53 protein-coding genes and 1 pseudogene (2 of these 54 running past the window's edge) are annotated in these 57671 nt (G+C 64.4%); 27 read left to right on the top strand and 27 right to left on the bottom strand.

All coding sequences use genetic code 11. From position 1 onward, the window contains the following. The 4 genes in view from TS85_RS23000 to bchF are tightly spaced (at most 5 nt apart) and all read right to left on the bottom strand, a layout consistent with a single transcriptional unit that may run on beyond the window. Positions 1-1485, bottom strand: partial view of a magnesium chelatase subunit H gene (locus TS85_RS23000; RefSeq protein WP_044335383.1) — the start only. 2085 nt of this gene lie to the left of the window's left edge; only the first 1485 of its 3570 coding nucleotides appear in the window; it begins with the start codon at positions 1483-1485; the stop codon falls past the left edge of the window. After that, positions 1475-3106, bottom strand: a complete 1632-nt coding sequence (gene bchB / locus TS85_RS23005) for a ferredoxin:protochlorophyllide reductase (ATP-dependent) subunit B (protein ID WP_044335384.1) — start codon at positions 3104-3106, stop codon at positions 1475-1477. The genes TS85_RS23000 and bchB overlap by 11 nt, the downstream gene beginning before the upstream one ends. Further along, positions 3097-4509, bottom strand: a complete 1413-nt coding sequence (locus TS85_RS23010) for a ferredoxin:protochlorophyllide reductase (ATP-dependent) subunit N (protein WP_155006621.1) — start codon at positions 4507-4509, stop codon at positions 3097-3099. The genes bchB and TS85_RS23010 overlap by 10 nt, the downstream gene beginning before the upstream one ends. Before the next feature lie 5 nt (positions 4510-4514). Beyond that, a complete protein-coding gene (gene bchF, locus TS85_RS23015) occupies positions 4515-5039 on the bottom strand; it encodes a 2-vinyl bacteriochlorophyllide hydratase (protein ID WP_044336879.1) in 525 nt (174 codons plus the stop codon). Positions 5040-5297: 258 nt separating this feature from the next. Here bchF and TS85_RS23020 point away from each other — a divergent pair, with 258 nt between their 5' ends. The 7 genes from TS85_RS23020 to TS85_RS23050 all read left to right on the top strand — a co-directional run bounded on the left by TS85_RS23020 (position 5298) and on the right by TS85_RS23050 (position 11879). Continuing rightward, positions 5298-6194 carry a cobalamin B12-binding domain-containing protein gene (locus TS85_RS23020; RefSeq protein WP_227698592.1) on the top strand — a complete coding sequence of 299 codons (897 nt, stop codon included), beginning with the start codon at positions 5298-5300 and terminating at the stop codon, positions 6192-6194. Positions 6195-6227: 33 nt separating this feature from the next. After that, positions 6228-7661, top strand: coding sequence for a transcriptional regulator PpsR (gene ppsR / locus TS85_RS23025; RefSeq protein WP_044335388.1), 1434 nt, complete (start codon positions 6228-6230; stop codon positions 7659-7661). Between the two features lie 66 nt (positions 7662-7727). Next, complete coding sequence (gene chlG, locus TS85_RS23030; protein ID WP_044335390.1) at positions 7728-8636, top strand: chlorophyll synthase ChlG; 909 nt, start codon at positions 7728-7730, stop codon at positions 8634-8636. After that, entirely contained in the window at positions 8633-9952 is a 1320-nt protein-coding gene (locus TS85_RS23035) for a BCD family MFS transporter (RefSeq protein WP_044335391.1), read from the top strand. The genes chlG and TS85_RS23035 overlap by 4 nt, the downstream gene beginning before the upstream one ends. Then, positions 9949-11133 (top strand): geranylgeranyl diphosphate reductase, encoded by a 1185-nt coding sequence (locus TS85_RS23040; protein ID WP_044335393.1) that lies wholly within the window; start codon positions 9949-9951, stop codon positions 11131-11133. Before TS85_RS23035 ends, TS85_RS23040 begins: the two co-directional genes overlap by 4 nt. A gap of 6 nt (positions 11134-11139) precedes the next feature. After that, a complete protein-coding gene (locus tag TS85_RS23045; protein ID WP_044335395.1) occupies positions 11140-11622 on the top strand; it encodes a TspO/MBR family protein in 483 nt (160 codons plus the stop codon). A 5-nt stretch (positions 11623-11627) separates the two neighbouring features. Beyond that, the gene (locus TS85_RS23050; RefSeq protein ID WP_227698593.1) at positions 11628-11879 is read left to right on the top strand and encodes a hypothetical protein; all 252 of its coding nucleotides are present in this window, start codon (positions 11628-11630) and stop codon (positions 11877-11879) included. A 42-nt stretch (positions 11880-11921) separates the two neighbouring features. On the opposite strand, the gene TS85_RS23055 is transcribed toward TS85_RS23050, so the two are convergent. The 4 genes from TS85_RS23055 to TS85_RS23070 form a co-directional block, all read right to left on the bottom strand. Continuing rightward, on the bottom strand, positions 11922-12428 hold the full coding sequence (locus TS85_RS23055; RefSeq protein ID WP_044336883.1) for a c-type cytochrome: 507 nt from the start codon (positions 12426-12428) through the stop codon (positions 11922-11924). Positions 12429-12644: 216 nt separating this feature from the next. Further along, positions 12645-14045, bottom strand: a complete 1401-nt coding sequence (locus tag TS85_RS23060) for an FAD-dependent oxidoreductase (protein WP_044335397.1) — start codon at positions 14043-14045, stop codon at positions 12645-12647. Next, on the bottom strand, positions 14042-14401 hold the full coding sequence (locus tag TS85_RS23065; protein ID WP_044335399.1) for a hypothetical protein: 360 nt from the start codon (positions 14399-14401) through the stop codon (positions 14042-14044). Before TS85_RS23065 ends, TS85_RS23060 begins: the two co-directional genes overlap by 4 nt. Further along, positions 14401-15621: a class I SAM-dependent methyltransferase gene (locus TS85_RS23070; protein ID WP_044335401.1), complete on the bottom strand. Its 1221-nt coding sequence runs from the start codon at positions 15619-15621 to the stop codon at positions 14401-14403. The genes TS85_RS23065 and TS85_RS23070 overlap by 1 nt, the downstream gene beginning before the upstream one ends. Before the next feature lie 78 nt (positions 15622-15699). Here TS85_RS23070 and TS85_RS23075 point away from each other — a divergent pair, with 78 nt between their 5' ends. Together TS85_RS23075 and TS85_RS23080 are read left to right on the top strand one after the other, a co-directional pair. Next, positions 15700-16014 (top strand): REDY-like protein HapK, encoded by a 315-nt coding sequence (locus TS85_RS23075; RefSeq protein ID WP_044335402.1) that lies wholly within the window; start codon positions 15700-15702, stop codon positions 16012-16014. Next, positions 16011-16847, top strand: coding sequence for an SDR family NAD(P)-dependent oxidoreductase (locus TS85_RS23080; protein ID WP_044335404.1), 837 nt, complete (start codon positions 16011-16013; stop codon positions 16845-16847). Before TS85_RS23075 ends, TS85_RS23080 begins: the two co-directional genes overlap by 4 nt. A 62-nt stretch (positions 16848-16909) precedes the next feature. Here TS85_RS23080 and TS85_RS23085 read toward each other — a convergent pair whose 3' ends face one another. The 8 genes from TS85_RS23085 to TS85_RS23120 form a co-directional block, all read right to left on the bottom strand. Next, entirely contained in the window at positions 16910-18289 is a 1380-nt protein-coding gene (locus TS85_RS23085) for an MmgE/PrpD family protein (protein ID WP_044335405.1), read from the bottom strand. An 87-nt stretch (positions 18290-18376) separates the two neighbouring features. Further along, the gene (locus TS85_RS23090; RefSeq protein ID WP_227698594.1) at positions 18377-19117 is read right to left on the bottom strand and encodes a GntR family transcriptional regulator; all 741 of its coding nucleotides are present in this window, start codon (positions 19115-19117) and stop codon (positions 18377-18379) included. A 146-nt stretch (positions 19118-19263) separates the two neighbouring features. Next, complete coding sequence (locus tag TS85_RS23095) at positions 19264-20520, bottom strand: MFS transporter (protein ID WP_044335407.1); 1257 nt, start codon at positions 20518-20520, stop codon at positions 19264-19266. A gap of 241 nt (positions 20521-20761) precedes the next feature. Continuing rightward, positions 20762-21487, bottom strand: coding sequence for a DUF3108 domain-containing protein (locus tag TS85_RS23100; protein WP_044335408.1), 726 nt, complete (start codon positions 21485-21487; stop codon positions 20762-20764). Then, positions 21477-22406 carry a hypothetical protein gene (locus TS85_RS23105; protein WP_044336885.1) on the bottom strand — a complete coding sequence of 310 codons (930 nt, stop codon included), beginning with the start codon at positions 22404-22406 and terminating at the stop codon, positions 21477-21479. Before TS85_RS23105 ends, TS85_RS23100 begins: the two co-directional genes overlap by 11 nt. A 56-nt stretch (positions 22407-22462) precedes the next feature. Further along, entirely contained in the window at positions 22463-23086 is a 624-nt protein-coding gene (gene leuD / locus TS85_RS23110) for a 3-isopropylmalate dehydratase small subunit (RefSeq protein ID WP_044335410.1), read from the bottom strand. Then, positions 23083-24534, bottom strand: a complete 1452-nt coding sequence (locus tag TS85_RS23115; protein ID WP_044335411.1) for a 3-isopropylmalate dehydratase large subunit — start codon at positions 24532-24534, stop codon at positions 23083-23085. Before TS85_RS23115 ends, leuD (TS85_RS23110) begins: the two co-directional genes overlap by 4 nt. Before the next feature lie 168 nt (positions 24535-24702). Continuing rightward, on the bottom strand, positions 24703-25890 hold the full coding sequence (locus tag TS85_RS23120) for a CaiB/BaiF CoA transferase family protein (RefSeq protein ID WP_227698595.1): 1188 nt from the start codon (positions 25888-25890) through the stop codon (positions 24703-24705). Between the two features lie 106 nt (positions 25891-25996). Here TS85_RS23120 and TS85_RS23125 point away from each other — a divergent pair, with 106 nt between their 5' ends. Genes TS85_RS23125 through leuD (TS85_RS23150) form a run of 6 tightly spaced genes read left to right on the top strand, consistent with a single transcriptional unit; the run spans position 25997 to position 31425 of the window. Then, positions 25997-26944 carry a hydroxymethylglutaryl-CoA lyase gene (locus TS85_RS23125; RefSeq protein ID WP_044335413.1) on the top strand — a complete coding sequence of 316 codons (948 nt, stop codon included), beginning with the start codon at positions 25997-25999 and terminating at the stop codon, positions 26942-26944. Then, positions 26941-27621 (top strand): isochorismatase family protein, encoded by a 681-nt coding sequence (locus TS85_RS23130; protein ID WP_044335414.1) that lies wholly within the window; start codon positions 26941-26943, stop codon positions 27619-27621. Before TS85_RS23125 ends, TS85_RS23130 begins: the two co-directional genes overlap by 4 nt. Next, positions 27621-28523, top strand: coding sequence for a polysaccharide deacetylase family protein (locus TS85_RS23135; RefSeq protein WP_044335416.1), 903 nt, complete (start codon positions 27621-27623; stop codon positions 28521-28523). Before TS85_RS23130 ends, TS85_RS23135 begins: the two co-directional genes overlap by 1 nt. Then, on the top strand, positions 28520-29443 hold the full coding sequence (locus tag TS85_RS23140) for a polysaccharide deacetylase family protein (RefSeq protein ID WP_044335418.1): 924 nt from the start codon (positions 28520-28522) through the stop codon (positions 29441-29443). Before TS85_RS23135 ends, TS85_RS23140 begins: the two co-directional genes overlap by 4 nt. 15 nt (positions 29444-29458) lie before the next feature. Continuing rightward, the gene (gene leuC / locus TS85_RS23145) at positions 29459-30838 is read left to right on the top strand and encodes a 3-isopropylmalate dehydratase large subunit (RefSeq protein ID WP_044335419.1); all 1380 of its coding nucleotides are present in this window, start codon (positions 29459-29461) and stop codon (positions 30836-30838) included. Next, on the top strand, positions 30835-31425 hold the full coding sequence (gene leuD / locus TS85_RS23150; RefSeq protein ID WP_044335421.1) for a 3-isopropylmalate dehydratase small subunit: 591 nt from the start codon (positions 30835-30837) through the stop codon (positions 31423-31425). The genes leuC and leuD (TS85_RS23150) overlap by 4 nt, the downstream gene beginning before the upstream one ends. 545 nt (positions 31426-31970) lie before the next feature. On the opposite strand, the gene TS85_RS25700 is transcribed toward leuD (TS85_RS23150), so the two are convergent. Then, positions 31971-32630, bottom strand: coding sequence for a hypothetical protein (locus TS85_RS25700; protein ID WP_155006537.1), 660 nt, complete (start codon positions 32628-32630; stop codon positions 31971-31973). 106 nt (positions 32631-32736) lie between these two features. After that, on the bottom strand, positions 32737-34998 hold the full coding sequence (locus TS85_RS23155) for a TonB-dependent receptor (RefSeq protein ID WP_077228765.1): 2262 nt from the start codon (positions 34996-34998) through the stop codon (positions 32737-32739). Between the two features lie 523 nt (positions 34999-35521). On the opposite strand from TS85_RS23155, the gene TS85_RS23160 reads away from it, so the two are divergent. Beyond that, on the top strand, positions 35522-36889 hold the full coding sequence (locus TS85_RS23160) for an MFS transporter (protein ID WP_044335423.1): 1368 nt from the start codon (positions 35522-35524) through the stop codon (positions 36887-36889). A 39-nt stretch (positions 36890-36928) separates the two neighbouring features. Here the strand turns inward: TS85_RS23160 and TS85_RS23165 are convergent, their stop codons facing one another. The 4 genes from TS85_RS23165 to TS85_RS23180 all read right to left on the bottom strand — a co-directional run bounded on the left by TS85_RS23165 (position 36929) and on the right by TS85_RS23180 (position 42084). After that, positions 36929-38926, bottom strand: a complete 1998-nt coding sequence (locus TS85_RS23165) for an FAD-dependent oxidoreductase (RefSeq protein WP_052508074.1) — start codon at positions 38924-38926, stop codon at positions 36929-36931. Between the two features lies 1 nt (position 38927). After that, entirely contained in the window at positions 38928-40109 is a 1182-nt protein-coding gene (locus tag TS85_RS23170) for a class I SAM-dependent methyltransferase (protein ID WP_052508075.1), read from the bottom strand. Between the two features lie 16 nt (positions 40110-40125). Further along, positions 40126-40971 (bottom strand): SDR family NAD(P)-dependent oxidoreductase, encoded by an 846-nt coding sequence (locus TS85_RS23175; protein WP_044335426.1) that lies wholly within the window; start codon positions 40969-40971, stop codon positions 40126-40128. Between the two features lie 90 nt (positions 40972-41061). After that, complete coding sequence (locus TS85_RS23180; protein WP_044335427.1) at positions 41062-42084, bottom strand: LacI family DNA-binding transcriptional regulator; 1023 nt, start codon at positions 42082-42084, stop codon at positions 41062-41064. A 265-nt stretch (positions 42085-42349) separates the two neighbouring features. Here TS85_RS23180 and TS85_RS23185 point away from each other — a divergent pair, with 265 nt between their 5' ends. The 4 genes from TS85_RS23185 (at position 42350) to TS85_RS23200 (ending at position 45561) form a co-directional block, all read left to right on the top strand. Further along, the gene (locus TS85_RS23185; RefSeq protein WP_044335429.1) at positions 42350-42649 is read left to right on the top strand and encodes a hypothetical protein; all 300 of its coding nucleotides are present in this window, start codon (positions 42350-42352) and stop codon (positions 42647-42649) included. A 121-nt stretch (positions 42650-42770) separates the two neighbouring features. After that, on the top strand, positions 42771-44078 hold the full coding sequence (locus tag TS85_RS23190; RefSeq protein WP_162184760.1) for an MFS transporter: 1308 nt from the start codon (positions 42771-42773) through the stop codon (positions 44076-44078). A 34-nt stretch (positions 44079-44112) separates the two neighbouring features. After that, positions 44113-44790 carry a hypothetical protein gene (locus tag TS85_RS23195; RefSeq protein WP_044335433.1) on the top strand — a complete coding sequence of 226 codons (678 nt, stop codon included), beginning with the start codon at positions 44113-44115 and terminating at the stop codon, positions 44788-44790. A gap of 24 nt (positions 44791-44814) precedes the next feature. Next, entirely contained in the window at positions 44815-45561 is a 747-nt protein-coding gene (locus TS85_RS23200; RefSeq protein ID WP_052508077.1) for an SDR family NAD(P)-dependent oxidoreductase, read from the top strand. A 6-nt stretch (positions 45562-45567) separates the two neighbouring features. On the opposite strand, the gene TS85_RS23205 is transcribed toward TS85_RS23200, so the two are convergent. After that, the gene (locus TS85_RS23205; protein WP_044335434.1) at positions 45568-46497 is read right to left on the bottom strand and encodes a 3-hydroxyacyl-CoA dehydrogenase NAD-binding domain-containing protein; all 930 of its coding nucleotides are present in this window, start codon (positions 46495-46497) and stop codon (positions 45568-45570) included. 13 nt (positions 46498-46510) lie between these two features. Further along, entirely contained in the window at positions 46511-47401 is an 891-nt protein-coding gene (locus TS85_RS23210; protein WP_044336895.1) for an isocitrate lyase/PEP mutase family protein, read from the bottom strand. On the opposite strand from TS85_RS23210, the gene TS85_RS25705 reads away from it, so the two are divergent. The 6 genes and pseudogenes from TS85_RS25705 to TS85_RS24955 all read left to right on the top strand — a co-directional run. Further along, positions 47393-47560, top strand: coding sequence for a hypothetical protein (locus tag TS85_RS25705; RefSeq protein ID WP_155006538.1), 168 nt, complete (start codon positions 47393-47395; stop codon positions 47558-47560). The genes TS85_RS23210 and TS85_RS25705 overlap by 9 nt on opposite strands. A gap of 69 nt (positions 47561-47629) precedes the next feature. Further along, complete coding sequence (gene hisD, locus TS85_RS23215) at positions 47630-48940, top strand: histidinol dehydrogenase (RefSeq protein WP_044335435.1); 1311 nt, start codon at positions 47630-47632, stop codon at positions 48938-48940. Between the two features lie 4 nt (positions 48941-48944). Further along, complete coding sequence (locus tag TS85_RS23220; protein WP_044335437.1) at positions 48945-50999, top strand: hydantoinase/oxoprolinase family protein; 2055 nt, start codon at positions 48945-48947, stop codon at positions 50997-50999. A gap of 10 nt (positions 51000-51009) precedes the next feature. Then, entirely contained in the window at positions 51010-52818 is a 1809-nt protein-coding gene (locus TS85_RS23225; protein WP_044336897.1) for a hydantoinase B/oxoprolinase family protein, read from the top strand. After that, positions 52811-53752: a VOC family protein gene (locus TS85_RS23230; protein WP_155006539.1), complete on the top strand. Its 942-nt coding sequence runs from the start codon at positions 52811-52813 to the stop codon at positions 53750-53752. Before TS85_RS23225 ends, TS85_RS23230 begins: the two co-directional genes overlap by 8 nt. An 80-nt stretch (positions 53753-53832) precedes the next feature. Further along, a pseudogene (locus tag TS85_RS24955) lies at positions 53833-53943 on the top strand (IS66 family transposase zinc-finger binding domain-containing protein); the annotation flags it as partial. Positions 53944-54037: 94 nt separating this feature from the next. Here the strand turns inward: TS85_RS24955 and trmB are convergent. From trmB to TS85_RS23245, 3 genes are all read right to left on the bottom strand, one after another. Continuing rightward, positions 54038-54718, bottom strand: a complete 681-nt coding sequence (gene trmB / locus TS85_RS23235; protein ID WP_044335442.1) for a tRNA (guanosine(46)-N7)-methyltransferase TrmB — start codon at positions 54716-54718, stop codon at positions 54038-54040. 36 nt (positions 54719-54754) lie between these two features. After that, positions 54755-55561, bottom strand: a complete 807-nt coding sequence (locus TS85_RS23240; protein WP_044335444.1) for an EAL domain-containing protein — start codon at positions 55559-55561, stop codon at positions 54755-54757. A gap of 74 nt (positions 55562-55635) precedes the next feature. After that, positions 55636-56457: an EAL domain-containing protein gene (locus TS85_RS23245; protein ID WP_227698596.1), complete on the bottom strand. Its 822-nt coding sequence runs from the start codon at positions 56455-56457 to the stop codon at positions 55636-55638. A 174-nt stretch (positions 56458-56631) separates the two neighbouring features. Here TS85_RS23245 and TS85_RS23250 point away from each other — a divergent pair, with 174 nt between their 5' ends. Beyond that, positions 56632-57671, top strand: the 5' portion of a protein-coding gene (locus TS85_RS23250) for a putative bifunctional diguanylate cyclase/phosphodiesterase (RefSeq protein WP_044335445.1). 652 nt of this gene lie beyond the right edge of the window; only the first 1040 of its 1692 coding nucleotides appear in the window; the start codon lies at positions 56632-56634; its stop codon lies beyond the right edge, outside the window.

The following is a 57671-nucleotide window of genomic DNA, read 5'->3' on the forward strand; positions in this document are numbered from 1 at the left end:
GGCGTCGGCGCCGTAGCGCGCGGCATTGCCGTGCAGCACCGCCTCGCGCAGCGCATCGACATCGGCGGGGACTGTGACGGCATAGCCTTCGCCCGCCAGGCGGGTCAGCGTCGCGTGGAGCGACTCCCACACCGCTAGGTGCGCGGCGGTGCCGGTGGCACCCGCATTGGGCGGGAAGTTGAACAGGACGATCGCGAGGCGGCGCGCGGCACGATCGGAGCGGCGTAGCGCGACCAGCTTCGCAACCTTGCCCGCCAGTGCCTCGGCGCGCTCGGGGCAGGATTGCATCGCGCGGGTGAGGCCCGATGCCGGGAAGGTGCAGCGCCGCCCGCAGCCGGTGCAGGCGCCCGCCGAGCCGTCTGCCCGCCCGCCGAACACGCTGGGCAGCACTGCGCCGTCCAGCTCGGGGATGGCGACCATCATCGTCGCTTCGATCGGCAGCAGCCCCTGGCGGCTCGCGCCCCATTGCTGGAGCGACTGAAACTCGATCGGATGCGCCGCGACATAGGGCACGTCGAGCTGGGCGAGGATCGTCTCGGCGGCGGCGGCGTCGTTATAGGCGGGGCCGCCGACGAGGCTGAACCCGGTCAGCGAGACCACGGCATCGACGGTCGCGTGGCCGTCCTTGACGAAGAAGGCGTCGATCGCCGGGCGCGAATCGAGCCCGGAGGCGAAGGCGGGGAGGACGCGCAGCCCCCGTGCCTCCATCGCCGCGATGACGCCGTCATAATGGCCGGTGTCGCGGCTGAGCAGATAGGAGCGCAGCATCAGCAGGCCGATCGTGCCGGTGGCGCCCGGCCTGGCGGGAAGCGCGTCGACGGTCTCGACCATCCGCTCCTTGAGAGCAGGATGGTAGAGGCCGACTTCGGGATAGTCGCGCGGTGCCTCGCCGCGCGCGGTGTGGCCGGCGTAGCGATTGGCCAGGGCGCGGATCATGTTGACGACATTGTCGTCGCTGCCCGCCAGCCAATATTGCAGCGTCAGGAAATAGGCGCGCACGTCCTGCGCGGTGCCGGGGATGAAGCGCAAAATCTTGGGCAGGCGGCGCAGCATCTTCATCTGCTGCGCGCCCGAGGAGGTGCCGGGCTTGGACGAGCCGCGCAGGCGCTTGAGCAGGGCGAGCGGGCCTTTGGCGGGGCGATCCATACGATAGTCGCCGAGGCGGGTGAGCTTGACGACGTCGCTCCCCGACATCAGCCCGATCATCGCCGCGCAGTCTTCGCGCCGCGCCGCGAGCGCGGGCATCACTGCGAGGATATGGTCGTCGAGGAACAGCATCGTCGCGATGACGATGTCGCCGCGCGCAATATCGGCGATGCAGCGGTCGAGCGCGCCGGCGTCCCGGTCCCAATCGGCGGCGGCGTGGAAGCCGATGGTGATCGCCGAACCGTCGCGGGCGAACTGCGCGGCGGCGCGCTCGGCGGCGCCCGACAGATGGTTGTCGAGCGTGACGATCACGACGTGCAGGGGCGCGTTACCGGGCATAATGCGCCTTCGCGTCATAGAGCGTGTCGAGCGTGATCGTGGTCAGGCCCTGTTCGGCGGCGTATCTCTCGGTGTTTCGGCGCGCCTTGCCGCGCACGAAGAACGGGATTTTGAGGAGTTCGCGTTCGGCGTCGGGGGACCATAAATCCTCCCCGGCACGGGGAGGGGGACCATTCGCCTCTTCCGGCGAATGGTGGAGGGGCGGCGGTGGAACACCGCCGTCTGCGACGGCGGCCCCTCCACCATCGCTTTGCGATGGTCCCCCTCCCCGAGCAAGCTCGGGGAGGATTTGCGAAGACCCATGCCCCAGATGGCTGGCGCCGTGCGCGTCCGAGAACTCGAAATCGTCGCGGAACATCGTCAGCAGATGCTCCTCCAGTCCCATCACCAGCGGGTGGACCCAGGTGTCGAACAGCACGTTTGCGCCCTCGAACCCCATTTGCGGCGAATAGCGGGCGGGGAAATCCTGGACATGGACCGGCGCCGAGATCACCGCGCACGGGATGCGCAGCCGCTTGGCGATGTGGCGCTCCATCTGGGTGCCGAGCACCAGCTCGGGCTGGAGCGCCTGGATCGCGTCCTCGACTGCGAGATAATCGTCGGTGATCAGCGGCTCGACGCCGTAAAGCGCGGCGGCCGCGCGGAGGTCGCGGGCGAATTCGCGGTTGTAGCAGCCGAGCCCGACGACTTCGAAGCCGAGTTCGTCGCGTGCGACGCGGGCGGCGGCGATGACGTGCGTCGCGTCGCCGAACAGGAAGACGCGCTTGCCGGTGAGGTAGGTCGAGTCGACCGATTTGCTCCACCAGGGCAGGTTCGAGGTATCGAGCGCGGCGGCGGCGTCGATCCCGGCGAGCGCGGCGACTTCGGCGATGAAGTCGCATGTCGCGCCATGGCCGATCGGCACGGTACGCACGGTCTTCTGGCCGAAGGTCTTCTCCAGCCAGCGAACGGCGGTGTCGCCGATTTCGGGGTAGAGCAGGATGTTGAAGTCCGCCGCACCGATCGTCGCGATGTCGGCGGGCGAGGCGCCGAGCGGGGCGACGAGGTGGACGTCGACGCCGAGCGTGCCGAGCAGGCGGGTGATTTCGATTACATCGTCGCGGTGGCGAAAGCCCAATGCCGTTGGCCCGAGCAGGTTGGCGCGCGGGCGGCGACCTTCGCGCGGGGCGGGGCGGGCGGCCTTGTCGGCGAGGGTACGGACGATCTGGTAGAAGGTCTCCGCCGCGCCCCAATTCTCCTTGCGCTGATAGCTGGGCAGCTCGAGCGGGATGACCGGGCAGGGCAGCGCCATTGCCTGCGCCATGCCGGCGGGATCGTCCTGGATCAACTCGGCGGTGCACGACGCGCCGACCAGCATCGCCTGGGGGCGGAAACGCGCATAGGCGTCGCGGGCGGCGGTCTGGAACAGCTCGGCGGTGTCCTTGCCGAGATCGCGAGCCTGGAACGTCGTGTAGGTGACCGGCGGGCGCTTGCCGCGCCGCTCGATCATCGTGAACAGCAGGTCGGCATAAGTGTCGCCCTGGGGCGCGTGGAGGACGTAGTGGACGTCCTGCATCGCGGTCGCGACGCGCATCGCGCCGACATGGGGTGGCCCCTCATAGGTCCAGACGGTCAGTTGCATGACGGACCTCCGGTTGTTGCCTGGGTGAGAGGCGGGGTCTCGTGCTGAGTCTGTCTGGCGCCATTGCCTGAGGTCCCGGCTTTCGCCGGGATGACGGGGGAATGCGGGATGACGGGGGGAGCCGGGATGACGGTTGGGAGCTGCAGCACATCCCGGCGCCGCAGCGGGCGCGCAAAGAGTTCGGCGAGGTCGCCTGCCTGATCGAAGCCGTGGATCGGCGAGAAGACCAGTTCGATCGCCCATTTGGTCGTCAGCCCCTCGGCCTCGAGCGGATTGGCGAGGCCGAGGCCGCAGACGGTGAGGTCGGGCCGGGCGGCGCGGACGCGGTCGAGCTGCTTGTCGACGTCCTGGCCCTCGCTGATCAGCGTGTCGGCGGGGAGCAGCGCCAGTTCCTGCGCGAGGTGGCGGCGGTGGAGATAGGGGGTGCCGACTTCGACGGGGACCATGCCCAGCTCGGTCGCGAGGAAGCGCGCCAGGGGTATTTCGAGCTGGGAGTCGGGGAGGAAGGTGATGCGCTTTCCCGCCAGCCGCTCGGCGGAATGCGCGATCGCCCGCTTGGCGCGCTCGCGGCCGGGGGCGATGACGCGGCGGAAATGCATTTCGTCGATGCCAAAGGCGCTCGCGGCGGCGCGGAGCCAGTGGGTCGTGCCTTCCGCACCGAACGGGAACAGCGCGTCGAGCCGCGTCGCGCCGCGATCCTCGAGCGCGCGCGCGGTCTCGCCGAGAAAGGGCTGGGCGAGCAGGAAGCGGGTGTTCGGGCCGACCGGGGGCATGGCGCCGGCGCGGCGGGCGGGAAGCGCATGGACCCGCGCGATGCCAAGCTCGGCGAAGAGCCGCAGGAACTGGTCCTCGACCACATCGGGCAGCGCGCCGACGATCATCAGGCTGGGTTCGTCGGAGGTGTCGGCGGCGAGATCGGGGACCAAAGCGGCGAGGCAGGCATCCTCACCCTCTGTAAAGGTGGTCTCGATCCCCGAGCCCGAATAATTGAGGATCTTGGTGCTGCCAGAATGTTTTACCGAGAGCCGCGCGGCGGCGCGCGACAGGTCGAGCTTGATGACTTCGGAGGGGCAGGAGCCGACCAGGAACAGCAATTTGATGTCGGGGCGCCGCGCGAGCAGCCGATCGACGACGCGATCCAGCTCTTCGTTGCAATCGGCCATCCCGGCGAGATCGCGCTCCTCGATGATCGCGGTGCCGAAGCGCGGCTCGGCGAACACCATCACCCCGGCGGCGGACTGGAGCAGATGCGCGCAGGTGCGCGAGCCGACGACGAGGAAGAAGGCGTCCTGAACCTTGCGGTGCAGCCAGATGATCCCGGTGAGCCCGCAGAACACTTCGCGCTGTCCGCGTTCGCGCAGGACGGGTGCGGATTCGCATCCCAGCGGGGCGGCGGACGGCAACGCGGTCACGCTGCCACCGCCAATGTCTGGACCGTGGATGTACCCTGGAGCCGTGCCGCGCGCAGCTTTAGCAGGAATTGCGTGGCGTTGATTGCGTAGGTGGCATAGGCCGCCAGCGCGAGCAGCATCCGGTCGCGCTCCGAGCCCAGCCCGGCGAACAGCGCCACCAGATAGCCGGTGTGCAGCGCCAGCACGAGCATGCTGAACACGTCCTCCCAGAAGAAGGCGGGGACGAACAGCCATTTGCCGAACACCACCTTCTCCCAGATCGAGCCGGTGATCATGATCGTGTAGAGCGTCAGCGTCTTGACGACGATCGAGACGGTTGCGGCAGTGGCGCCGTCGCCGGTGGCAAGGTAGCGCAGCACGAGCGCCAGGCTGATCAGGAAGATCAGGAACTGCACCGGGGCGAGAATTCCCTGCACCAGGGTCCAGCGAGTCGCGTCGCGGCGGCGGCGCTGTTCGGGCGTGTAGAGGGGCTGGGATGTGCCCCCCTTGGTACCTGCGAAGGAAGGGTCGTTCGACCGCATCGCGTCCCGCCTCTCCATTGCCCCTGATGCATGGAGACTAAGCCAGGCTCCGGCAAAGTGTCAATAAAAACTGACGTCCAAATAATTTGACACATGCTGCGGTGCGGCGGTGCTTTGCGGTTGTAAGCTGAGTTAAAATGATTCTATGCTCGCGACTCGGTGGGACACGCCAACAAGGCGGGACCATCCTGTGGTCGGGAGTCCTTGACCAGACCGAGAGGCCTGGCCCGAACGGGAGGGGCATGTATGCCGTCGCTGATGCGATCTGTGAGAGGCGGGCCTACCGACACCCCGTCGATGCGCGCGCGCGACTGGCCGCGCGACGACAGCCTTGCCGCTTTTCGAACGCGAGTCGATCTGGAGGACAGCCGGTCGCTTTCGACGCTGATCGAAAGCGAGATCATTCCGCGCCTTATGGTCGCGCACGCTTCGGATACACGCCCGCCGGCCAGTGCCGCACTCGAGCCCGGCGAGACGATCGACCCGGCTGAGGTCGCCGAACTTGCCCCGCTGGCGTTGCAGGTCGAAGCCGATACGCTGCTCGCGCATGTCGAGCGCATTCTCGCGCGCGGCGTCAGCGTCGATACGGTGATGGTCGACCTGCTTGCCCCCGCAGCGCGGCTGCTGGGCGAATATTGGGACGATGATCGCTGCGATTTCATGGACGTGACGATGGGGCTGTGGCGGCTTCAGGAAGTCCTCCACGAGATCGGCGGACAGGCGTCGCTGGGCCGGAAATGGGCGGCAGAACGATATAGCGCGTTGTTCGCGTCGATGCCCGGCGACCAGCACAGCTTTGGCACGGTCGTGATCGGCGAGGTCTTTCGCCGCGACGGCTGGGAGACCGACCGGCTGAGCGATGCCGATGTGTCCGGATTGCTCCAGCGCGTCTCCGGCGGCTGGTTCGACCTGATCGGGTTGACGATCAGTTTGGACTCCCATATTGCCCATCTCCCTGCCCTGATTGCTGCAATGCGGAATGTGTCCAGAAATCCGCGCGCGTGCGTGATGGTGGGCGGTAGAGTTTTCATTGCGAACCCTGACCTGGCCGTGCAAATTGGAGCCGATGGTACCGCCCCTGATGCCAAACTTGCTCTTCGGATGGCGTCCGCTCTGGTCCGCAGCCGCGCAGCGGAGGTCGCCGTCTGCCGTTGAGGGCCCTCTTTTCCCGGAGCTCGACGATCGTCGATGAACAAGCTTGCAACCCAGCCCCGCAATACGGCCTTTGCCGTCGGGGGGACGACGCCGGGGTCCTTGTCGGCTAGCTCCGCTGCGTCGCTGCTCGCCGCGGTCGGCGATCTTACCGTGATCCTGACGGCGGAAGGCCTGGTCCTAGACGTCGCCATCGCCCAGGGCGATCTGGGGGATCGCGGCTTCGATGCGTGGGTCGGCGGTGCCTGGATCGATACCGTAACGGTCGAGAGCCGCCCTAAAATTCGCGAAATGCTGGCCGCCGCCAGTGCGCCCGGGGGCGAGCCGCGCTGGCGGCAAGTCAACCACACTGCCCCTGGCGGTGAGGTGCCGGTCCGCTATCTGGTGATGGCGCTGGGCGAGAGCGACAGGCTGATCGCGATCGGTCGCGATTTGAGCAGCGCCGCGGTGATGCAGCAGCAGCTGCTGCGAACCCAGCAATCGCTCGAGCGCGACTATATCCGGCTGCGCCAGGTCGAGACGCGCTATCGGATGCTGTTCGACATCGCCTCCGAGCCGGTGCTGATCGTCGACGCGCATAGCCGGATCGTCCGCGAAGCCAACCCTGCCGCGCACCATATTCTCGACCTCGCCGAGGGTGCGCTGGCCGGCACCTCGGTCGCCACGATCGTGGAGCCCGAGGATCGCGACCGTTTCATCGCGCATCTCGGCGCCGCCGAAGCCGCCGAGCAGGTTGCGCCGATCACCGTGAACCTGCGCGATCGGCGCGGCCAGGCGCGGATATCGGCGCAGCTGTTTCGCGAATCGCGCGTGCCGCTGATGCTGGTGCGCGCATTGCCGGTCGATGCGACGATCGCGGCGGATCGCCAGCACGCGACGCTGGGCGACGTCGTCGAGCGGATGCCCGACGCATTCGTGCTGGTCGATCGCGACTTCAATGTGCTGACCGCAAATGCCGCGTTCGTCGAACTGGTCGAAATGCCGTCGGTGGACCGTGTGGCCGGCGCGAATCTCGGCGCATGGCTCGGGCGACCGGGGATCGACCTCGACCTGATCCGCGGCCAGTTGCGCGAGCATGGCTCGGTTCGCAACGTCGCCACGATCCTGCGCGGATCGGCCGGGGCGCAGGAGGAAATCGAGGTTTCCGGCGTCGTCGCGCCGACTGCAAACGGCGATTGCTACGGCTTCACGATTCGCAATGTCGGACGCCGGCTGCGCGACTTGCCCCCGGCGCGGCGCGACATCCCGCGTTCGGTGGAGCAGCTCACCGAACTGGTCGGGCGGATGTCGCTCAAGGAGATCGTCCGCGAATCGACCGACCTGATCGAGAGCCTCTGCATCGAGGCGGCGCTCGCCTACACGTCGAACAATCGCGCATCGGCTGCCGAGATCCTCGGGGTGAGCCGGCAGAGCCTGTATTCGAAGATGCACCGCCACGGCGTGGGGAATTTGATTTCGGGCGAGAACTGACGCCGCTTCGGCGGCGAGTGTCAATTTGATTTGACGATATCGAGTGTCACGCCTAGCCTTTGCGGCATGGATCGATCGCTCGCCCGAAACAGCTCGGCCACGGTCCCCGCGGCGCGGGACGTCCTCGAACTGCTCAAGCCGATTACCTGGTTTCCACCGATATGGGCGTTTATGTGCGGGGTGGTCTCCTCGGGCGTGCCGGTCGCCGATCGCTGGCCCTTTCTGATCGCAGGCATCCTGCTTACCGGGCCGCTGGTGTGCGGCACGTCGCAGGCGGTGAACGACTGGTTCGACCGGGACGTCGACGCGATCAACGAGCCGGGGCGGCCGATCCCCTCGGGCCGCATCGCCGGCAATTGGGGGCTGCGGATCGCCATTGTCGGGACGCTGGTGTCGCTGGCGCTGGCGGCGGTGACCGGGCCCTGGGTGCTGGCTGCGACGTGCCTCGGCCTGCTCTGCGCCTGGGGGTACAGCGCGCCGCCGTTCCGGTTCAAGGTCAGCGGCATATGGGGGCCGGCGGTCGTCGCGCTGACCTATGAGGGGCTGACCTGGTTCACCGGGGCGAGCGTGATGGCGGGGGCGTTGCCGTCGGGGTCGGTGCTGATCATCCTCGCGCTCTACAGCGTCGGTGCGCATGGCATCATGACGCTCAACGATTTCAAAGCAGTCGAGGGCGATCGCGCCACCGGATTGCGCTCGCTGCCGGTGGTGCTCGGCGTCGATCGCGCGGCGCGGCTTGCCTGCGCGGTGATGGCGCTGCCGCAGTTCGTGGTCGTGGGGTTGCTGGCACTTTGGGGGCATCTGGTCGTCGCGGGAATCGTCGCCGCGCTGCTGCTCGGGCAATTGATCCTGATGCGCCGCCTGCTCAGCGACCCGCGCACGCACACGCCCTGGTACAACGCGACGGGCACGACGCTGTACGTGTTCGGGATGCTGGCGTCCGCATTCGGGCTGGGCGGAGTGATGGGGCTGTGACGGTGGCGCCGCTCGGCTGGCTGGGGATCGTCCGGCTTGGGCTGGTGCAAAGCGCGATCGGCGCGATCGTGATGCTGGCGACGTCGCTGCTCAATCGCGTGATGGTCGTCGAATATGCGCTTCCCGCAGCACTCCCGGCGGGGCTGGTCGCGTGGCATTATGCCGTCCAGCTGTCGCGGCCGATATGGGGCCATGGTTCGGATCGCGGGCAGCGGCGGACGCCGTGGATCGTGCTCGGCATGGCGATACTGGCGCTCGGCGCGATGCTGGCGATCGAGGCGGTGCGCCTGTTCGCGGCGCATTCGCCCTGGGGCTATGCGCTGGCGATCCTCGCCTTCACGATGATCGGCGCGGGTGTCGGTGCGGCGGGCACGTCGCTGCTGGCGTTGCTCGCGACGCGCGTCGCGCCCGAGCGCCGCGCGGCGGCGGCGTCGATCACCTGGATCATGATGATCGCCGGCATCGTCGTCACGGCGGGGGTCGCGGGTGCGCTGATCGATCCCTTCTCGCTGCCCCGGCTGGCGACCGTTGGCGCGGGCGTTGCCGGGGGAGCCTTCCTGCTCGCGCTCGTCGGGGTGTGGGGCGTCGAGGGTGCGGGCGCCGCGCCAGCGCCCGCAGTCGCCCCGCCGACCGACTTCGCCACCGCGCTGCGCGAGATATGGTCGGATGGCGAGGCGCGCCGCTTCACGCTCTTCGTCTTCCTGTCGATGTGCGCCTATTCGATGCAGGACCTCATCCTCGAACCCTTTGCGGGGCTGTTGTTCGACTTTACTCCGGGCCAGTCGACCAAGCTTTCGAGCGTGCAGCACGCCGGGGTGCTCGCGGGGATGATCCTGGTCGGCGCCGGGGCCTCCGCGTTCGGTGGGCGCAGCCCGGCGGGGTTGCGGCGCTGGATCGTCGGCGGCTGCATCGGATCGGCACTGGCGCTGCTGGGGCTGTGCATGGCGGCGCAGGTCGGCCTTGGCTGGCCGCTCGCCGCCAATATCGCGCTGCTCGGTTTCGCCAATGGCGTGTTCGCCGTCGCGGCGATCAGCACGATGATGGCGCTGGCTGGCGGCGGCGAGGCCAGTCCCAGCGGGGGGCGCGAAGGCGTCCGCATGGGCGTATGGGGTGCGGCGCAGGCGATCGCGTTCGGGCTTGGCGGGCTGGTCGGCGCGGTCGGCGTCGATGCCGGGCGCGCGCTCACCGGATCGGTGCCGCAGACCTTCACCCTGGTGTTCGCGGTCGAGGCGTTGCTGTTCCTTGGCGCCGCATCGCTCGCCGGCCGCGCGCCTTCGTGCAGCACGCGGGGTGCCCTGGCCGGCAGTCCCGCATGATGCAGGCGTGCTATGATTGCGTCGTCGTCGGCGGCGGACCGTCGGGAGCGACTGCCGCAACCGACCTCGCGGCAGCGGGGCACAGCGTTCTGCTGCTCGACCGCGGCGGGCGGATCAAGCCGTGCGGCGGCGCGATCCCGCCACGATTGATCCAGGACTTTGCGATTCCCGACGAACTGATCGTCGGCAGGGCGGTCTCGGCCCGGATGATCGCGCCCTCCGACACCGAAGTCGACATGCCGGTCGGCAAGGGCTTTGTCGGCATGGTCGATCGCGAGACGTTCGACGAATGGTTGCGCGCGCGCGCCGCACGGGCCGGCGCCGAACGCTGCACCGGCACCTTCGATCGGATCGAGCGCGACGGCAATGGCGGCGCGATCCTGGTCTATACGGAGGCGCGCGGCGGCCCCGAACGGCGCGTCCGCGCGGCGTGCGTCATCGGCGCCGATGGCGCGCGCTCGCGCGTCGCGCGCGCGACGTTGAAAGGGGCCGAGGCCATGCCGTGCGTCTTCGCCTATCATGAGGTGATCCGATCGCCCGCGATAGACGACTCCGGCTTCGATCGCGGACGGTGCGACGTCTTCTATCAGGCGGCGCTGTCGCCCGATTTCTACGCCTGGGTGTTTCCGCACGGCGACACCGCCAGCGTCGGCGTCGGCAGCGCCAACAAGGGGTTTGCGCTCCGCGACGCAGTGACCCGGCTGCGCGCGCGCGAAGGGCTGGCGGGGTGCGAGACGATCCGCCGCGAGGGCGCACCGATACCGCTGCGCCCGTTGCGCAAATGGGACAATGGCCGCGACGTGCTGGTCACCGGCGATGCCGCGGGAGTCGTCGCGCCCGCCTCTGGCGAAGGCATTTACTATGCGATGGTGGCAGGGCGCGAGGCGGCGGCGGCGGTCGGCGCCTTCCTGCGCTCGGGCAATCCCAAGGCGCTCGGCCAGGCCCGCCGGCGCTTCATGCGGGCGCATGGAAGTGTGTTCTGGATTCTGGGGATCATGCAATATTTCTGGTACCGTAACGATCGGCGGCGGGAGCGTTTCGTGACGATGTGTGCGGACCGGGATGTGCAGAAGCTGATCTGGCCGGCTTACATGAACAAGCGACTCGTCTATGCGCGCCCGCTCGCCTATCTGCGCATCTTCGCGAAGGATATGCGCCACCTTCTCCAGACGGCGGGCTGATCGGGGATGGGGCGCGCCTGGCTGATGCCGATCCTGATCGCCGGGTTCGCCGCCATGGCAGTGGCGGTGGCCGGTGCCACGATCACCGACATCGGCCCCTGGTATCACAGCCTGAAGCAGCCGCGCTGGGCACCGCCCGAGATGGCCTATGGCGTCGCCTGGACTGCGATCTATGCGTGTACCGCGCTGGCCGGGGTCACTGGCTGGCTGGCGATGCCGAACTGGCGCGAGCGTGAATGGCTGCTGGGCATGTTCGCGCTCAACGGCTTCCTCAACATCGTCTGGAGCCTGTTGTTCTTCCGGCTGCACCGGCCCGACTGGGCGGTGATCGAAGTGCTGGGGCTATGGCTGTCGGTGGCGGCGTTGATCGTCATCCTCTGGCGGCGATCGATGACCGGGGCGGTGCTGATGGTCCCCTATCTGCTGTGGGTGACCTTTGCCGGATATCTCAACATGACGATCGTGAACCTCAACGGGCCCTTCCCCTGAGCGCGATGCAGGGGTTCTTTGCCAGCGGGCACGCCGTCGATCTGGTGCTGGCGGTGATTGCCGCCGAGCTGCTGTGGCTGACGACTCGAGGCGGGTGGAGCATTGCCGACGCCGCGCTGCGGCTCGCGCCCGGCGCGCTGATGCTGGTTGCGCTTCGGGCTGCGCTTACCGGCATGGAGTGGCAGTGGGTCTCGCTGCCGCTGCTGCTGTCCTTCCCGGTCCATCTCGCCGATCTGGCGCGCGCGCGGCGGAAATGATCCGGCCCGGCGACGCGACGTCGTCCGGGCCGGATCGAAGAATCAGCCAAGGCTCTGCAGATAGGCGATGACGTCGGCGCGCTTCTGCGGATCGGAGAATCCGGGGAACGCCATCTTGGTGCCCGGCACCACGCGCTGCGGCTTCTCCAGATACTGGAAAAGCTTTTCGGGGGTCCAGGTAATCCCGCTGTCCTTGTTCGCCGCCGAATAGGTGAAGCCGGCGATCGTTCCCGCCTTGCGCCCGACGATAGCGTGGAGCGACGGCCCGATCTTGTTCACGCCGGGATCGACCGAATGGCAGGTCGCGCAGGTGACGAAATCGGTTTTGCCCTTCGCGGCATCGCCGGTATAGGCGGCGAGCTTGACGCCGGTGAGCGTGTCGGTGTTGTCGGCGGCGGGTGCCGGGGCAGCCGTCGGCGCCGCCGCGACGGGCGTCGCTGCGCCTTCGGTGGCGGCCGCGACCGGCGCTTCGGCCTTTTCTTCACTTCCCTGCGAACATGCAGCCAGTGCCAGCGCGGATGCCGCCACGGACAGCGTTACTCGACCCATGCGCGTTATCGATTTCGATAGCATCATTCCGATCCTCTCTCCTGCGGCCGCATCTGGGGCATCGCGCCGACCCGCCGCGAAACTGTCCAATAATCCTTACACCTCGGAGCATCCAGCAAAATTTTTTGCGGACGCCCTTGTGTGTCCAGGGATTCGAACACGCGTGGTTGCGATTGCTCGTCTAGCCTGCCTCGCAACGCCAGCATCCGGAGTCACCTATTGCCGAGTCGTTCCCGACGAGGATTTGACCAGCCTCGCGGCTGAAGTGCCCGCGATATGGCCCAGGACGACCGCGGTCGTGAGACCCATGGCGGGAAGGTAGCCCCATGAGGACGGACCGGATACCGACCGCGCCGATCCCCCTCCCGCGAAGAGGTTCGGCATTATGCTTCCGTCCTCTTTCAGTACGCGGGCGTCCGCATCGATCTCAAGGCCGCCCTGCGTATGATACAGCGCTCCCGTGACCCGCAGCGCTCGATATGGCGGAGTCGGTGGCGGGGCGTCGTTTTGCCAGATGCGTCGCAGGCTGTCGGCGATACCCATTCGCGCCGCCGAATGTGCCGCCATGAGTGCCGTGCCCAGCCGGTCCGCGTCCATCCCCGTGCGATCCGCGAGATCGGCGACCGTGTCGGCGGCTTTCGCAGCCTTGAGATCGATCAAGGCCTGGATTTCCGGGATGTGCGCGCACCGTCGTTCGATTTCGGCGTCGAACACCACCCACCCGAGCGCGTCGCGCTGGCGGCACAGCGGATGCACCATGCCCGCTATGTCCAGCGTCTCGTCGGTAAATCGGTCTCCGTCGGCGTTGACGATCATGCCGCCCTCCAGAAGGATTCCCGGGGGCACCGTAATCGCTTGCGGATCGGTGAGCATCGCATAACCCTGGTAGCTGCCCATGTCCCCAACGGCGGCTCCGAGCTTCTGGCCGAGCAGGATGGCGTCGCCACGGCTGCCTTCGTGACCGTTATAGCGGATCGTGTCGGTTTCGGGCATGTGCCGGCTGGTCAACGCCCGATTGGCACCGAAGCCGCCGCACGCAAGGACCAGCGCTTCGCAACCGACCATCTCGACCTCGCCGTCGGCGCGGCGTAGCGCGACGCCGCGAACGACGCCGTCCGGGTTGGCGATGATATCGACGAGGCGGGTTTTCATCAGCACGTCGATCTGGGCATCGGCCATCCGACGGTGAAGCAACTGGACCATGTCGAGCCCGCCATGCCCCGGCCAGCCGTGTACGCGGAGCCGGCTGTTGCCATAAGACGCCTTGAAGCGCGTATCCAGTTCCCAAGGCAGGCCATGCGCGCTGCGCAACCATTCCAGCGCCAGCGCGGAGTGTTCGGCGATCGCCATGGCGATCGCCGGATTGGCGCCACCGCGCGATTTGGCCATGATGTCGGCAAAGAAAATTGCCGCATCGTCATCGACGCCATGCTCCCTTTGCGACAGCGTTCCCGCGGCGCAGAACAGGCCCTGCGACATGCCCGTCGATCCGCCCGGGCGGTCATCCTGTTCCACGACCAGGGGCGCGATCCCCGCATCGGCCACCGCCAGCGCTGCGACAGCGCCACACGCGCCGGCACCGATGATCAGGACCGGGACGGTGACGTCGAACGTCAAGACCTGGCCGCCAGATCGTTGCCGACGTCTTCCGACGAAATGTCGTTCGGCTGTTTCGCAGCCTCGTTGCGTTGCTGCACGATCCTCAGGATCCGCGCGAGATATTCCTGATTGGCCAGCGCGCGTTCGACGGACGCCTCGGCAGACGGGCGGAACGTCTCGATTTCCTCCCGTGACAAGAGGTTCTTTTCTTCGAGAAGCCGTTCCAGCGTGTCGGCGCGCTGCCGGGTGACAGCCAGTTCCTGCGCCACTGCCATCGTGATCGCCAAAATGGTCTCGACCTCTTCATCGAGAAACCATGGCCGTTTCCCGGCCGGCTTCGCGCCCGCTTCGGCTAGAGCATCCATCACGCTCATCAGGCGATACCCCCGATCACGCGCCATGCGGCCTTGCGCCCATAGTCTTCGGTGTCGTCCTCCGCGGCGTCGGGGAACAAGTCTCGATCCACCACGCCCGTCGCGTTGCCGTGGATCAGGTTCTGACGCGCGAAGCCGGCGGCGACCATTTCCGCATCGAGATCCATCTCGTGCATCCGGCTCCAGAACGGCTCGTTATTGTAGAAGGCGTCCCAGTCCCGCATCGCCTGTTCGAACATCGGCATGTCCGGCGTATATTGCGGCTGTTCGACGTGCAGCACGATGCCCCCGGGCCGCAACAGGCGGCGGGTCTCCCGGAAGATACGCGCCAGGGCGGTGGTGGACAGTTCGTGCAGGAACATCGTCGTCTGAATCCAGTCGAAGCTCTCGTCCGGGAAACGGGACAGGTCTTCGCCATCGGCCTGAACGAAACGGATATTGTTCACCCCCAGCGACTTCGCGCGTGCCAGCCCATAGCGCAGCACCGGTGCGCCGATATCGACGCCGACCATCCGGGCGTCGGGCCAGGCCTGGGCGATCGGCAGGGCGCTGTGGCCGACGGTGCAGCCGATCTCCAGAATGTCCTGCGGGCGGAAATCGGGCAGGTTCTTTTGCACCCAGCCGACCACCGCCTTGCCCGCGCCGTCATTATAGCGACCGAGCAGGCCCGCGGTGGTGACAAAGCCGGCATGGTCGTAATTGGCGCCGTTGGTGACATCGCCGGCAAAATACTCGCTATGGTAGCTGCCCGGCATACAATGATGGTCGACGGCGGCGACATAGCGCGGAACGGCTACCGAGGAATCGAGTTGCAGCGCGTCGTCATCGCGGGTCAGATCGGCGACTTTTTCGGCCAGAGCCTCGCGCTGGCGTATCACCGTCCAGCGTCCCGCCTGCTGGCGTTGTTCCATGGTCATCCGGCGCAGCGCCGACCATAGATTGAATGCGGGATGTTCGAGCAGCGCCTTTCGCGCTTCATGCCGATCGGCGATCGGGCGGCCGTGGCGCTTGCGGAATGCCGGTTCGACGCTCGTTTCATAGGCCGACTTCACGCCCGGCACCACCCGCGCGGCAAGATGGCGGTTCATCTGGGCGAGGAAATTGATCCGCTCGATCTCGTCATGGCTGACCTGGGGAAAAGCGCCGTGGTGCCCGAGCGCGCGATAATCGGGCGGGCCTTCATAGGCTGCGGCAGGCGTGTTCCGTTGAGGCTGTGACACTTGGCGCTTTCCTCACTTATTGGTATATGTATATACCATAATGCCCCTGTGGGGCGATCTTGCCAATAGGAGAATCGCGTGACCCGCATTATCGTGCTGTTGAACCTGAAGCCCGGCAAGTCCCGGGCCGACTATGAGAAATGGGCGCGCGCATCCGATCTTCCGACCGTCAACGGGCTGGCGTCGGTGGAGCGTTTCGAGCTGTTCGAGGCCACGGGCCTGCTGAATGGCGATTCTTCGCCCTATGACTATGTCGAGATCATCGACGTCGCCGACATGGATGTGTTCGGCAAGGAGACGAAGACCGAAACCATGGCGCGCATTGCGGCCGAGTTTCGCGATTGGGCGACCCCAATGTTCATCGTTACGCGCAAGGTCGGTGGCGCGGAATGACGGGCAAGCTTGCCGGGAAGGTCGCGGTCATCACCGGATCGGGGCGCAGGGGCGGGCTCGGCGAGGCGATCGCGAAGCGGCTCGCCAGCGATGGCGCGACGATTGTGCTGTCCGACATCGGAACCTCGCGTGACAGCGCGACGCCGGACGACATGATCGGCACGCTTTCGGAAATGGATGCCATCAAGGCGGACATCAGCGCGCTGGGGGTGCCCGTTTCCAGCGCGTTTTGCGACGTGCGGAGCTGGGATGAGGTGCGCGCGCTGGCCGATCATGCGGTCGATACGCATGGCGGCATCGACATCTGGGTCAATAATGCCGGCATTGGTTATATCATGAAGCCATTGCTGGAAGTTACGCCCGGCGACTGGGGCGCCGTGATCGACGTCAACTTGACCGGGGCCTTTTATGGCCTTCGCGCGGCGGCGGAGCGGATGATTTCCCGCGGAAAGGGCGGTCGAATCATCAATATCGCGAGCCAGGCCGCGAAAAGCGGATTTGCCTGTGCGCAGGCCTATACCGCATCGAAGCACGGCCTTGTCGGGCTGGCGCGATCGGCGGCGATCGAGCTGGGCGAGCATGGGATCACGGTCAACAACATCTGCCCCAATCATGTGACGACCGGGCTGGGCGCATGGCAGAACCAATATTTCGCCGAGCGGCAGGGCAAGACCCTGACCCAGTATATGGCGGATATGGCGGGCCGCATTCCGATGGGCCGACCGGGCCTGCCCGAAGATACCGCTCATGCCGTGGCATTTCTGTGCCAGCCCGAATCCGGCTATATCACGGCTGAATCGATGAATGTTTCCGGAGGCGAAGAGCCGCACTGACCGCTGGAGACGCGCGCGACGGCGGTGCTGCGCTTCACGGGCGGTGTGCTGCCCGTTCAGCCTCAAAGCGCCGCTGCGGCATTGCCTTCCAGAACTGCCGTCAGCGCAGCGGCGACGTCGGTCAGTGTGGCGAAATGATCGATACATGCCGACAGTGCCGCCTCGACGCCTTCTGCCCCGCCGAATGCGAGGCAGGCACGGGCCTTTGCCAGATGCTGTTCGCGGCTGAGGGGCCATTCGGGCGACCCGAACTGCCGATCGATATCGACCCGCAGCACCGACCCATCCTTCAGGGTTGCGGTGGCCACGGCCGGGACAAAGGCTGCGGCGTCGAGATTGTCATCCGCCGCCACGACAATGCGCTCGGCCAGAGCGGAAAGATCGGGGTCCCCGAGCCGCTCGGGGGTGAAGTCATCCAGCACCACCGTGCCGCGTGTCAGGACAATGGCGCCGAGCCATGCGAAACACAGGCGCGCATAGGGCACCGCCATCGAGCGTATGGGCCGCCGCCCGACCAGCCGCTCGATCAGCGGCGGCGCGCGATAGGTAAACTGGTCCAGCTTGTCGGCGGTAAGGCCCTGTTCCGCCATCATGCGTTGCAGCGCGACGATCGCGCCATGGGCCGCCCGGCCCGTGGGGAAGGGTTTCCAGCTAACCTCTTCGATCCGGCGGAGGGCACCGAGCGATTCCAGGAGCGGCTCCAGCGCGACATCGTCCTCGAAAAGCGACAGATAGCCAAAGGGGCCGTCGATGGAGCCGGCTGGTCCGCTGAAGCCGGCCTGCGCGAGGTCCGCAGCCTCGATCGCGGAGCGTGCCGCCGCCGCGACCTGCACCGCCAGCGTCGGCTTGCCTTCGATATGGGCCTGCATGGTCCCGCTGGCGAACGCCAGCGCGTAGCCCAGCGCGTCGACCGTCGTCTGTCGATCGAAGCGCCGGAGCCGGGCCAGCGCCGCAGTCGTGCCGAAAATCCCCGCTGTTGCGGGGCGAAAAAACTTCAACCGCCCTTTCGGCGCCATGCCCAGACACGCGACGATATCGACGCCGGCGACCATGGCGGCGAGAAAATCCGCCCCGCTACAGGGCGTTGATCGTCCCGCTTCGGCCAGCAGGGCTGCGCAGACCGTGGCCATTGGGTGCGCGACGGCGGGTTCGTGGACGCAGTCATATTCCTGGGCATGGATCTGGAATGCGTTGATAAATGCGGCATAGGGCGCCGGCACCCGAAGGCCGGGTCTTCCCAGCACGAAACTGGAGCCGCCAAAGCCCGTCCACCTCATCACGGTTTCCGCCAACGCGTCGGCAAGCGGCGCATTGCGCCCGGCGATCCCGACGGCGAGGCTGTCGTGCAGGAAGGTCAGAGCCGCGGATTGCGTAACGGGGGAAAGCCGCTCCCAGTCGGTCGCCAGCGCATGTTCCGCGAAACGTTCGGCTGCGTTCACCATTCCGTGCGACCCCTTTGTCCTGTCGAGGGGAGTATCGACGGGGGCGCGGGCGCGTCAAATATATTATGTCTATATCAATTCAGCGTCTCAGCTTGCTGCGGCGGGCTCTTGCAAATCCAGCCTGATATTGAATCGGTCGGCGCGATAATGCGCGAAGGTGAGCAGGAAAGGATTGTCTTCCTCGTCATAGACCGTTCGCACAATGCGGAGCAGCGCTGCGCGCGGCTCGATATCCAGTGCCTCCGCGAAATTCGTGTCGGCCAATGTGGCGCCAATCGTCTGTTCCGCGTGCTTCGCCCGGCGCCCGGCATCGTGCAGCAGCCTCAGGATCGGGGCCTTTACGAGCGTGTTGCGGGTTATGATCTTCTCGAGGCTCGCGGGTACGAAGCTGACGACATGCCCGATCGGCTCCCCGTCGAGACAGCGGACACGGACCGCGCGAACCACTTGCTCGCCGGCAGGGATCTTCAGCAGGTCGGAAACCGTTCGCGAGGCATTTTCCATTGTCACTTCAATGACATTGACCGTTGTACCCTGGCCCAGGGCCAAGAGCGAGTCGACGGCTTGGTCGATATTCGCCTCAATCGGCTTGCCGGGCGAGCGAAACACCACCCGCGTGCCCAGTCGGCGCTTGCGCTCGACAAAATGCTGCTGGGCGAGTTCCCCCAGGACGCGCCGGGCGGTGATCCGCGACACGCCGAATAGTTCGGACAATTCCTGCTCGGTGGGCATGGCGCTATGATAAGGGCGCTGGCCACTCAATATCTCGTCGCGGAGCTGAAGGAATATCTGGTGATATAAAGGCACCGCGGCGCCACGATCGACCAAAATAAATCTCCTACCGGTTCGTCGGGCCGACGGGTGGCGTCTGTAGAACCCTTTTGCGGGCGTACAAACCTGCCACGGCTTCGGCCAGATATTTATGCTGCTTAATAGAAATCACGTGCGGCTTGTCCAGATGCGCGAACGCGCGGTCAGTCTTCGCCGTTCCACTTCGGATAGGGGCCGAGGAGAAGGAAAAGCGCGGGTCCGAGCAGCAGGCACGCGCTGCCCGCCATCAGTGCGAGGCGATAGGTTCCGTACAGGTCGAACACATAGCCGTAGACCACCGGGCCCAAGCCGCCGCCGAGCGCGATAATGGTGTAGAAGCAGCCATAGATGGTGCCGTAATTGCGTTGCCCGAAATAGCGGCTGATCAGAAATGCCAGAAGGTCGAATTCGAACCCCGCGCCGATGCCGATCGCGAGCACGGACAGGAACGCGGTCGCCATGGTGAGTTCCTGCTGCGCCAGCAGCCATGAACCGGTGGCGGGGATCAGGAGGACGATCATCGCGATGGCGGGCGCCCACATCCGGTCCAGCAGCCAGCCGCCGAGCAGGCGTCCGGCGATGACGGCGAGGCCGAACGATGCCGTGATCGCACCGATCGTCTGCAAATCGAAATGGAAGGTGCGAAGGATATTCTCCAGGTTTGGCGTGGGCGCGGTCAGCGCGAAGGCAACAAACAGAAAGGCGACCCCCATCACCCAGAATCTGGGGCTTCTCAAGGCCTCGACCAGCGTCAGCCCGAATTCCGTTCTTCCATCGATCTCGCGCTGTTCGGCGACGCTGCCCTTGGCCGAGTTGTCGCCGGTTCGTTCGCGGAACAGCAGGGCAATGACCGGCAGTCCTATCACGATGGGAATCAAGCCGATTACGCCAAGGGCAATACGCCAGCCGAATTCGAGGATCAGCCAGGCGGAAAACGGCTTGATCAGGAAGCCGGTGATTCCCGTCCCGGTACTGGCGACGCCGAGCGCGATTCCCAGGTTGCGGTCAAACCAACCATTCACCACCCGGGTCCAGGTGGCGGAAAGCGTGCCCGCCCCGACAATGGCGATAAGTACCCATTGTCCGTAATATAGCCACAGCGAGCCGGTACTGAGCGCAAGGCTCATAAAGGCGAGCCCGAACAGGGTCAGCGAAATCATCGCCACGCGCCGGGCACCGAAGCGGTCGACCGTCCAGCCCGCCAGCGGGCTCATGACCATGACGACCGCCGACTGAACGGCAAGGCTGCCCATCAGCGATGCGAAACTCCAGCCGAATGCCTTTGACAGCTCGGGCGCGAACATCCCGATCGTGTAAAACGGGATGGGGCCGAGTCCGACAGCGACGCCGATCATCGCTGCAAAGACGACGATCCATCCGCGTGGCGAATCCTGAGATGGTATCGGCGTGAGCGCGGTCATAGTCGACAAGGTCTTTCGCTCGGGACAAACGGACAACGACGCCGCACCAATAGTTATATAACTATGCCATTTAAGGCGGCGCAAGCGCTTCTTGGCGTTCGCCGAAGCGGGGGTATCCGGCGGGTGGTTCGAGTACGACGTCCGGCGTGGCTCGCTTGCGCATGGCCGCTCCATCCCGCGATACGGTGCATAGGGCCGGCATTTTCGGACGCCGGCCCTTCCCAATTTCCGCGGGGCAATATTAGCGGCGGGTCAGTTCGACGAGTTCGTACCAGGTCTGCATATATCCCCCGACACCGCCTTGGACGAAGATCGCGTCTTCGTCGGCCGTCACCCACACATCATATTCGGGGTGCGCGCCGTTGGAGGTCGCCATGCCCGCGTTCTCGTCGCTGTAGCGGTAGCGATAGCAGTCAAAGGTCCCAGCCTGCACCGTGACGGTTTCCTCGCCGACATAGGCAAGCTGGATATTGGCTTCCGCGATCAGCGGCGGAGTTGCACCGCGGTGGTCCGGGGAGGGCACGAATACGCGGAATTCCCGGCGGTGCGGCCCGCGAGACCGATCGACCTTCTTCGTGATATAGGCATCGCCCGCGATCGGGTGGGTGCCGAAACCGTCATAGGCTCCGACGATCGGCACGCGCTGCGACACGCGGCCGATCGATGGCCCATAGCTTTCGCATTCGATCGCATCCTCGGTCATGCGGATCCAGCCGGAACCCATGAATTGATCGCCGACCGTCAGGCGGACGAAACAGTCCATCGGCATGTCGTTTTCATCGAGGCTATAGGTGATGTCGCGAAGTACGGTGGGATCCGGCTCCTCGATTTCGCAGATCGCGCGCAGCGTGCGTTTGCCGTCTTCGTGGCTGGTGAAGGTGAAATACTCGCGGCCGCGCTCCTGCCCTTCGCGTCCCGGCTTTTTCGACGTGTACAGAATCTTCCCGCTAATGGTCTTATGCTTCATGCTGGGTCTCCGTTCCTGCTGGCTGACTGAACTGGCACGGGCGCTCGATAACCTCGAGCAATGCCCCCTCCGGGGTTAGAAGCACGCCGACGCGCTGGCCGGCATAGAGCGGTCCGTCGCGGACGACGGGAGGAGAGGTCCAATGCCCCTCCAGGCGTTGCATGTCGGGATGCTCGATGGTGCAGATGGCGACGCCGGGGGGAAGGGCGCCGGGATGGCAGGGACGAACCGTTGCGCCTTCGGGATATTGATCGAATTCGAGGAAGGTCTCTCCCTTCCACTTCACGCCGATCAGCGCATGCTTGTCGTCTGCCGGAAGGTTGAACGCGAGCGAGATCATCGAATAGCGAATGGCCACGGGATCGGTGATCTCGAGACCCAGAACCGCCTCTGCCCATAAGGCGGTCTTTCGCAGATCCGGACAGGCCAGCACGATGATGAAGGGCCGATCGATCAAGGTGGTGGGCGAAGGCAGGCCGTTCAGCGCGCCGTCGACCAATATCTCCGTCAGGTAGACGGTTTCCTGGTCGGCACCGCGAACCTGCATGGGCTGAACGGTCGGGAAACCGTCCAGCGGCTTGGGCGGCCCGATGACCTCGAAAGGCGATTCGAGCATCCGATCGTTCACCTTCATCACGTCGGTGACGCACAGCTCAATCGCGGCCCAGCCAAAGGTGCGGATCGGCAGATAGCCGGGGACCTCGTCCCCCTCGACGAAGCGCAGAAATACACTGTCTCCCGACGCCGGCGCCATAATCGCATAGCGACGCCCCGCGCTCGCAGGCGCGAGCCAGGCCGCCGCGAGGTCGTCCGAGAGCACCCCCTGATCGACCAGGCAATAGTCCATCCAGCGCGAAAAGCGCTCGGTTGCGTCGGTAATATTCGCCACAACATGCGTTGCGCATTTGAGAAGCGTCACCGGCAATTCTCCCTTGCCCTGCGCGCGCAGGGGACTTTTGCAAAGATGCGGGGGTTTCACGGGCAGGCCCGCCGCCCGGACAGATAGACCCAGGGCCGCACCATCGCGTCCGATTGCCGGAATGCCGCGATATCGCCCTGGTGCTTCAACGTCAGTTCGATCGCGTCCAGCCCCTCCATCAGCATCATCCGCGGCTCGTCCTCGAGCGAGAAGGACCAGCTTTCGCCGGCAGCGGAAATGGCCATGTCTTCGAGGCTGACCCGGATCGCTTCGCCAGCGTCGGCATGGGCCGCTAGCCCCTTGATATCGCTTTCGGGCAAAATCACCGGCGCAACGCCGTTGCGGATGCAGTTGGCGTGAAAGATGGGACTGAACGACGGTGCGACAATCACGCGGAAGCCATATTCGGCGAGCGCCCAGACCGCATGTTCGCGGCTTGACCCGCATCCGAAATTCGATCCGACGATCAGGATTTCGGCGGCGCGGAACTGCGGCTGGTTGAGGACGAAATCCGGATTGGGCGTTCGTCCCTCGATATAGCGCCAGCCCGCGAACAACCCGTCGGAAAGGCCGGTCTTGGACACGGTCCGCATTTCCCGTGAGGGGATGATGATATCGGTGTCGATATTTTCCCGCAGCAATGGCGCGGCCTGCGACGTGATGCAGAGGAGTGGTTTCATGGCAATATCTCAAGCAGGCGCGGGTCGGCGATATGCCCCGCGACGGCCGACGCCGCGACGGTTTCGGGCGATGCGATATGCGTGCGCGTGCCCGGCCCCTGACGACTCTCGAAATTGCGGTTGGTGGAGCTGACGACCCGTTGTCTTGCGCCAAAGCTCTCGCCGCCGGCGAAGAAACACATCGAGCATCCGGCCTCGCGCCATTCGAAGCCGGCATCGATGAAGATCCGGTCGAGCCCTTCCGCTTCGGCGGCGCGCTTGACCTGGGTGGAGCCGGGAACGCAGATCGCCTTTACCCCCACCGCCACGCGACGTCCCTTCAGGAGCGCAGCGGCGCGGCGCAGGTCGGATATTCGACTGTTGGTGCAGGAGCCGATGAACGCCGCGTCGATGGCCAGCGTGGTGAGGTCGCTTCCCGGCGTTACGCCCATATAGGCGATGGCGTTGTCATAGGCGGTCCGGCTGTCGTCGGGTCCCAACGCAGTGATGGCGGGTACGCGCGTATCGATCGGTATCGCCTGTTGCGGGCTTGTACCCCAGGTGATCATCGGCACGACGTCGCCGGCGTCGAAGCGATGTTCGGCGGCAAAGGTCGCGCTCTCGTCGGTGGCCAGCGTGCGCCACAGGGCCAATGCGTCATCCCATAGCGCGCCGCGCGGCGCATAGGCGCGTCCCGCCAGATAGTCGAAGCTGGTGTCGTCGGGCGCGATGATCGCGCTGAACGCCGCGAGTTCGGTCGCCATGTTGCACAGCGTCATGCGGGCTTCCATGTCCATCTTCCGGACGGCGCTGCCTGTGAATTCGATGATATGTCCCTTGGCTCCGCCCGACCCCAGGTGCCGGATGATGTGCAGCGCCACATCCTTCGCGCCGATCCCTGTCGACAGGACGCCATCGATCGTGATCCGCATGTCGAGCGGGCGCGCGACGCGAACCGCCATCGTTGCCAGCGCGTGTTCGGCTTCGGTCGATCCGATCCCCCAGGCGAGCGCCCCGAACGCGCCTTGGGTGCATGTATGGCTGTCGGGGCAGACGAGGCTTAGTCCGGGGAGGACGATGGCTTGTTCGGGCGAAATGACATGGACGATACCCTGTCCGGGGTCGTTCAGGTCGAAGAGGGTGATTCCGTGTCTGCGGGCGCCGTCGCGCGTGGCTTCGAGAAATGCCCTGCCTGTGGGCATCAACGTATCATCCGTGCGCCCCGGAAACGTGTCGACGATGTGATCCATCGTCGCGAATACCTGCGCCGGGGCAGCGACACGCCGGCCGGCTTCGTCGAGGCTCTTGAGCGCTACGCCGCCGGTGCGTTCATGCAGCAGGATGCGATCGATCGCCAACAGGTCGATATGGCCTCCCAAGGGCCGGATGACATGCTGATCCCAGATCTTGCCCGCAAGCGTCCGCGCTTCGTGCAGGGCGGTGCCGTGGCGTTCGACCGCCAGAGTCATAGGCGACCGTCCGGCGCGCGCAGGCGCGCGATCCTGGACTCTGTTTCAGTGAAGCTGAAACAGGGCGGCACCGGCCCGCTCCCCCGCCCGGCCACCCCTAGAATAATGTCGTCGGGTGGCCGGGCGGGGGAGCGGGCCGGTGCCGATTCAGCGAAGCTGAAAACGAGTCTAGGCGGCATCGCGGACGTCCACGCCGCCGACGATGCCCTGGTCCAACAGGTTCCTGATCTCCTCGGCGCGGACGCCGATCTCGTTCAGGATCGCCACGCCATCGGCGCCCGCAAGCGGAAGGTCGCGATAAATGGCGGGAAGCCTGCCATCGATTTCGACCGGCAGCGCCGGCAGGCGAATGGGTTTGCCCGTGTCGAGCGTGAGGTCGACCAGGCCGCCATTGCTGTTGAGATGCGGGTCGTCGAACAGATCTTCCGGACGGGCGATGGGGGCGAAGGCGACGCCGGCGGCTTCGAGTTGTTGCACCAGCGCGGCGCGCGTCATGGAGGCAAATAATGTCCGCACTGTCGGCAGGATACGGTCGCGCGCCTGCACGCGCGCAGCGTTGGTCGCAAATTCGGGATCGCTGCCGATCGGCCCGAGATCGAACATGTTCGTGAACGCCGCCCATTGGCCATCGCTGACGACGCCGACGAATATCTGCTCGCCGGGCGTAGCGGTTTCGAACAGGTCGTAGATCGCCCATGCTGAAATCCGTTCGGGCATCGGCCGCGCGGCCGCCCCGGTGACGGCCAGTTGCGCCATATGCTGCCCGACGATGAACGCCGTGGTTTCGAAAAGCGACGATCGGACCTGCGCCCCCGCACCGGTCTTCACGCGCTGATGCAGCGCCGCGAGGATGCCGATCACGCCGAACATTCCCCCAGCAATGTCGATAACCGACGATCCCGCGCGGAGCGGCCGCCCCGACGGGCCGGTCATATAGGCAAGCCCGCCCATCATCTGGGCGACTTCATCGAGCGCGGTGCGATTTTCATAGGGGCCGGCGAGGAAGCCCTTGGCGGCGTAGTAGATGAGCCCCGGATTGGTTTCGCGAACGCGCTCCGGCCCCAGGCCAAGCTTTTCCAGCGCGCCGGGTCGGAAATTCTCGACCAGCACATCCGCCGAGTCGACGAGTTTGCGGGCGACGGCGATGCCGGATTCCGATTTGAGATCGATGGCGATGCTACGCTTGTTGCGGTTGAACATGGGGAAATAGCCCGCGCCCGAGCCAAGCAGGCGACGGGTATGGTCGCCACCAAGCGGTTCGACCTTGATCACGTCCGCGCCAAGATCGGCTAGAATGACTCCGGCGGACGGCCCCATCACCATATGGCTGAACTCGATCACCCGAATTCCCGCCAACGGCAAATATCCCCTGCTTTCGTCCAATCTATCCTCCGCCACTCTCGACTTCTTGCGATCATTTGATATATGAGTAAGCCAATTGGATCAAGGCAGGTGTGAAAAAATGGACGTACTGATCAGCGAGGTGGGGCCGCGCGACGGGTTGCAGAGCATCGCTCCCATCATGCTGAAAGAAGACAAGATGCTTTGGATAAGGCGCGCTGCCGCTGCGGGCGTGCGGGAGATTGAGGTTGGCAGCTTCGTGCCTGCCAAGCTGTTGCCCCAGCTCGCCGATACCGCCGAAATTGTTACAGGTGCAATTGAAATCCCGGGCCTCACCGTTGCCGCGCTCGTCCCCAACGCGCGCGGTGCCGCCGACGCGATCGCGGCGGGCGCCCACAAGATCACCTTGCCGCTTTCGTGCAGCGAGTCGCACAGCCTGGCGAACCTGCGCCGCACCCATGCACAGGTCCTGGAAGAGGCGAGGGCGATTGCCGGGATGATCAGGGCATTGCCCAAGGAGCGCCGCCCGCATTTCGAGGGCAGTCTTTCGACGGCTTTCGGTTGTACGATCGAAGGTCGCGTGCCCGAAGCGCAGGTTGCGGGGCTGGCCGAGGCGCTGATGGCGGCGGGCTGCGACGAGGTGGGGCTGGCCGACACCACCGGCTATGCGAACCCCGTTGCAGTTCGCAACATGATCGCCATCCTGTGGAGCGCGGTCGGCAAGGACGCGCTGACCGGCATCCATCTGCACAACACGCGCGGCCTTGGCCTCGCCAATGCGCTCGCGGCGTTCGATGCCGGGCTAACGACGTTCGACAGTTCGCTGGGAGGGTTGGGCGGGTGCCCGTTCGCGCCGGGCGCGAGCGGCAACATCGTGACCGAAGACCTGGTCTTCATGTTCGAGGCGATGGGTGTCCGTACCGGAATCGATCTCGATGCGCTGTTTGCGATACGCGAGATCGTGGCAAATGCCGTCGGCGGCGAGCCGCTTTATGGTTTCGCGCCGGAGGCCGGCCTCCCCAAGGGATTTGTTCAGGCGACACAAGCGAAGAAGGACGTTCACGCATGACCATCATTGGGACCAAAATGGTATCCGACGGGCGCACGGCGCGCGATATCTTCGAGGAGCTCAGGGCGTCGCCGGTTCGCGCGAAATTCGGGTTCGGCGAAAAGCTGGCGATCGTGAACGTCGATTTCCAGACGGCCTATACAAGGATCGACGAATTCAAAACCGCTTATGAAACCGATCCCCGGCAGATCGAACATACAAACCGGATTTCCGACCTGGCGCGGGCAAAGGGCATGCCGGTGATCTGGACTCGCGTCGGCTATGCTCCGGACGGTTCCGACGCCGGCGTCTGGGGCACGCGCAGCGACACCGAGGATTCGCTCCAGAACGTCAAGATCGGCAGCCGCCGGCACGAATTCGACGAGCGGTGCCGGGTCGATCCCTCCGATACCGTCTATACCAAGCGCATGGCTTCGGCCTTTTTCGAAACGCCGCTGCACAGCCTGCTTGTCTGGCACAAGGTGGACACGGTGGTGGTGACGGGTGGCAGTACCTCGGGCTGCGTGCGCGCGACGGCGGTGGATTCGCTGTCGCGCGGGTATCGCACCATCGTTCCGATCGAAACCTGCGCCGACAAGCATGAGAGCTTTCACTACGCCAATTTGACCGACCTGCTGATCAAATATGCCGATGTCGAGCCGGTTCAGACGGTCGTCGACTGGCTGGAGGCGCGCTGATGCGGGAAGGCGAAGCTGATCCCGGTCTGTATGACTATGCGCCGTACCGCAACCGTCCGCGCATCGAGTGGCCGGACGGGAAAACGGTCGCGGTCTGGGTGTCGCCCAACCTGGAATATTATGAGTTCGATCCGCCCGCCAATCCCCACCGCAAGAGCTGGGCAAAGCCGCATCCCGACGTCGTCGGATACGCCCACCGCGACTATGCCAACCGGGTAGGACATTGGCGCATGGCGGACATGATGGAGCGCCACGGGTTCAAGGGATCGGTCTCGCTTTCGGTGGCGCTGTGCCAGCACGTTCCCGAAGTGGTCGAGAACGCCAATGCGCTGGGCTGGGAGTTCTTCAGCCACGGCATTTACAACACCCGCTACAGCTATGGCATGGACGAGGCGCAGGAGCGCGCGATCATCGAGGATTCGATCCGCACCGTGCGCGAGGCGACGGGGCAGACGATCCGCGGCTGGCTAGCTCCGGCGCTGACCCACACGCCGCGCACGCTGGACCTGATTGCCGAATATGGCCTCACCTACACCTGCGACCTGTATCATGACGATCAGCCGATGCCGGTTTCGGTGCGGTCGGGCCGCCTGATCTCGATGCCGTATAGCCTTGAGGTCAACGACCATTATGGCTTCTTCGTCTATAATATGAGCCCCCGCGAATATGCCGACACGCTCATTCGCCAATATCAGCGTCTGGCCGCCGAAGGCGCGGCGTCGGGGACGGTGATGTGCATCCCGCTTCACTCCTACCTGATCGGCCAACCGCATCGCATCGGAGCGTTCGAGGAAGTGCTCAAGCATATCGCCGCCGACGGCCGGGCGTGGATCACGCGCAGCGGGGACATCGCCGCGCATTATCTGGCCCACCAGACCGGAAACGGGGGAGTACAGGCATGACGCTAGATCCCGCCTATCTCGACTATCCGGCGCGCCGCCGCGGGATGGATCATGATCTTTACCCCTGGTCCAATCTCTTTGAACGCAAGCCGCTGCGCTGGTCGAACGGCAAACTGGTCCTTAGCTGGTTCGTTGTGGACCTTGAATGGTTTCCGATCCTGCCAAAGGATCAGCCGTTTCGTGCGCCGGGCCATATGCAGACCGCCTATCCCGATTATCGGCATTATACGTCGCGCGATTATGGCAATCGGGTCGGCATCTATCGCCTGCTCGATGCGTTCCGAAAAGTGGGGGCCAAGGTCTCGGTGGCCACCAATGCCGCAATCGCGGAGCGCTATCCCGTCTTGATCCAGGATATCGCCGCCGACGGGCATGAGATCATCGCGCATTCCACCGATATGAACGGCACGATCGCGACCGGGATCGGCGAGGATGCGGAGCGCGCATTGATCGCCGCCAGCCTTGATCGCCTGGAGCAGGCGACCGGGACGCGGCCCCGGGGCTGGCTTTCGATCGCGCGTTCGCAGTCGTTCGACACGCCGCACCTGCTCGCCGAGGCCGGGCTGGAATATATGTGCGACTGGGTGAACGACGACCTGCCCTATCGGATGGCGACCGGGGCGGGGCCGATACTGAACCTGCCGCTCAATCACGAGCTTTCGGATCGACAGATATTGACCACGCAACAGCAATCGATGCTGTCTTATTGCGAGCAGATCCAGGACGCCTATGCGTGGCTCGCTGCCGAAGCGAGGGTGCATGGCGGTCGTCTGCTTCCGCTCAATATTACGCCCTATATCGTCGGCCTGCCTTATCGCATGGACGCGTTCGAAGCGTTGCTGGCGTGGCTTGCCAACCAGCCTGACCATGGTTTCGCGCGGGGCGACGCGATCGCCGCCGACGTGTCGGCGCAGCTCTGACAGGGGGGGCGATCGGTGGCTGCGACGCTCTACGACAAATTATGGGATGCGCATGTCGTCGCCGAAGCGGACGGCAAGACGTTGCTCTATGTCGATCGCCATTTGCTGCACGAGGTCAGCACGCCGCAATCCTTCGCTTCGCTGCGCGAGGACGGGCTGTCGGTGCGCCGCCCCGCAACGCAGCTCGCCGTCGCCGATCATTCCATTCCGACGCATGACCGCGCAAAGGGCATAAGCGACCCGCAGGCCGCGGCGCAGATCGCTCTGCTCGAACGCAATTGCGGCGCGTTCGGTATCGAATATATGCGCGTGGATGGCCCGGACCATGGCATCGTGCATGTCGTGGGGCCGGAGCAAGGCTTCACGCTTCCCGGCATCACGCTGGTTTGCGGGGACAGCCACAGTTCGACCCATGGCGCTTTCGGGACCCTGGCCTTTGGCATCGGCGCGAGCGAGTGCGGCACCGTCATGGCGGCGCAATGCCTGTGGCAGATGCGCGCAAAGACGATGCGGGTGACCTTCCCCGGACAGCTCGCACCGGGGGTATCGGCGAAGGACATGGCGCTGGCGCTGATCGGACAGATCGGCGCGGCCGGCGCGGTCGGCTATGCCATCGAGTTTGCGGGGGAGGCCGTGCGGGCGCTTTCCATGGAAGGCCGGATGACCCTGTGCAACATGGCGATCGAAGCGGGATCGCGCACCGGATTGATCGCGCCCGACGAGACGACCTTTGCCTATCTGAAGGGCCGAAAGCGCGCACCGCAGGGCACCGATTGGGACCAGGCGCTGGCCTTTTGGCAAACGCTTCAAAGCGATGGAAAGGCGCGGTTCGATTGCGAGATCGAAATCCCGGCCGACGAGATTGCGCCGCAGGTGACGTTCGGTACGACGCCCGACCATGTCATCGCCGTCGATGGCGCAGTGCCAGCCAACCGCGATGGCCGTCTGACACGAGCGATCGATTATATGGGACTGGCGGCGGGCGCTCCCGTCGAGGGGCTGGAAATCGATCATGCCTTTATCGGAAGCTGCACCAACGGGCGCATCGAGGATCTGCGGAGCGCCGCAGCCGTCATCGGGAGGGGGCATGTCCATCCGCGCGTCAGGGCGCTTGTCGTGCCCGGCTCCGCGCGGGTCAAGCAGCAGGCGGAAGCAGAGGGACTGGGCAGGATCTTCGTGCAGGCGGGTTTCGAATGGCGCGAGCCGGGGTGCTCGCTGTGCGTCGCGATGAACGATGACCGGCTCCCGCCGGGTGCCCGCTGCGCATCGACATCGAACCGGAATTTTGAGGGTCGTCAAGGCATTGGCGCGCGGACGCATTTGATGAGCCCTGCAATGGTTGCCGCCGCCGCCGTCGCGGGGCGCATCGTCGATGTGCGCGAGTGGCCGCAATGACGCCGCTCGTCAGGGTGGTCGGCCAGGCCATATCGTTGCCCGAACCCGACCTGGATACCGATGTCATTTATCCGGCGCGCTTTCTGCTGATCACCGAGAAGCAGGGATTGGGGCGCTATGCCTTTCACGACCGCCGAGATATTCCCGGCTTTCCGATACAGGATGGCGCCGCGCGACCGATCCTGATCGCCGGACCCAATTTCGGCTGCGGATCGAGCCGCGAGCACGCGCCGTGGGCGCTCGCCGATTATGGATTTCGCGTGATTATCTCGCCTAGCTTTGGCGAGATTTTCTATTCCAACTGCTTCCGAAACGGGATTCTGCCGATCCGCCTGGGCGAAACGGAGATCGCGCCGTTCCGTCAGGCCGCCTCCGCCGGCGGAACGATCACCGTTGATCTGGAGCGATGCGAGGTGGGGGCCGGCAACGAAGCGCCGATAGCGTTCGAAATTGCTCCGGATCGGCGTCAGGCATTGCTGAACGGCTGGAACGATACGATGCGTATCCAGGCGCTGCATGCACGCGATATCGAATCTTTCGAAGACAGGCAGCGGCACGCGGCGCCCTGGCTCTGGTTGAACGGCTGAACAAGACGCCTGGCCGGCATTCCCCGCCGCGTCGGGGGTATCCCGAAATGAAGAACTCTCCTCAAGCCCGGCGCTGCCGGTTTCTTTATGCGTGTGCTCTGCGAAGGGAGAACCGATCCAAAGAAAAGGCAATGATCGGCGATGCGATCGATCCGCCTAAAAACGGTGATTCACATTCTCAAAGAGTGGTGCTATGCGGTGGAGGTGTCGGGAATCGGACCCGAGAGAGGCACAGGTAGGAATCCGGCCCTCGAACCAGTCCACCCCCTACACATGGGCAAAAAGGTGCCCACGCGAGACCGCCAACGCTCCCCGGCCCGGATGCTTAGGCGGTCTCTTCGTATCCCCCGACGCGCCCGTGGGCACTACACGCCGGGGCAACTACCTAACCTGCAAAACATGTTTACCTCCTGTGCTGGTGGAGGCAATGTGTGACTCGGGAAATTGTGCTGCTATGAGTTTCTGGGCACTTCTAGCATGCCATTGATTTACCAGATTTTTAATAGGATTCGGAATAGTGTCCAAAATAATGCCTCGCACTGGCACTATTCTTTCACCTTCACCCCAGCCCGGCCTACTCGGGGAAACATGCCGACGCTAAGGCACTTGATGGTCTCTGATTTCACGCCTCCAAATCCCGGCTTGGCGCGTACCGCTTTTGGGATCTTTCGCCCGCGACTGCCTTCGGCATGTACGACGCGGATCATGGCAATGATCTGATCCTCGCAAGGGTGAGCTAGCGACAAAATGCGTGGCGCTGGAGTGGGATCGAGTTGGCCGTACCGTGTGGTTATTACGCCATCGAAAAATACCCGCCAATCAGCGCGCTTTATCCACAGAGGGCGGTCCTCCATTTGGCCTTTGGGGAGGTTATCAGTGAGATACAGCCCGGTACTGATCATCCGGTTTGTCACGGTCACAAACTGATAGTGATCTACCAGATCATCGCTAGAAGCCGTGCGTATCCAGACTGGCAATCTGCGATCCATAAGACCGGCGCGTATATAGCGTTGGGCAACATCCTCGCTATTGCAGCGGTGGACCCAGTCCTCGTTGCCCGGTGTAGCTTGCACATGCCGGGATAGCAGATTTTCGTCTCCCAATACGGCAGGGCGCTGGGCGAAGGCCTCGGATAGCTCGTGATAGCAATCGTTCAGGCGGTCAGCATCGGCAACTGCTATCCCGAAGTCTCGCGTATCTCCCATCCCCGCCGCATAGCAAATCTAGCTGGGTACGCGAACTATAATAACGCCAAAGAAAAAGGGGCGCCGCGAGGACGCCCCTTCTTCCGCTGTCCCGTCGGCGGGGACGTCAGAAATTGAACCAGAGCTTCCCGGTGAAGCGACGCGGATCGCCGGGGAACAGCGCCAGGAAGTTCGCCGTGATGGTTTCCTGCTTGGTCAGGTTGGTCACGCCGAACGACGCGCCCCATTTGCCGTCGTCGCGATCATAGGTCAGCGTCAGGTCCACATAATTCTCGATCGGAGCCCGTGCGGTGTTGAGCAGCGAGATCCAGTAGGGCGAGTTGTGGCGATAGGCCGCCGTCAGGCCCACATCGCCGCCCAGCGCGTCCACGGGTACCTTGTACGTGCCCCCGCTGGCGAGCTGGAAGGTCGGCACGCGAACCGGCTCGGTCGTAAGCTGGACCTGAAGGCTGGCAGCCACTCCCGGGGTCAACGTGATCGAGGTATATTCGCCGTGGTTGAGCGAACCGTTGACGAACAGGTTGAAGTTGCGGTTCACGGCAAGGGCGGTTTCCCATTCCAGGCCATAGGTGCGCAGCGTGCCGGCGTTGCGGGCGAGGCTGACGATCGTCGTCTCGCCCGGCGGAATGATACCAGAGGTGATCTGGATATCCTTCGTATCGGCAAGATAGCCGGTCAGGTTGATGCGCAGACGGCGGTTGAACAGTTCCGACTTCACGCCGCCTTCGTAGGACCAGGTGATTTCGGGGCGGAACGGAAGGACGCGCGCCGGGGTTGCCGCGTTGCCGTTCCAGCCGCCTGATTTGAAGCCGTTCGTCACGGATGCATAGACCATGACGTTCGGATCGAGCTTGTAATTCACCGCGACGCGCGGGGTGAAGCGGTTCTGGGTCAGCTTGAGCGGGATGCCCGCGGCGATCGCATCGGCGCTGTCGAAGCCAAAGCCCGGAAAGCGGACCGAGTCGAAAAAGGCGAGTTTCCTCGTTTCGTGCGTGAAGCGTCCGCCCAAGGTGAAGGTCAGGGCGTTGGTGACACTATAGTCCGCCTGCAGATAGGCGGCCATCGTTTCGACCTTCTGCGCGAAGTTGCGGTCCTGCAGCAACTTGAATGCGGTAGCGTTCGGATTCGTATCCTGGAAATCCGCCTGGGCTTCCTCATTGTCCTCGTGCAGGTAGAACAGGCCGGCGGTGTAGTTGAGACGCCCGTCCAGGAGCGTGCTGTTCCATTTGAGCTCGCCGGATACCTGCTCGTTCGTTGAATTATCGGCGATAATATAGCTGTTGTAGATCGCCGTTCCGTTGGTGTTGTACTGGTTGATCCAGCCCTGCGTCAGGCGGCGCCAGCCGAAGATGCCGGTCAGCGTGCCGCCGTCGGTTTCATAATTGGCGTTCGCCGTGACGGCGTAATTCTCCGACAGGGCGCAGAGGCCGGCCTTGCGCGTCAGCAGGACGACGGTGGAGTCGCCTTTGCAGTCCGTTTTCGGCAGGGTCAGGTTGGTGCGATTCAAGATCGGCGTGGTGGCAGCCTTGTAGCGTTCCGACCGGACAGCGAGGCTGCTCGGCCCAAGGTAGGTACCGGTGTTGTTGGTATATTCGGCCGCCACATCAAAGGTGAACGCCTCGCTCGCGAGGAAGCGGATATCGCTGCGAATGCCGTAATTGCGCTCGCCGTTCAGAGTCTCCTTGGTGGCGACATTCTGGAGGTAGCCGTCGTCCTTCACGTAGAAGGCGGAAATCTTGGTCAAGACCTTTTCGGAGAGCGGCACATCGACGATCGCCTTGCCGGTGATGCGGCCATAGGATCCGGCGGAGAGTTCCCCCTTGAACTTATATTCGTCGCCCGGCTTGCGCATGATGACCGAAATGGCGCCGCCCGTCGTGTTGCGACCGAACAGCGTGCCCTGCGGCCCGCGCAGGACCTCGACGCGCTCGGTGTCGAAGAAGGCGTAGTTATTGGCGTTCTGGCGAGCGATATAGACGTCGTCGACATAGGTGCCGACGGGCGGATCGAATGTGGCGACCGATTGGGAGTTGCCCAGCCCGCGCATGTAATAGGCGTTCGCGGATTGCAGGCCGGCATTATGCGCCGAGATCATCGAAGGGACATATTTCGACACGGAGATGGCGTCGTTCAGGTTGAAGTCGCGGATGGTCATTTCGGTAAACGCCGTGACCGCTATCGGGACCTCCTGAAGCTTTTCCGGGCGGCGCTGGGCGGTCACGACAATGTCGGTAAGTCCACCGCTGTCCTGCGCCTCGGCAGGCGCTTGGTTCGCTTCCTGCGCAAAAGCCATGCCGCTTGTCGCCAGCGCGATCATTGCGGACGCGCCTGCCAAGGCTAGCTTGGCGTTCGAAAACCCAATCATCATCAGTCCTTCCCCTTGTGCCGTGCCAAATGGTGAATGGGAGTTTTGCTCCTCTAATTCGCCTGAACCTCCGCCTGCGAAACGGAATGACTGCGTAGTCATAAGCGAGTCTCATTTTTGACGCAAGGGCTGAATTGTATCTAGCTTATACGAAATGAGCTTTGGCAAACCGCGCTACGATGCTATGTAGCGCGAAGCTGATGAGGCAGAACGGACGGATAATCGACGTTTGTTGCGATAAATCAGAGGGTTTGCATTCTGAAGGGGCTCGCATCGCTCCTGTCTGAACCGGGAATATGGCCTTATCTTATGATGATAAAACAGGCGTGATTCTCTTGGAGCGCGGTCCTGAGCTGGGCCGTCCTTATGTCGCATTTGGCTAAGCGCGCGGCGACCAGCGGGATGATATCGACCGCTCCATCTTCCAGCAACCCCGTGCTGCATTTCGCGCAACAGGCCTTGCAGGGCATTCCGCAGTTCAGAAGCCACAATTGTTTCGGCCGCTTTTCGGATGGGAGTTTACTGCATGACTGAGGGGGCGTCGCCCGCCGCCGCCGGCGGCCACGGCAAAACCGGTGAGATATGGCCCGCGCGGCGTTATGCCTGGTATGTCATCGCCCTGCTGACGCTGGCCTATGCGCTCGCCATTCTGGACCGGGTGACGATCGCGCTGCTGATCCAGCCGCTGCAAGCCTCGATGCACATCAACGACATGCAGTTCGGTCTGCTGCAGGGCATGGCGTTTAGCCTGGTCTACAGCGTCCTGGGATTGCCGATCGGATTGTTGTGCGATCGCTGGAAGCGCGTCCCGATCCTGGTGGCGGGTCTTGCGCTGTGGAGCGTTGCGACGATGGCCTGCGGGCTGGCGCGAAATTATGAGGAATTGTTCGCCTATCGCATGTTGGTTGGGGTCGGCGAGGCGGTTCTCGTCCCCGTCGCCGCATCGCTGATCGCCGACTATTTTTCCCCCGACATCCGCCCCAAAGCCTATGGTGTGTTCACGACCGGCAGCGCCTTTGGCGCCGGTGCGGCGCTCATCATGGGCGGACTGTTCCTCGTCTGGTCGAACCATCTGATCGACGATGTGCCCGCACTCTTTGGGGGCATGGAGCCCTGGCAGGTCGTGTTTATCCTGTGCGGTGCGCCGGGGATCGTTCTGGCGGTCATCGTGATGCTGACCTGCAAGGAGCCCGCACGCAAAGGGGTGGTGAACACGTCCGAAAGCTTCAGCCTAAGGCCGGTTTTCCATCTGATCGGCAGGCATCCCGGCGCCTTTGGCTGCCTGATGCTGGGGACGGTGCTGAATCTGGTTTGCGTCTATGCGATCATCGGATGGTTCCCGGCGCTCTTCATCCGCGTGCATGGCTGGGGAGCAGCCGAGACCGGATGGCTGATGGGCTCGGTCGGCGTGCCGATCAACATCTTTGCCGCGCTGACCAGCGGCTGGGCCATCGTCTGGCTGAATCGAAAGGGCCATCTGGATGCGCCGATGATCGCGGCGTCCTTCTGCGCCATCGCGATGGTCGCGTTCGCGGTTCCGGCCAGCCTGGTTTCCTCCGGAACGCTCGCGCTCGTTTTCTATGCCTTGAACGCGGTCTTCGTGAACTGGAACATCTCCGCCGCCTATTCGGGCCTGTCGCTGATCACGCCCAATGAGATGCGGGGGCAGGTGATGGCATTGCAGACGATCGCACAGGGCCTCATTGCGCTCACGGCGGGGAACTTCCTCGTGGGCCTCCTCACCGATACGGTGTTCAGGTCGCCCGACGGCATCGCCTATGCGCTGGCGGTCCTGTTCGCGGTTTGCGGGACCGGGTCGTTCCTGATCCTGATGGCGGGGCGCAAGGCCTTTGTGCGCGCTGCGGCGGAAGCCAATGCGGCGACCGCCGGATAATCGGGCCTGCGAGGGACTGCCCCGAAGCCAGTCCGACGTTCAGAGCCCGCGAGCGACCTGGTTGCTGTCGCGCGTCGCGAAATAGGCGGGGCGCGGCATGAAACAGTCCCCGATGGTGCGAACGTCGAACCCTTGCGCGCGCAGCGGCGCTGCCAGGGAATCATTGGGAATTCGCGGAGTCGAATAGGTGAGCAGCACGACATTCTCGATGCTGTCCAGCCGGCCGCTGTAAACATTCCGCAGATCGACCCGGCCATCGATGAGCGGGCTGTCGCCATCGGGCTCGACCAGCGTCCGCATCTCGATACCGCGCATGGCGAGGCGGCGGATGATCCCCTGACGCACGACCAGAGGTTCATCGACGGCGATTTCCGCGCGCGGCGTGGCGATGACCACATGTTCGAAGATTTCCGCCATCAGATGCGCGGCGGCGTAGGTGCCGGCCGTGTGGTCCTGATCATAGACGACCGCGGTCCCGGGCTGAGGCGGGAAGCGGTCGAGGAGAAGGGCGGCGGTGTCGCGTATATTCATGACGAAACCCTCGTCATGCCACATGCGCGGCAGCATTTCGGGCCACTGCGGCGTCGCTCCGGTCGCCAACACCACCGTGTCGGGCGCCAATGCCGCGATGTCGTCCGGAGTCATTGTCACACCATATTCATAGCGAACCCCCGCCCGGCTGCCGCGAACGATCTGATAATCGTAGATGCTGGAGATCTGTTCGGAACCGGGCAAGCGGGACTGGAGCGCGGTTTTGCCGCCATAGCTTTGTCCCGCCCCGAAAACGGTCACATCATGCCCCCGTTCGGCCGCCACCCACGCGGCTTCCAGGCCGGCGATGCCGGCGCCGATAATGGCGATGCGTTTGCGTTCGGGTGCGGCGGCCGGCTTCCATTCGGCTTCGTCCGATGCGCCGACAAGCGGATTGTTGTCGCACCCAAGCGGGCTTTTGGCGGCGATGAGGCCCCAACAGCTATTGCCCGATACGCACCAGCGGGTTTCATGCTCGCGCGCCGAGAACGCTTTGTTCGCCCATGCAGGATCCGCCACGAGCGCACGGCCGAGCTGGACATAGTCGCCGACACCTTCGTCCAACGCTTGCTCTGCCTGTACGGGTTCGACGATCCGGCCCAGCACCGCGACCGGCAACCCGCCCGCCGCGGCGCGCAGCCTTTTGGTCAGGTCGTTAAAGGGCGCGCGGGGCCAGTGCATGTCCGGCAAATGGTTTTCGAGCGACCTGTGATGCGCGCCCTGGCAGAAGGAGAGGGCGTCGAAGCCACCCCGGGCGACCAGCGCCCGCGTGATCGCTTCGGCGAGGTCCGGGCCGATGCCGCCGGGAACCCCGTCGTCTCCCGGCAGCTTGACGGCGATCATGAAACGCCCGGTCGTTGCGGCACGAATAGCATCGATGATGGCAGCCAGAAAACGCAGGCGACCGTCGAGATCGCCGCCATATTGATCTTCCCGGCGGTTGGATTGGGGCGACAGAAACTGATGGATCAAATGGCCGTGGCCCGACGACAGTTCGACGCCGGAAAAGCCCGCCGTCTGCAAGCGCCGGGCGGCGGCGGCGAATTCATCGACCGCCTGTTCGATCTCGCCCGTATCCAGCGCATGTGGGGTGGTCCAGCTCAGATCGTCCGGCAGCGCGGACGGACCGCAGGCGAAAGGCCGGCGTCCGCCCTGATGGGTGGCCCGGCCGGGATCCTGCAACTGGCCGACAAGCCGGCAGTCGAGCGATTCCACCGCATCGGCCCAGCGCTTCAGGCCCTCGATGCAATTGTCATCGTCGACGCCGACCTTGGCGGCGTCGTTCGCCTGCCACGAAAGGGTCGCCAGCGGCTCGGTCACGCTCATGGCGCAGCCGCCGCGGGCACGATTGACATAATAATCGATCAGGCGATCGGTAACCTTGCGTCCCACCGAAAATCGCGTGGTCATGGAGGCATGGGCTACGCGATTGCGCAGTGTGATACCCCCAATCTCGATCGGCGAGGCCAGAAGGGGATAGTTGTTCCCCTGATCCCGCGCCGTCACCTTACTTCCATGCTCCGAACGTGAACCAGGATCCGCCGTTCAGGATGACCGGTGCCTTGATTTCCCCGCGGGCACAGGCATCGAACTGCTCCTGCGGCACCGTGCTCAGGTTGAACAATTGCTGCTGGATATACTTGTCCCGTCCGAACCCCGCCTCTTCGCACAGAGCGACCAGCGATTGGCCGCGAAAGCCGGTATAATAGGGCTCGTTATTATTATACGCGTCCCAGTCCAGATAGAAGTTGGTATAGGGATCGACTTCGCATTCGGGTGGCAGCTCGAAATGTATCATCAAGCCGCCGGGCTTCAGGATACGGTAGCATTCCCTTAGAATTTCGCGGGTCGATTTGACCGGGACTTCGTGGAAGAAAAAGCTGGATGTCACGACATCGAAGCTCGCATCTTCAAAATCCAGACGTTCCGCATTCTGCTGCGAAAAGTGGATCGGAATGCCTTCTGCGGCAGCCCGGGCATGTCCATAGCGCAGCAGCGGCGCGCCGACATCGACGCCGTGAACCTCGGCTTCGGGAAAGGCGAAACTGTACGGGATCGTGCCGTGGCCCGTGGTGCAGCCGATGTCGAGAATGCGCTTCGGCTTGAAATCGGGATAGGCCGATTTGATGAATTGCGCGATCGTCGCGGCAGGGCCGCTGCCCTTCTGCACGCTTGGCAGGCCGCCGTAAAAGACGCCGATGCCATAGGAATAAATAGCGCCTTGGGCCACGTCGTCGGGTTGATACTCGCTGTGGAAACAACCCGGCATCAGGTGCACGTCCAACTCGGACACATAGCGGGGAATTTCCAGCGTCGGATCGAGGCGCAACGTGCCGCCGCAATTGCTGGTCGCCGCGCGCGCGATCTGCGTCAGCTGGTCGAGGTTGCGTTCGACCTGCGGGCGAACCGATTCCCAAACCATTTCCTGCGCCTTGTAGCGACTGCTCGAGTAGAATTTGTAGATCGGCGTATCTTCCATCGCGCGGCGCACTGCGACCGCATTTCCGAGCGGCGCGCCGCTGCGCTTTTCCGCTGCGGGCGCGATATCGTCGACAAAGCTTTGTTTCATGTCGCCGGCGAGATCGACCAGCACCTTGCGGCGCAGCTTGGAGATGAAGCGCTGTCGCGCCCGCTCGCCGGCGCGCGCGGGGGCGGCTTGATCGACGTTCGCTGGGGACTGAGCGGTCATTCGATGGTCTCCTCGATCAATGATATTCTTCGCCGCCGGAGACGTTCATTGCCTCACCGGTGACATAGATGGCTTGCCCCGACGCGAGAAACGCACAGGCGTTGGCGGTATCGCTGGCCTCTCCCACCCGGCCGAGGGGAATGCGCGACCGCATGTCGGCGAGATAGTCGTCGACGGTCTGGCCTTTGGCCTGCGCCATGAAATCATTCTGCCACGACCCGAGCTGGGTCGTCACATGATTGGGGCATACGGCATTCACCGTGATCGCATGCGGCGCAAGCTCGAGCGCGAGCGATCGGGTCAGGCCGACAAGCCCGTGCTTGGAGCTGCTGTACGCGCCCGCCCAGGCCGATCCCGATTTGGAAGCGCGGCTGCCGATGGAGATGATGCGCCCGCGTCCCCAGCCTTGCCGTTCGGGCTGGGCTACCATCTGTCGTCCGGCGTGCTTCATGGCGAGGAAGGCGCCGCGCAGGTTGACGTCCAGCACAAGGTCCCAATCGGCGGCGGACATATCGAGCAGCGGGCCGAATTTGAAGCCTACGCCGGCGTTGTTGACGAGGATGTCGATCCCGCCGAACGCCGCGACCACGGCGTCGACCAGCTGGATCACCTGGCCTTCGTCGCGCAGGTCGGCGGCATGATATGCCGCAGTTCCGCCGGCTTCGCAGATTTCCCGGGCCGCCGCCGCAAGTTCGCTTTCCGAGCCGACATTCGCCCCCTCGGCTTCGTCCGCAGGGGCGACGTCGTGCAACATGACGTTCGCGCCTTCGCGCGCGAAGCGCGCGGCGATCGCAATCCCCAGGCCGCCGCGACGGCCCGATCCGGTTACGAGGACGGATTTGGCGCGTAAATCATCATACATTGCGCGGTTCCAGCTCGCGTGAATATTCAAATGACTGCGTAGTCATAGCGCGGTCGCATTGCTTGTCAACGCGGATCGAAGGTCCGCGCGTCAGCGGCGCGGCCGCACGGTGCTGCGCTCGATCAACGTCCCCGGAATAGTCCGGACGACCTCGGTGCTCGGAGTCTTCCTTTCCCCCAGACCCAGGAGGTCAAGCGTGTCGTTGACCATGGTTTCAATAGGTTGTCTTATGGTCGTGAGGCTATAGGCGGGCCGCGCCGCTTCGGGGATATCGTCGAATCCGGCGACCATCACCTCGCCGGGGATGTCCAGCCCGATCTCGTACCGCAGCGCATCGATCGCGCCCATCGCCATGACGTCGTTCAGGCAGAGGACTGCGTCTGCACGATGGCCGGCGGCGAAGCATTTCGCGACCGCGTTGAAGGCGCCGTCATAGGAATAATCGCCTCGCAGCAGGCGGGTGTTCTTCTTCGGGATACCCGCGCGCTTCAGCGCCCTCTCGAAACCCGTGAGCCGGTCGCGGTTCGTCGTGGCTTCCTTTTCGCCGTAAACGACGACGAAGCTTCGCGCGCCCGCCTCGATCAGGCGGTCGGTGATGGTTTCGCCGCCGCCGACATTGTCGCAGCATATGCTGTTCACGCGCGTGCCGGGAACATACCGATTGAAGGTCGCCACCGGGATCCGGCGGTTGATGCAGATTTCCGCGGTCGTCATCGACGCATCGGCGGCGGTCAGGATGATGCCGTCGACCTGATATTCCAGAATCTCGCGTACCGCGCTGTCGGTCTCGGTCACGGCATCCACGCTGAACAGCAGGAGGTGCTTGCCGCGCCCCCGAAGCTCGCGGCTGAACAGGGCGAGCGATTCGGTGTAAAAGCTGTTCTTGAGATCGCCGATCACGATCGCGACGATGTCGGATTTCTGGGTCGTGAGATTCCGGGCGAAGGAATTGGGCACGTAGCTGAGTTTCTGCGCAGCGGCCATCACCTTGTCGCGCGTTTTGGGCGACATGCTGGTGTCGCCTTTGAAGGCCCGCGAAACGGTGGATTGCGATACGCCGGCCAGCCTGGCGACGTCGTTGGATGTAAACCGCATCATAACCCCAATTTCCATTGCCAGTTCAATGCATTCCTATGCAAAAACCGGCGCTGTTCGGGAGCATCTTTAAGAGGCTTTACCCGAAATTTCCAGAGTTTCCCTACGGGGCGTCGCGGGCGGGTTGACTTGGGAGGAGATCCGCGGGCATTACATGCGTAGTCATTTTGTGCCTGGATTCGGCCTGCTGACCGTCGGACCGGACAGAGACGCGCCAGGTTTTGGAGGGCGGGCCCATTCTGCGCGTTCCGTTCCGCCCTTTGAAGATTAGAGAGTTGGATACATGGGTTCGAAACCGATCAGCCTTCCGCGCCACTCCAAGGGGAAGCGGCCGCAATTCTTCAATGACGAAGGCATGGAGCATCTGCTGGCCATGATTCTCGAACTGTCGACCGAACTGGCCGTCGCCTATAATCGCATCGATCGACTGGAACGCGTCCTGGTCGCGGCGGGGGTCACCAGCCAGGAGGCGCTGGACGCGTATGAGCCCGGCGAAGAGGCGCTGAAGGCGCAGGACGCGTGGTCGGACCTTCTGCTCGACCGGCTGTACAGCAGCGTTGAGCAGGCAAGCACCGCCGGTTGAGCGGCTCGGGCGACCGCGCTGGTCATGCCCTTTTCGCTGATGACGATGCAGAGCCGTGCGACCGGGCGCGCGTCGGGATGTCCCGCGTCACCGGGACGATGCTCCAAAAGGGATGTCGGGGATGACGGATCGACTGGCACGGCGCAAAGAGTCTCCGCTGCGCAACAAGAGCGGCCCCGTTGACTGGTCCGAGGTGGCGTCGGCTTTCCGCGACCTTAAGGGTGTGCCGCTTCGGACCTTTCTGATCTGTCTGTGCGTGTGGACCGTCGTCAATCTGGAACAGTCGATGTTCGGCTATGCCATGCCGGCGATGGTCGAAGATCTTGGCATCTCGATAAAGACGATAGGCCTGGTCATTTCGCTGGGCTTTGGCGCGGCGATCTTCGGCGCTCTCCTCAGCGGGTTGCTGACCGATCGTTTCGGCCGACGCATCATGTTGGCAAGCTGCTTTGGCTTGTCGGCTGTTTTCTATGCGTTGCAGGGATTCGCCGGGAGTGTTTTTGGCCTGGCCGCCGCCCGCTCCGGCGGCGCTGCGATCAGCGCCGGCCTGTCGCCGATCACCAATTCCTACGTCACCGAAACGTCGCCGCCGCGTATCCGCGCGCTCATGGTCGGCTTTCTGCAAATCGGCTTTCCGCTAGGCTGGTTCCTCGCCTCGATGCTCGTGGCGCCGCTGCTCGCGACCTTCGGATGGAGAGCGGTGTTCATGGTCAGCCTGGCCGTGCCGGTGATCGCCGCAATCATCTTCCGGTTTGTCCCTGAGACGCCCGGCTTTGCGCTGGTCAAAGCCAGCGCGGTCAACCGCCGGCCGATGAAAGCGCAGCTTGGCGATCTTTTTTCCCCGCGTTTCCGGACGTTGACGCTTCTGTGCATATTGGCGTTTTTCGCCAAGGGCGGTGCCTATGCCGGGCTGGCTTTCTACATGCCCGCCTTCCTGCACAATGTGCGCGGATATGATGCCTCAGTCGCCGCCCATGTTGTCGGCATCTCTTACGGGATCGGCATTTTCGGCTATCTAAGCGCGTCGGTGGTGGGCGAATTCTTCCTGTCGCGGCGGCTGACGATCGTGATCTGGTCCTGGCTTGGCGCAGCGTCGCTGATCGCGTTCGTCTGGTTGCCGAGCAAGCCGATTGAGGACGTCATTGCCTTTGGGATCATGGCGATTTTCTCCTTCGGCACGTCGGCGATCCTCACCACCTTCGTCCTGGAGCAGTTTCCCACGCGGATGCGCGCGACCGGTGCGGCCTGCGCGTCGGCGTCGGTCAGCCTCGGCTTTGCGGTGCTGCCGGTTGTCGTCGCGATGCTGGTCGGGGAAGTCGGTTGGCAATGGGCGATCAGCCTGTGCGTGACCCCGCTTCTGTTCATCAGCGGTCTGGCCGTGCTGTGGATGCCCGGCGTGTCCGAAGACCTGGAAATCAGGGATTTTTAGGAAGTCCTGCAGGGTCCTGTAGATTAGAGAGACGATGATGCTCACGCCCCATATATTCCTGCTGTTCGCGCATCTGCTGCTGTTCGTCTACTGGCTCGGGTCGGACATCGGCGTCTTTTATGGCATCCGCTATGTCCTCGATCCGTCACGCTCGCTCGAAGCGCGCCGCACCGCGATGGCGATCGTCCATTGGATCGACCTTCTGCCGCGACTCTGCCTGGTGCTGATGGTCCCCGTCGGGCTCAGCCTTGCCGCCAATCTCGGGCTTCTCGATCTGGGCGGGGCGAGCCTCGATATTCTCCTCGCGCTTGCCTGGATCCTCGGTCTCCTGTGGCTTTTGGCAGTTGTGCGGCTTTATGGCGGGGTGACGGGATGGCTGGTGAAGCTGGACTGGGTCGTGCGGTTGTCGGTGGCGAGCGGTTTCCTGCTGGCCGGCGCCGCGTCCTTCGTCGGCGTTGGGCCGGTTGCACAAGGCGCGAGCTGGCTGGCGTTGAAGATGATCTTCTTTGCCTGCGCAATCTTTTGCGGAATTGGGCTGCGGTTATTGGGCAAGCCGTTCGGGCGTGCGCTGACGGCGATTCTCGACGGGCGGGGCACCGACGAAACCGAAGCCCAACTGGGCGAGGCAATGCGCCAGTCGAAGCGGATAGTCCTGCTTTTATGGGCGTTCGTTCTGGCCGCTGCCTTTGTCGGCGTGGCCAAGATAGGATGAGTGCGGTTAAGCTGCAGGAGTAGGATGATGCTGCCCTTATTTTCTCTGGAAGGCCGCGTGGCGCTGGTGACCGGGGCCGGGAAGGGGATTGGCCGGGCCTGTGTGGAAAGCCTTGTCGCGGCGGGGGCGGAGGTGATCGCGGTCGCCCGCACCGCCGGCGACCTCGAACAGTTGCGGGACCGCTTCGGCGCTCGGGTCGAGCCATGGGTGATCGATGTTCGCGATGCGGACTTTCTGCGCAGAATCGAAGCGATGCCGGCGCTGCATATCCTCGTCAACAATGCGGGCACGAATGCGCCCATGCCGTTTGTCGATGTCGATCCGGAAACCCTCGCCAAGCTGGTGTCGCTCAATGTCACGGCGGCATTCCAGACCGCGCAGGCGGCGGTGCGGGTGATGCTGAAGGCGGCACAGCCGCACGGCGTGGTCATCAACATGTCGTCCCAGATGGGTCATGTCGGATCGCCGAACCGAACCGTATATTGCATGACCAAACATGCCATCGAGGGGCTGACAAAGGCGATGGCGGTCGAATTGGCGCCGCAGGGGATCCGGGTGAATGCGATCGCCCCGACCTTCATCGAAACGCCGATGACCCGGCCCATGTTCGAAAATCCCGCGTTCGCGGCCATGGTGCAAAATAATATCCCGCTCGGGCGCGTCGGCACGGTCGACGATGTGACCGGTGCGCTGCTGTACCTTGTCTCCGATGCAGCGCGCATGGTGACGGGGCACAGCCTGGTTGTCGATGGCGGCTGGACCGCGCAATAGCGTCCGTCAGCCCGGGTCCCGCAGCAGGCGATCGAGCGCGAGGATCGCGCGATCGCGCTTTGCCTGATACCGGGGCAGGTCGGACACCGGCATCGTCGCATCCATCGCGGCGTGCGTTTTGGCGACGGTTTCGGTCGAGGGTATATAGTCGGTCCTCAGCGTGGCGCGCACGCGGCCGATGGCTTCGCCCAGGCCGTCGAAATATCCCTGGAATCCCGTCGCGGCGTTGAGGTGGCCGACGGCAAGCGGTCCGAGGTGCGCCCAGCGCCTTGCCAGCCCGTGGGTCATCACCGCGTCGATATCCTGCGGGGTGCAATAGCCTTCGCCGATCAGGTGCATGGCCTCGCAGAGCAACGCCCATTGCAACCGGTTCAGAGCGAATCCCTCGATTTCCCGGGCCAGAATTATCGGCTTCTGGCCGACTTCGCGCATCAGCGCCGCGACGCGATCGACGGTTTCCGCGTCGGTTTCCTGCGTCGGGCAAAGTTCGACCAGCGGGATCAGATGGGGTGGGTTCACCGGATGGACGACCAGGCAGCGGCGACTGCCTGCAAGCCCGGTCATGTAGGCGGATCCCGGAATAGCCGATGTCGAACTGCCAAGCGTCGCGCGGGCCGGAGCGATGTCGTCCATCTCCGCGAACAGTGCCCTCTTGATCTCCAGCCGCTCGCTGACGCTCTCCTGGACATGGCAGGAGTCGGCAATCGCGTCGGCAAGGCTGTCCGCCAGCGTGATCCGCCCGGCAATCTCGGACGCCGAGGCAATCGCGCCAGCCTTTTCCAGTTCGTTCAGCGTGGCGCACAGCGCGGGTAACGTCTTGTCGAGTGCTGAGGAAACGCTGTCCCAGATCTGCACCCGGTACCCCGCGCGCGCAAACACGATGGCCCAGGAGCGACCGACGAGGCCGCTCCCCACACAGGCGATCGGGGGCGCCATGCCGTTTTTCAGGTCAGGTTGCATTGTCGTCGGAGGGCTGTGCGTCCGCCCATTTGCGTTCGAAAGCCCAGACCTCTTCGAAACCGATCATCCGGGAAAACTGCCCGAAATCGAATAGCGGCACGTCGGGGGAGGTCGCAATGCCTTCGGCCTTGAGCACGGCATATGCCTTGTCCATTGCCGCGGCGGCGGCCAGCGACGACAGGGCGGGGAAAATCGCACAGGCAAAGCCGATTTCCTTGAGTTCCGAAATCGACAGGATCGGAGTCTGGCCGCCGCTCGCCATATTGGCGATCACCGGTTTCGTGATCCGGCGGCAGGCCTCCTGCATCTGATCGCGCTCGGTCATCGCCTCGACGAAGACGATGTCGGCGCCCGCTTGCCCGTAAAGCTCGGCGCGGGCGAGAGCGGCTTCGAACCCTTCGGGTTGCAGCGCATCCGTCCGGGCGATGACCAGGAAATTGGGATCATTTCGGGCTTCGACCGCGACGCGGATCTTCGTTGCCATAACATCGGCAGGAACCACGCGCTTGAACGGCGTGTGACCGCATTTTTTGGGGAATTCCTGATCTTCGAGCTGGATCGCGGTGACACCGGCGGCTTCGTAGCCGCGCACCGTGTGGTCGACGTTGAGCAGGCCGCCATAACCCGTGTCGGCATCGGCGATCACAGGCGTGTCGCCCGCCTGGCGCGCCAGCAGGCTGACTCGGTCGAGCATCTGGGTATAGCTGACGATCCCGGCATCGGGCAGGCCATAGGCGGACGCCGTCAACCAGTAGCCGCTGGCGTACAGGGCGTCGAAGCCGTGCCGCGACGCCACGGTGGCCGCGATCATGTCCTGCGCGCCAGGCGCGTAGAAGAATTCACCCGACTCCAGCATCCGCTTCAGTTTCGCATGGGCCATTATCTCTTCTCCATTCATGCCGTTCGCGCCCGTCAGGATGGCCGAATCGGCGACATCCATGACGGCGTATGTTTATGCGGTCATTCCAAGCCGTGGACAGGAAATTATCCCGAGGAAGCAGGCGTTTTCGCCAAAAATTTCTTCGACATCAAGGCTTGATTGTATCGCGGTGGCGTGGTTATGAATGCGTAGTCATTTTGTATATGGAAAAGTTTGGAGCCGACAGCAATGCCCGTACGCTATCTCAAGCAGCGGTCTGTTCAGGGGGCCGTGGACCGTTCGCGGGAAGTCAGCGAAACAGTGTCGGGCATTCTCGACCATATCCGCAGCGAGGGGGATGACGCCCTTCGCGTCTACTCCGAGCGTTTCGATCGCTGGTCGCCGGAGAGCTTCCGCCTGTCGGAGGACGAGATCGCGGCCTGCGTCAAGCGGATGCCGGCCTCGGTTCTCAACGACATCCGGTTTGCCCAGGAACAGATCCGCAATTTCGCCGAGCGCCAGCTCGCGTCGCTGAACGACATCGAAGTGGAATCGCGGCCCGGTGTATTCCTCGGCCATCGCAACCTGCCGATGAACAGCGTCGGCTGCTATATCCCGGGCGGGAAATATCCGCTGGTCGCGTCGGCGCATATGGGCGTCGTCACCGCGCGTGTGGCCGGGGTGAAGCGCGTCATCGCATCGGCGCCTGCCTTTCAGGGGGAGGTGCACCCGGCGATCGTCGCGGCGCTATATCTCGCCGGTGCGGATGAAATCTACAGCCTTGGCGGCGTGCAGGCGATCGGTGCCATGGCGCTGGGCACCCAGAGCATTGCGCCGGTCGACATGATCGTCGGCCCGGGTAACGCCTTCGTGATGGAAGCGAAGCGGCAGGTATTCGGCCAGGTCGGCATCGACCTTCTCGCCGGGCCTACCGAAACGCTGATCATCGCGGACGACAGTTGTGACGCCGAGATGGCCGCCGCCGACCTGTTGGGCCAGGCGGAGCATGGGCCGGACTCGCCGGCCATTCTCCTTACCAATTCGCCGGCGCTGGCCGGCGGCATTCAGGCGGAGATCGATCGTCAGCTCGCCAGGCTGGAGACGCGCGACATCGCCGGCCGCGCCTGGGCGGATTATGGCGAGATCATCCTGTGCGACACGCTCGACGAAATGGTCGCCGAAGCCGATCGTATCGCGTCCGAGCACGTCCAGGTATTGACCGCCGAACCGCAATATTTTCTGGACCGCATGACCAACTATGGCGCGCTGTTCCTCGGTCACCGCACCAACGTCTCCTATGGCGACAAGGTGATCGGGACCAACCACACGCTGCCCACGCGCCGGGCCGCGCGCTATACCGGCGGCCTGTGGGTGGGCAAGTTCATCAAGACCTGCACCTATCAGCGCATCGAAACCGATGCGGCCTCTGTCGAGATCGGCGAATATTGTTCGCGCCTTTGCGCGCTCGAAGGGTTCGCCGGCCACAAGGAGCAGGCCGACCTTCGCATCAGGCGGTACGGCAAGGTCGCCACCGAGAACGCAGCTTCTGTTGAAGGGTGAGGGCATGAGACTGGGTATCGACGTCGGAGGAACCTTCACGGACCTCCTTTTGCATGATGACAAGCGGGGTCGGACGTTCCGTGCGAAAACCCCTTCGACCCCGGAAGATCAATCGATCGGCATCCTGAACGGGATCCGGTTGATCTGCGATATCGCGAAGATCAAGCCGCAGGAAATCGACGTTATTCTGCACGGCACGACCGTTGCGACCAACGCGATCCTCGAAGGCAAAGGCGCACGCGTCGGCCTGCTGGTGACCGAGGGCTTCGAATATACGCTGCACTTGGCCAAGTCCTGGACGCCGGGTCCGCTGTTCGGCTGGATCATCATGGACAAGCCGGCGCCGCTGGCCTCGCTGGATGATACCGGGGCAATCCGGGAGCGCCTGGATATGCGGGGCGAGGTCATCGAAGCGCTGGACGTCGAACAGGCGACGCAGACGATCCACGCCCTTTGCGGTTCCGGGATCGAGGCGCTCAGCATCTGCCTGATGCACAGCTATGCCAATCCGGCCCATGAGCAGGCGCTGAAGGCGATCGTCGAGGCGCATTATCCCGATCTGCCGGTCTCGCTGTCGTCGGACATCCTGCCCGAGTTTCGCGAATATGACCGCGCGATCACCACGGTGATGAACGATTATGTCCGGCCCATCATGCGCCGCTATCTGTCGCGGATCGAGAATCGCCTGAAGCAGGAGGGCATCAACAGCCACCTGCATATCGTGCGATCCGACGGTGGCCTGATGAGCGCGGAAGCGGCGTCGGAACGACCTGTACATACCGTACTGTCGGGCCCTGCCGGCGGGGTGACGAGCACGGTCGTGTTGGCGCAGGCGACCGGACGCGAACGCCTGCTGGCATTCGATATGGGTGGCACGTCGACCGACGTCGCGGTCATCATGGACGGCAAGGCGACGATTTCGCGTTCGACCGAGGTCGGCTATTTCCCCGCCAAGGTGCCGACGCTGGAAGTTCGCAGCGTTGGCGCGGGCGGTGGATCGATCGCCGATGTTTCGCCGCTGACAGGGTCGCTTCGCGTCGGCCCGCGCAGCGCCGGAGCGCAGCCAGGGCCGGTATGCTATAGCCGCGGCGGCACCGAGCCGACGGTCAGCGATGCCAATGCCGTGCTGGGCTATCTGCCGCCCAAGCTGGTCGGCGGCGACATGGCGCTGGATATCGACGCAGCGCGCACCGCGATCGGACGGGCGATCGCCGACCCGCTTGGTCTGTCGATCGACGATGCGGCCAAGGGTATGCTCGCCATCGCGAACGAAGTGATGCTGGGCGCGCTTCGTGTCATCACGGTTCAGCGCGGGCTCGATCCGCGCGACTTTGGCATTGTCGCCTTTGGCGGTGCCGGACCGCTGCACGCCAATGCCATGGCGGCGGTGCTGGGTTGCTATCCGGTTGTCGTGCCCACCAACCCGGGCGTTCTGTCGGCGCTGGGTTTCGTGCAGTCGGAGTTCAAGAACGAGTTCGTCCAGACCTTCATCCACAGGGCCGATCGGATCGACCCGGCCAATCTTCGCGACCGGTTCGGTGCGCTGACGGCCAAGGCGAAGGACTGGCTGGACAGCCAGGACATCGCCCAGGTCGACCGGCGGCTGCACTTCACGCTCGATCTGCGCTACGAACAGCAAGGCTTCGAGGTCGAGGTGCCGATCGCGCAGGATGCCGCCCTGTCCGGCGATCTGTCGGTTGCGCTGGCCGCTTTCCATGAGAAGCATGAACGCACCTATGGCGTTCGTTTCGAGGTTCCGGTCGAGCTTGTCGCGCTGCGATTGACGGCGACCGGCGTGACCGAACCGGTAGCGGTCGAGGAAAAGGCGCCTTCGGGAGGCACGATCGAGGACGCATTGATCGAATATCGTCCGGGCTATTTCGGCGACACGTGGGTCGACACGCCCAATTATGATCGCGAAAAGCTTGATCCGGGAATGCGCATTCAGGGTCCCGCGATCGTCCGCCAATATGACACGACGACGGTGCTTCTGCCCAACCACTGGGCGGAAATCGATGACCATCGCAATATCCTGATCTGGCCGACCGAGAAGAACTGAGGTGGACGTCATGGCAATCAAATCGCTCGATCCGATCACGCTCGACATCATCGAGAATGCACTGAAAAGTGCGCGCGCAGAGATGGATATGGTGGTCGGGCGCATTTCGCTTTCGCCGGTTATCCGCGAGCAGCACGACGAATATCCGATGATCTGCGACGCGCGCGGACGCATGGTCGTGGGGCAGTTCGGATCCTATATTCCCGGCGTTCTCGAACAATATGGCAGCACGCTTGCCGAAGGGGATATGTACGTCTGGAACGATCCCTATGCCTGCAAGGGGTCGGTCTCGCACAATAATGACTGGTGCGTGATGATGCCGATCTTCCATCAAGGCATTTTGGTCGGCTTCTCATCCATCTTCGGTCATATGGTCGATGTCGGCGGCAAGGTCCCGGGATCGATGCCGTTCGATGCGGCGACGATCTGGGAAGAAGGCCTGCGCATCCCGCCCGTGAAGCTGTACGACAAAGGCGTGCTGAACGAAGGCGTTCTGGCGATCATGCTGAACAACAGCCGGACGCCTGACATGAACCGTTCGGACCTGTCGGCGCTCGTCGCCGGTTGCCGCGCGGCGGCGACGCGCGTCCAGGAGCTATGCGATCGCTTTGGGCGCCCGACCTATATGCAGGCATGCGACGCGTTGCTCGACCGGACGCGGAGCGCCATGCAGGAATTGATCTTCAAGTTCATTCCCGAGGAGCCGGTGTCCTTTACCGACTATGTCGATGACGACGGTCGGGGCAACGGGCCGTTCCGGATGACTCTGTCGATTTATCGCCGCGACAATGTCGCCGTGTTCGATTGGACCGGTACCGACGATCAGGCCGACGGGCCGATCAACTTCCTGATCCACGAAGGACTCTGCAAATTGTTCTTCGGCGTCTACATGATCATGGCGTTCGATCCGGAGATCCTCTTCAACGAAGGGTTTTACGATCTGTTCGAAGTGGTCCTGCCGGAAGGCAGCCTGCTCAACCCGCGGTTTCCGGCAGCGTTGGGAAATCGCCTCAATACGCACACGCGCTTTTTCGACTGCCAGGCGGGCGCGCTCGGCCAGCGTGCGCCGCACCTGTCGATGGCGGCGGGCTATGGTACCAGCCCGCACTTCATTTTTACCGGACATGACGGCGACGGAAATTGGTTCCAGGTCATGGAGCTACTGTTCGGCGGCGTGCCGGGGCGGCCGCGCGGGGATGGCCTTGACGGTCATGCCTGGTGGCCGCTGTTCACTGCGACGCCGATCGAATATCTGGAGAATTACTTTCCCGTCCGGGTCGAAAGCTATCGCCCGATCCGCGACAGCGGTGGTCCCGGCCTGCATCGCGGCGGGTGCGGCATCGAGAAAGTCTATGTTCTGCTGGAAGACGGGAAGGTCTCAATCCACGACGACCGCGAGACGGTGCCGCCCTGGGGCATCAATGGCGGGCTTGCGGGCGGAACGTCCAGCAAATGGATCTTGCGAAAGGGCCAGAGCGAGGCGGAACGCATCCCCTCGAAAATCGACAATCTCGATGTTCGCAAGGGCGACCGCGTCCTGTTTCGCACCGCAGGATCGGGCGGCTGGGGAGACCCGCTGCAACGTCCGGTCGAGCGGGTTGCCGCCGATGTCCGCCACGGGCTGATGTCGGTCGAGCAGGCGCGCGATAGCTATGGAGTCGTCATCGATAACGGCAAGGTCGACGATGCGGCGACGACGGCGTTGCGGGCACAGGCGGCGGCAGAGCGCGGCGAACCCGAGCGCTTCAATTTCGGCAATCTGGACGCGGTAATTGCCCGGCGGGACGATCGCGTGGCCAAGAAGAATGTCGTTGCCTGACATGACCGCCCAGCCCGATCCGCAGGTCGTGAACATCCACGGGCCGATCATCTCGTCGAGCGATCTCGACCGGCATCTGGCGCTGTTTCAGGCGCTGGGGATGGAGGAAGTCGGCCGAATCTCGCGTTCGGCGGACGAGACGACGGCGCTATGGGGAACCACCGGGCAGGCTCTCCGCGAGATCACGTTGGAGACCCCCGGCTTCCCCTTTGGTGTCCGATTGCTGCGATTCGACCCGGGATCGGATGTGCAGATCCGCCAGCCGTCGCGCGGTTCCGACTGCGACGCGCTGAAGGTCATCGATTTCTATGCGCCCGACCTTGATGTCGCGCGCGACAGGATCGAGGCGGCGGGCTTCCGGTTCAAGTCGGAAGTTGCAGAATATGACACCGCGGAGGGCCGGTTTCGAGAAATGCATCTGTGGGGGCCGGACGGTGTCGTCTGCGCGCTCATCTCCGGCGATCCGGCTTTCTATGAATCCTTTGCCACCGTTCGCGATCGTATCGTCAGCGAGCCACAGAGCATATCGGGCCCTGTACAGGACCATGGCGCGACGCTTCAGTTCTTTGAAACGGTCTTTGGTCTGAAAGTCATCCATCGCTATGGCCTTGACGACGATAGTTTCCGGGACCTCGTCGGAACGGACAATGCTATCAAGCTCCGCGCCTGGAACGTCGGTATCACCACGACCGAGCCCTATTTCGGCATCATCGACTATGGCATGGTGGCCGGGAGTCAAACATCGCTGATCGATATTGCAGCCCCACCGGCCCGAGGGCTGCTGGGTGCCACACTGCGCGTCAGAGATGCGAAGGTGATTGCCGATCGGGCAGGCACCCAACCCGTCTCGACCTATGTGCCGGGGTTCGGTGATGTGCTGGTCGCGACATGTCCGGCGCCCAATGGCGGTTGGTACCAGGCGGTCCAGATATAGCGCATCTTTTTGCGCGCGCGCTTGCGTCGCAAGGAGAGTCCGGGCGATGCCGCCTCGTCGACCGCGACAATGAAACCACGCTGGGTGCGGATGTCACCGAGGCGCTAGAACTGGTTCCGCGCGCCTGGAGGGTGATCCAGACCGTGCGCGAGACATTCTCCTGCCGGAACTGTGATAAAGGGAATCGCCCGGCAATCGCCGCTTCGGAAGCCGCCGGATGGGATCGGCGGTCGCGGCGTGGGTAACTACCTGAAAAATACCCATATCGCGAAATCGGAAAATTGCTCAAATCCGCCGGTAGCGGAAGTACCAGACCTCATGCCCCTGCCGCCGGCCCTTGCGTTCGTAGCGCGTCTCCGGCCAGTCGTCCGGGCGGGTCAGGAAGTCGGTCGCGGACGCTGCCAGCCATTCGAAATCGCGGCGCGTGTTCATCACCATCATCGACCAGCGGCAATAGGTCACGTCGTCGGTGCCCAGCCGGAATTCACCGCCGGGCTTGAGCTTGGCGGCGATCATGTCGAGCGGGCCGGGGTTGACCATCCGGCGCTTGGCGTGGCGCGCCTTTCGCCACGGATCGGGGTGCAACAGATAGACGCGCTCCAGGCTGGCGTCGGGGACGCGCTCGAGCGCGGTCAGCGCGTCGCCCATGTGCAGCCGGACGTTCGACAGCGCATCGTCGCGGATATGGTTGAGCGCGCCGACGACGCCGTTCAGGAAGGGCTCGCATCCGATAAAACCATGATCGGGGCGCATCGCCGCCTGGCCGGCCAGATGCTCGCCGGCGCCGAAGCCGATTTCGAATTCGAGCGGACGGTCGTCGCCGAACAGCAGCTGCGAATCGAGCGGGCCGGATTCGGGGACACTCACCTGGGGGAGCAGGTCCTCGACCAGATTGGACTGGCCGGCGCGCAGCTTGTGCCCCTGGCGACGGCCATAGAGGCGGCGGATGGTGGTGGGATCGTTCACGACGCGGCTGTTAGCGCGCCTGTCGCGCGGCGCAAGCTAGATGGCGATTGCCAGCCCGGCGGCGGCGACCGGACGCGACGGCGCGGCGCGCGGCTGGCGTGCCGGTCGCCGGTAGGGTGGCGGGGCGGTGCGGGCGTCGGGGCGTGACGCCGATGTGGGTGGCTGGCTGGCGCCGTCGAGCTGGAAATGGCGCACCCCGATCGTGTCGAGCACGCGATAGTCCTGCGCCGACGCGACTCCGCGCGCCGCGACGATCACGTCCATCCCGCGCGCCAGCCGCAATATGCCCTCGGCGATCGGGCGGCGTGACGGGCTGGCGGCAATGTTTCGCACCAGCGCAGGTGCCAGCGTCACGAATGCCGGCGAGAAGCGCCCGAGCAGGCGGAGCGCGATCGGTCCGGCGGCGAATTCGTCGAGCGCGATCGCGATGCCGCGCCGGGTGGAGGCCTGGGCCAGCGCGGCGGCGCAGCCGGGGTCGCCGCGCTCGTCGACATCGATCGAGACGATGATCCGCTCGATCGGGAAGCGCCACGCCAGCGCGACGCGGAACAAATGGCTCAGAAGCGCCTCTGCCATCCCCGCCGGCGCGTCGACGCGGATTGCGAGGAACGCGTCGCCGTCGCGCAGGCCTGCCCGGACCGCGGTCTCGACCGACAGCGCGATCCGCGCAGCCTCCAGCGCGGGGCGCTGTTCGGGCGCGAGTGCCGCGGCGGTTGCGCAGAAGCTGCGTCCCGAGCGCGCGGTGGCGACGGCATGCCACGCAAAGGTCTGCTGCGATCCGCAGTCGATCACGGGTTGGAACGTCAGCGCGAGCAGCGGTTGCAGATCGAGAGATGCAGACATTCGAAATCCCCTTTCGAAATCCGAATAAGGGGTTAACCCCGTATCGGGACAGTCAGGGGGTTGCCGCGCTGGGTTCATCCCACTCGGGATTCTCCTGTATTCGCAACGGAACCATGCGCGCGGGGCCGAGTCGAAACCCGATCGGCCAGCGCCGGCAGGGGCAATTCGGGGCGCACCAGAATCCCCCGTTGCGGGCGCGCGATGAAATAGCCCTGGAGATAGCGCACGCCGATCGCGCACAGCTTTTCATATTCTGCGCGCGTCTCGACGCCCTCGGCGATGACGGTGATCCCGAGGCCCGTCGCGAGCTGGACGATATTCTCCACCGCCAGCCGCCGCGACCAGCTGCCGCACAGGCCGCGCACGAGCGCGGGATCGAGCTTGATCGCGTCGGGGGTGAAGCGCGACAAGAGCCGCACGCCGTCGGCACCCGCGCCGAAATCGTCGAACGCAGTGGCCATTCCCATCCGGCGATATGCCTCGGTCACCCGCGCCATCCGAGTGCCGTCCAGACGATCCTGGTCGCTGAACTCGAAGATCAGCCGGTCGGGCGGAAAGCCGGTCTCGCGTGCGGCGCGCAGCGTGCGCTGGCTGTCGGCGACGGGGTCGTCGACGGTGTCGGGCATGAAGTTGATCGATAGCCGCGCGCCGGTCGCGATGATCCCGGCGGCCACCGCCTGTTCGATCGCGGCGACGCGGCATTGCTGGTCGAAGGTATAGCGCGTCGCCGGGGTGACGCGGCCCAGCATTTCGGCGGCGCTTTCGCCCCGGCGTCCGCGCACCAGCGCCTCATAGGCGAAGGCCATGCCGGTGTGCGCGTCGAGGATCGGCTGAAACGCCATCGCGACGTCGAAATCCTGTTCGGCGCGCGCGGCGCCGCGGGGCTGGTGATCCACGCTATCCTCCTACCTCTTATCTCCTATAGCGCGGTCGCGGGCGCGACGCGGCTTTGGTAAGCGATTCCTTGCGCGCGGCTTCCGCACATGCCCCGGCTGGCGCAACTCCCACGCACCGTGCCAAAGTTCCAAGCTTGTTGGGGGGGCGGCTCTCCCCGCAGAGGGAATGATGCAATGCCCAGTCATTCGATCACGATGCCCGCGCTTGCCGATCTCCAGGCGCTGCTCGACGTGATCCCAACGGCGATCATGATCAAGGACGCGCGCCACCGGCTCGTCATGGTCAATGACAGCCTGTGCGCGATGCTCGGCGAGCCCCGTGCGGTATTGCTGGGGCGCGAGCCCGGGGACGTGCTGCCGCACCATCAGGTCGCGGCGTTCGAGCGTTCGAACAACCACGTGCTGGCAACCGGACTGGACGACGAAGTCGAGCAGGAGCTGACGGACATCGAGGGACGAACCAAGCGCATCATTACGCGCAACCGGCGGGTGACAATCGATGGCCAGCATTTCCTGGTCGCGGTCACCACCGACGTGACCGAAGCGCGCGAAGCCGAGGCGCGCAACCGCTATCTCGCTTTCCACGATGCGCTGACCGGGCTGCCCAATCGCACGCTGCTCAACGAGCGCATCGAGCAGGCGCTGCTGCGCGACCGTCGCGCGCCGGCCAGTTGCGCATTGCTGTATGTCGATCTCGACCGGTTCAAGGAAGTCAATGACAGCCACGGCCATGCGGCGGGCGACATGCTCATCCGCGCTTTCGGCCAGCGGCTGGCGGCGATCGCGCGCGCGTCGGATACCGTCGCGCGGATCGGGGGGGATGAATTCGCGATCCTGCTGACCGATCTCGGGGACGGGTTCGACATCGACCAGATCTGCGCGCGCATCCTCGATGCGGCGTCACAGCCGTTCGATGTCCAGGCGGCGCAGGTCTTCGTAAATGCCTCGATCGGGGTGGCCGCGCTACCCGACGGCGCCACCGATCGCGACGAACTCCACCGCATGGCCGATGTCGCGCTCTACCATGCCAAGGCGGCGGGCAGGGGATGCGCGCACCGGTTCAGCCCGGCGCTCGACCAGCAGGCGCGTCGTCGCGCGACGATCGAGCGTTGCCTGCGCACCGCGCTCGCCACCGGCGAGGGGCTCGAAGTCCATTATCAGCCGGTGGTCGACGGATCGGGCGCCTTTGTCCGATCGATGGAGGCGCTGGTTCG

The sequence above is a fragment of the Sphingomonas hengshuiensis genome, assembly GCF_000935025.1.
Classification (GTDB): domain Bacteria; phylum Pseudomonadota; class Alphaproteobacteria; order Sphingomonadales; family Sphingomonadaceae; genus Sphingomonas; species Sphingomonas hengshuiensis.

Coding starts and splice junctions, on each gene's coding strand:
- TS85_RS23220 (WP_044335437.1), top strand. CDS start 48,945: ATGAGACTGGGTATCGACGTCGGAGGAACCTTCACGGACCTCCTTTTG.
- TS85_RS25700 (WP_155006537.1), bottom strand. CDS start 32,630: ATGGGAGATACGCGAGACTTCGGGATAGCAGTTGCCGATGCTGACCGC.
- TS85_RS23055 (WP_044336883.1), bottom strand. CDS start 12,428: ATGGGTCGAGTAACGCTGTCCGTGGCGGCATCCGCGCTGGCACTGGCT.
- TS85_RS23205 (WP_044335434.1), bottom strand. CDS start 46,497: ATGGCGCCCCCGATCGCCTGTGTGGGGAGCGGCCTCGTCGGTCGCTCC.
- TS85_RS23085 (WP_044335405.1), bottom strand. CDS start 18,289: ATGGTGAACGCAGCCGAACGTTTCGCGGAACATGCGCTGGCGACCGAC.
- TS85_RS23190 (WP_162184760.1), top strand. CDS start 42,771: ATGACGGATCGACTGGCACGGCGCAAAGAGTCTCCGCTGCGCAACAAG.
- bchF (WP_044336879.1), bottom strand. CDS start 5,039: ATGCGGTCGAACGACCCTTCCTTCGCAGGTACCAAGGGGGGCACATCC.
- chlG (WP_044335390.1), top strand. CDS start 7,728: ATGGATCGATCGCTCGCCCGAAACAGCTCGGCCACGGTCCCCGCGGCG.
- TS85_RS23100 (WP_044335408.1), bottom strand. CDS start 21,487: ATGAAGCATAAGACCATTAGCGGGAAGATTCTGTACACGTCGAAAAAG.
- TS85_RS23095 (WP_044335407.1), bottom strand. CDS start 20,520: ATGACCGCGCTCACGCCGATACCATCTCAGGATTCGCCACGCGGATGG.
- bchB (WP_044335384.1), bottom strand. CDS start 3,106: ATGCAACTGACCGTCTGGACCTATGAGGGGCCACCCCATGTCGGCGCG.
- TS85_RS25705 (WP_155006538.1), top strand. CDS start 47,393: ATGGGCCATTATCTCTTCTCCATTCATGCCGTTCGCGCCCGTCAGGAT.
- TS85_RS23125 (WP_044335413.1), top strand. CDS start 25,997: ATGGACGTACTGATCAGCGAGGTGGGGCCGCGCGACGGGTTGCAGAGC.
- TS85_RS23200 (WP_052508077.1), top strand. CDS start 44,815: ATGATGCTGCCCTTATTTTCTCTGGAAGGCCGCGTGGCGCTGGTGACC.
- TS85_RS23210 (WP_044336895.1), bottom strand. CDS start 47,401: ATGGCCCATGCGAAACTGAAGCGGATGCTGGAGTCGGGTGAATTCTTC.
- TS85_RS23160 (WP_044335423.1), top strand. CDS start 35,522: ATGACTGAGGGGGCGTCGCCCGCCGCCGCCGGCGGCCACGGCAAAACC.
- TS85_RS23135 (WP_044335416.1), top strand. CDS start 27,621: ATGCGGGAAGGCGAAGCTGATCCCGGTCTGTATGACTATGCGCCGTAC.
- TS85_RS23045 (WP_044335395.1), top strand. CDS start 11,140: ATGGGGCGCGCCTGGCTGATGCCGATCCTGATCGCCGGGTTCGCCGCC.
- leuD (WP_044335410.1), bottom strand. CDS start 23,086: ATGAAACCACTCCTCTGCATCACGTCGCAGGCCGCGCCATTGCTGCGG.
- TS85_RS23140 (WP_044335418.1), top strand. CDS start 28,520: ATGACGCTAGATCCCGCCTATCTCGACTATCCGGCGCGCCGCCGCGGG.
- TS85_RS23170 (WP_052508075.1), bottom strand. CDS start 40,109: ATGACCGCTCAGTCCCCAGCGAACGTCGATCAAGCCGCCCCCGCGCGC.
- TS85_RS23130 (WP_044335414.1), top strand. CDS start 26,941: ATGACCATCATTGGGACCAAAATGGTATCCGACGGGCGCACGGCGCGC.
- leuD (WP_044335421.1), top strand. CDS start 30,835: ATGACGCCGCTCGTCAGGGTGGTCGGCCAGGCCATATCGTTGCCCGAA.
- TS85_RS23020 (WP_227698592.1), top strand. CDS start 5,298: ATGCGATCTGTGAGAGGCGGGCCTACCGACACCCCGTCGATGCGCGCG.
- TS85_RS23040 (WP_044335393.1), top strand. CDS start 9,949: ATGATGCAGGCGTGCTATGATTGCGTCGTCGTCGGCGGCGGACCGTCG.
- TS85_RS23185 (WP_044335429.1), top strand. CDS start 42,350: ATGGGTTCGAAACCGATCAGCCTTCCGCGCCACTCCAAGGGGAAGCGG.
- TS85_RS23050 (WP_227698593.1), top strand. CDS start 11,628: ATGCAGGGGTTCTTTGCCAGCGGGCACGCCGTCGATCTGGTGCTGGCG.
- hisD (WP_044335435.1), top strand. CDS start 47,630: ATGCCCGTACGCTATCTCAAGCAGCGGTCTGTTCAGGGGGCCGTGGAC.
- ppsR (WP_044335388.1), top strand. CDS start 6,228: ATGAACAAGCTTGCAACCCAGCCCCGCAATACGGCCTTTGCCGTCGGG.
- TS85_RS23155 (WP_077228765.1), bottom strand. CDS start 34,998: ATGATGATTGGGTTTTCGAACGCCAAGCTAGCCTTGGCAGGCGCGTCC.
- TS85_RS23195 (WP_044335433.1), top strand. CDS start 44,113: ATGATGCTCACGCCCCATATATTCCTGCTGTTCGCGCATCTGCTGCTG.
- TS85_RS23180 (WP_044335427.1), bottom strand. CDS start 42,084: ATGGAAATTGGGGTTATGATGCGGTTTACATCCAACGACGTCGCCAGG.
- TS85_RS23240 (WP_044335444.1), bottom strand. CDS start 55,561: ATGTCTGCATCTCTCGATCTGCAACCGCTGCTCGCGCTGACGTTCCAA.
- TS85_RS23115 (WP_044335411.1), bottom strand. CDS start 24,534: ATGACTCTGGCGGTCGAACGCCACGGCACCGCCCTGCACGAAGCGCGG.
- TS85_RS23225 (WP_044336897.1), top strand. CDS start 51,010: ATGGCAATCAAATCGCTCGATCCGATCACGCTCGACATCATCGAGAAT.
- TS85_RS23080 (WP_044335404.1), top strand. CDS start 16,011: ATGACGGGCAAGCTTGCCGGGAAGGTCGCGGTCATCACCGGATCGGGG.
- TS85_RS23065 (WP_044335399.1), bottom strand. CDS start 14,401: ATGAGCGTGATGGATGCTCTAGCCGAAGCGGGCGCGAAGCCGGCCGGG.
- TS85_RS23175 (WP_044335426.1), bottom strand. CDS start 40,971: ATGTATGATGATTTACGCGCCAAATCCGTCCTCGTAACCGGATCGGGC.